Annotated in this window: 52 protein-coding genes and 1 pseudogene (1 of these 53 cut by a window edge); 29 read left to right on the top strand and 24 right to left on the bottom strand. The window is 61.5% G+C overall.

The features are described from left to right. The first annotated feature begins 363 nt into the window (after positions 1–363). The 3 genes from QFZ36_RS07740 to QFZ36_RS07750 all read left to right on the top strand — a co-directional run bounded on the left by QFZ36_RS07740 (position 364) and on the right by QFZ36_RS07750 (position 4,330). Positions 364–963: a GtrA family protein gene (locus QFZ36_RS07740; RefSeq protein WP_306635267.1), complete on the top strand. Its 600-nt coding sequence runs from the start codon at positions 364–366 to the stop codon at positions 961–963. A 209-nt stretch (positions 964–1,172) separates the two neighbouring features. Beyond that, positions 1,173–2,771: a glycosyltransferase family 2 protein gene (locus QFZ36_RS07745; protein ID WP_306635271.1), complete on the top strand. Its 1,599-nt coding sequence runs from the start codon at positions 1,173–1,175 to the stop codon at positions 2,769–2,771. Next, entirely contained in the window at positions 2,768–4,330 is a 1,563-nt protein-coding gene (locus tag QFZ36_RS07750; RefSeq protein WP_306635273.1) for an ArnT family glycosyltransferase, read from the top strand. The genes QFZ36_RS07745 and QFZ36_RS07750 overlap by 4 nt, the downstream gene beginning before the upstream one ends. Before the next feature lie 790 nt (positions 4,331–5,120). Here the strand turns inward: QFZ36_RS07750 and QFZ36_RS07755 are convergent. Together QFZ36_RS07755 and QFZ36_RS07760 are read right to left on the bottom strand one after the other, a co-directional pair. Continuing rightward, positions 5,121–5,267, bottom strand: a complete 147-nt coding sequence (locus QFZ36_RS07755; RefSeq protein WP_306635275.1) for a hypothetical protein — start codon at positions 5,265–5,267, stop codon at positions 5,121–5,123. Between the two features lie 292 nt (positions 5,268–5,559). Continuing rightward, a protein-coding gene (locus tag QFZ36_RS07760; RefSeq protein ID WP_306635277.1) for an IS3 family transposase occupies positions 5,560–6,755 on the bottom strand; the annotation gives its coding sequence in 2 pieces (ribosomal slippage) (positions 5,560–6,488 and positions 6,488–6,755; 1,197 coding nt in all). A 534-nt stretch (positions 6,756–7,289) separates the two neighbouring features. On the opposite strand from QFZ36_RS07760, the gene QFZ36_RS07765 reads away from it, so the two are divergent. Next, on the top strand, positions 7,290–7,652 hold the full coding sequence (locus tag QFZ36_RS07765; RefSeq protein ID WP_306635279.1) for an Hpt domain-containing protein: 363 nt from the start codon (positions 7,290–7,292) through the stop codon (positions 7,650–7,652). Between the two features lie 32 nt (positions 7,653–7,684). On the opposite strand, the gene QFZ36_RS07770 is transcribed toward QFZ36_RS07765, so the two are convergent. Further along, positions 7,685–8,416, bottom strand: coding sequence for a response regulator transcription factor (locus QFZ36_RS07770; protein ID WP_373427027.1), 732 nt, complete (start codon positions 8,414–8,416; stop codon positions 7,685–7,687). A gap of 227 nt (positions 8,417–8,643) precedes the next feature. Between QFZ36_RS07770 and QFZ36_RS07775 the strand changes: the two are divergent. Next, positions 8,644–8,826 (top strand): annotated as a pseudogene (locus tag QFZ36_RS07775) (hypothetical protein); the annotation flags it as partial. Positions 8,827–8,939: 113 nt separating this feature from the next. Here the strand turns inward: QFZ36_RS07775 and QFZ36_RS07780 are convergent. Further along, positions 8,940–10,163, bottom strand: coding sequence for a MinD/ParA family ATP-binding protein (locus QFZ36_RS07780; RefSeq protein WP_306635283.1), 1,224 nt, complete (start codon positions 10,161–10,163; stop codon positions 8,940–8,942). Between the two features lie 1,430 nt (positions 10,164–11,593). Here QFZ36_RS07780 and QFZ36_RS07785 point away from each other — a divergent pair. Together QFZ36_RS07785 and QFZ36_RS07790 are read left to right on the top strand one after the other, a co-directional pair. Next, positions 11,594–12,610: an acyltransferase family protein gene (locus tag QFZ36_RS07785; RefSeq protein ID WP_306635285.1), complete on the top strand. Its 1,017-nt coding sequence runs from the start codon at positions 11,594–11,596 to the stop codon at positions 12,608–12,610. Between the two features lie 780 nt (positions 12,611–13,390). Further along, positions 13,391–14,884: a polysaccharide biosynthesis tyrosine autokinase gene (locus tag QFZ36_RS07790; RefSeq protein WP_306635287.1), complete on the top strand. Its 1,494-nt coding sequence runs from the start codon at positions 13,391–13,393 to the stop codon at positions 14,882–14,884. Here QFZ36_RS07790 and QFZ36_RS07795 read toward each other — a convergent pair. From QFZ36_RS07795 to QFZ36_RS07810, 4 genes are all read right to left on the bottom strand, one after another. Continuing rightward, positions 14,864–15,370, bottom strand: a complete 507-nt coding sequence (locus QFZ36_RS07795) for a Mu transposase domain-containing protein (RefSeq protein ID WP_306635289.1) — start codon at positions 15,368–15,370, stop codon at positions 14,864–14,866. The two genes, QFZ36_RS07790 and QFZ36_RS07795, sit on opposite strands and share 21 nt — an antisense overlap. A 138-nt stretch (positions 15,371–15,508) precedes the next feature. Then, entirely contained in the window at positions 15,509–15,970 is a 462-nt protein-coding gene (locus QFZ36_RS07800; RefSeq protein ID WP_306635291.1) for a transposase, read from the bottom strand. Then, entirely contained in the window at positions 15,958–16,203 is a 246-nt protein-coding gene (locus tag QFZ36_RS07805) for a transposase (RefSeq protein WP_306635293.1), read from the bottom strand. Before QFZ36_RS07805 ends, QFZ36_RS07800 begins: the two co-directional genes overlap by 13 nt. Positions 16,204–16,410: 207 nt before the next feature. Then, positions 16,411–16,809, bottom strand: coding sequence for a transposase family protein (locus tag QFZ36_RS07810; RefSeq protein WP_306635294.1), 399 nt, complete (start codon positions 16,807–16,809; stop codon positions 16,411–16,413). A gap of 173 nt (positions 16,810–16,982) precedes the next feature. Here QFZ36_RS07810 and QFZ36_RS07815 point away from each other — a divergent pair, with 173 nt between their 5' ends. Then, positions 16,983–17,129: a hypothetical protein gene (locus tag QFZ36_RS07815; RefSeq protein WP_306635296.1), complete on the top strand. Its 147-nt coding sequence runs from the start codon at positions 16,983–16,985 to the stop codon at positions 17,127–17,129. Between the two features lie 235 nt (positions 17,130–17,364). On the opposite strand, the gene QFZ36_RS07820 is transcribed toward QFZ36_RS07815, so the two are convergent. The 5 genes from QFZ36_RS07820 to QFZ36_RS07835 all read right to left on the bottom strand — a co-directional run bounded on the left by QFZ36_RS07820 (position 17,365) and on the right by QFZ36_RS07835 (position 22,913). Beyond that, the gene (locus QFZ36_RS07820) at positions 17,365–18,099 is read right to left on the bottom strand and encodes a hypothetical protein (protein WP_306635298.1); all 735 of its coding nucleotides are present in this window, start codon (positions 18,097–18,099) and stop codon (positions 17,365–17,367) included. 647 nt (positions 18,100–18,746) lie between these two features. Further along, a complete protein-coding gene (locus QFZ36_RS20930; RefSeq protein WP_373427028.1) occupies positions 18,747–19,259 on the bottom strand; it encodes a DapH/DapD/GlmU-related protein in 513 nt (170 codons plus the stop codon). 2 nt (positions 19,260–19,261) lie between these two features. Then, on the bottom strand, positions 19,262–20,494 hold the full coding sequence (locus tag QFZ36_RS07825; RefSeq protein WP_306635300.1) for a hypothetical protein: 1,233 nt from the start codon (positions 20,492–20,494) through the stop codon (positions 19,262–19,264). Between the two features lie 28 nt (positions 20,495–20,522). After that, on the bottom strand, positions 20,523–21,746 hold the full coding sequence (locus QFZ36_RS07830) for a glycosyltransferase (RefSeq protein ID WP_306635301.1): 1,224 nt from the start codon (positions 21,744–21,746) through the stop codon (positions 20,523–20,525). 15 nt (positions 21,747–21,761) lie between these two features. Beyond that, positions 21,762–22,913 (bottom strand): glycosyltransferase family 4 protein, encoded by a 1,152-nt coding sequence (locus QFZ36_RS07835; protein ID WP_306635303.1) that lies wholly within the window; start codon positions 22,911–22,913, stop codon positions 21,762–21,764. 68 nt (positions 22,914–22,981) lie between these two features. On the opposite strand from QFZ36_RS07835, the gene QFZ36_RS07840 reads away from it, so the two are divergent. The 9 genes from QFZ36_RS07840 to QFZ36_RS07880 all read left to right on the top strand — a co-directional run bounded on the left by QFZ36_RS07840 (position 22,982) and on the right by QFZ36_RS07880 (position 34,584). After that, positions 22,982–24,241, top strand: a complete 1,260-nt coding sequence (locus QFZ36_RS07840) for a glycosyltransferase family 4 protein (RefSeq protein ID WP_306635305.1) — start codon at positions 22,982–22,984, stop codon at positions 24,239–24,241. A 10-nt stretch (positions 24,242–24,251) separates the two neighbouring features. Further along, positions 24,252–25,376 carry a glycosyltransferase gene (locus QFZ36_RS07845; RefSeq protein WP_306635307.1) on the top strand — a complete coding sequence of 375 codons (1,125 nt, stop codon included), beginning with the start codon at positions 24,252–24,254 and terminating at the stop codon, positions 25,374–25,376. Between the two features lie 780 nt (positions 25,377–26,156). Beyond that, positions 26,157–27,380 (top strand): glycosyltransferase, encoded by a 1,224-nt coding sequence (locus QFZ36_RS07850; protein WP_306635308.1) that lies wholly within the window; start codon positions 26,157–26,159, stop codon positions 27,378–27,380. Between the two features lie 33 nt (positions 27,381–27,413). After that, complete coding sequence (gene gmd / locus QFZ36_RS07855) at positions 27,414–28,442, top strand: GDP-mannose 4,6-dehydratase (RefSeq protein ID WP_306635310.1); 1,029 nt, start codon at positions 27,414–27,416, stop codon at positions 28,440–28,442. After that, entirely contained in the window at positions 28,442–29,413 is a 972-nt protein-coding gene (locus QFZ36_RS07860; RefSeq protein WP_306635312.1) for a GDP-L-fucose synthase family protein, read from the top strand. Before gmd ends, QFZ36_RS07860 begins: the two co-directional genes overlap by 1 nt. A 50-nt stretch (positions 29,414–29,463) precedes the next feature. Next, positions 29,464–30,900 (top strand): sugar transferase, encoded by a 1,437-nt coding sequence (locus QFZ36_RS07865; protein WP_306639131.1) that lies wholly within the window; start codon positions 29,464–29,466, stop codon positions 30,898–30,900. A gap of 319 nt (positions 30,901–31,219) precedes the next feature. Continuing rightward, positions 31,220–33,082: a DUF4012 domain-containing protein gene (locus QFZ36_RS07870; protein WP_306635314.1), complete on the top strand. Its 1,863-nt coding sequence runs from the start codon at positions 31,220–31,222 to the stop codon at positions 33,080–33,082. Positions 33,083–33,264: 182 nt separating this feature from the next. Further along, positions 33,265–33,870, top strand: coding sequence for an LPXTG cell wall anchor domain-containing protein (locus QFZ36_RS07875; RefSeq protein WP_306635316.1), 606 nt, complete (start codon positions 33,265–33,267; stop codon positions 33,868–33,870). A 315-nt stretch (positions 33,871–34,185) separates the two neighbouring features. Further along, positions 34,186–34,584 (top strand): VanZ family protein, encoded by a 399-nt coding sequence (locus QFZ36_RS07880; protein WP_306639132.1) that lies wholly within the window; start codon positions 34,186–34,188, stop codon positions 34,582–34,584. 19 nt (positions 34,585–34,603) lie between these two features. On the opposite strand, the gene galU is transcribed toward QFZ36_RS07880, so the two are convergent. The 7 genes from galU to paaA all read right to left on the bottom strand — a co-directional run bounded on the left by galU (position 34,604) and on the right by paaA (position 40,946). Next, positions 34,604–35,494 (bottom strand): UTP--glucose-1-phosphate uridylyltransferase GalU, encoded by an 891-nt coding sequence (gene galU / locus QFZ36_RS07885; RefSeq protein WP_306635318.1) that lies wholly within the window; start codon positions 35,492–35,494, stop codon positions 34,604–34,606. A 567-nt stretch (positions 35,495–36,061) separates the two neighbouring features. Beyond that, positions 36,062–36,841: an enoyl-CoA hydratase/isomerase family protein gene (locus QFZ36_RS07890; protein ID WP_306635319.1), complete on the bottom strand. Its 780-nt coding sequence runs from the start codon at positions 36,839–36,841 to the stop codon at positions 36,062–36,064. 28 nt (positions 36,842–36,869) lie between these two features. Further along, positions 36,870–38,111, bottom strand: coding sequence for a 1,2-phenylacetyl-CoA epoxidase subunit PaaE (gene paaE, locus QFZ36_RS07895; RefSeq protein WP_306635321.1), 1,242 nt, complete (start codon positions 38,109–38,111; stop codon positions 36,870–36,872). 9 nt (positions 38,112–38,120) lie between these two features. Continuing rightward, a complete protein-coding gene (gene paaD, locus QFZ36_RS07900) occupies positions 38,121–38,642 on the bottom strand; it encodes a 1,2-phenylacetyl-CoA epoxidase subunit PaaD (protein ID WP_306639133.1) in 522 nt (173 codons plus the stop codon). Between the two features lie 11 nt (positions 38,643–38,653). Beyond that, positions 38,654–39,565, bottom strand: coding sequence for a 1,2-phenylacetyl-CoA epoxidase subunit PaaC (paaC, locus tag QFZ36_RS07905; protein WP_306635323.1), 912 nt, complete (start codon positions 39,563–39,565; stop codon positions 38,654–38,656). Further along, a complete protein-coding gene (gene paaB / locus QFZ36_RS07910; RefSeq protein WP_306635324.1) occupies positions 39,562–39,945 on the bottom strand; it encodes a 1,2-phenylacetyl-CoA epoxidase subunit PaaB in 384 nt (127 codons plus the stop codon). Before paaB ends, paaC begins: the two co-directional genes overlap by 4 nt. After that, positions 39,942–40,946, bottom strand: a complete 1,005-nt coding sequence (gene paaA / locus QFZ36_RS07915; protein WP_306635327.1) for a 1,2-phenylacetyl-CoA epoxidase subunit PaaA — start codon at positions 40,944–40,946, stop codon at positions 39,942–39,944. Before paaA ends, paaB begins: the two co-directional genes overlap by 4 nt. Before the next feature lie 280 nt (positions 40,947–41,226). On the opposite strand from paaA, the gene QFZ36_RS07920 reads away from it, so the two are divergent. Continuing rightward, complete coding sequence (locus tag QFZ36_RS07920; RefSeq protein ID WP_306635329.1) at positions 41,227–41,427, top strand: DUF2795 domain-containing protein; 201 nt, start codon at positions 41,227–41,229, stop codon at positions 41,425–41,427. Positions 41,428–41,467: 40 nt separating this feature from the next. Here the strand turns inward: QFZ36_RS07920 and QFZ36_RS07925 are convergent, their stop codons facing one another. Further along, complete coding sequence (locus QFZ36_RS07925; RefSeq protein WP_306635331.1) at positions 41,468–43,444, bottom strand: amino acid transporter; 1,977 nt, start codon at positions 43,442–43,444, stop codon at positions 41,468–41,470. A 553-nt stretch (positions 43,445–43,997) separates the two neighbouring features. Between QFZ36_RS07925 and QFZ36_RS07930 the strand changes: the two genes are divergently transcribed. The 8 genes from QFZ36_RS07930 (at position 43,998) to QFZ36_RS07965 (ending at position 53,420) form a co-directional block, all read left to right on the top strand. Then, positions 43,998–44,969: a hypothetical protein gene (locus QFZ36_RS07930; protein ID WP_306635333.1), complete on the top strand. Its 972-nt coding sequence runs from the start codon at positions 43,998–44,000 to the stop codon at positions 44,967–44,969. Between the two features lie 169 nt (positions 44,970–45,138). Then, positions 45,139–46,140, top strand: coding sequence for a hypothetical protein (locus QFZ36_RS07935; protein ID WP_306635335.1), 1,002 nt, complete (start codon positions 45,139–45,141; stop codon positions 46,138–46,140). Between the two features lie 198 nt (positions 46,141–46,338). Further along, the gene (locus QFZ36_RS07940; protein ID WP_306635337.1) at positions 46,339–47,022 is read left to right on the top strand and encodes an SGNH/GDSL hydrolase family protein; all 684 of its coding nucleotides are present in this window, start codon (positions 46,339–46,341) and stop codon (positions 47,020–47,022) included. Positions 47,023–47,214: 192 nt separating this feature from the next. After that, on the top strand, positions 47,215–47,979 hold the full coding sequence (locus QFZ36_RS07945) for a hypothetical protein (protein ID WP_306635339.1): 765 nt from the start codon (positions 47,215–47,217) through the stop codon (positions 47,977–47,979). A gap of 23 nt (positions 47,980–48,002) precedes the next feature. After that, positions 48,003–48,698 (top strand): sortase domain-containing protein, encoded by a 696-nt coding sequence (locus QFZ36_RS07950; RefSeq protein WP_306635341.1) that lies wholly within the window; start codon positions 48,003–48,005, stop codon positions 48,696–48,698. A gap of 53 nt (positions 48,699–48,751) precedes the next feature. Further along, entirely contained in the window at positions 48,752–49,390 is a 639-nt protein-coding gene (locus QFZ36_RS07955) for a hypothetical protein (RefSeq protein WP_306635343.1), read from the top strand. 211 nt (positions 49,391–49,601) lie between these two features. Then, complete coding sequence (locus QFZ36_RS07960) at positions 49,602–50,708, top strand: alkaline phosphatase family protein (RefSeq protein ID WP_306635345.1); 1,107 nt, start codon at positions 49,602–49,604, stop codon at positions 50,706–50,708. Positions 50,709–50,810: 102 nt separating this feature from the next. Next, positions 50,811–53,420 carry an AMP-binding protein gene (locus QFZ36_RS07965; RefSeq protein ID WP_306635347.1) on the top strand — a complete coding sequence of 870 codons (2,610 nt, stop codon included), beginning with the start codon at positions 50,811–50,813 and terminating at the stop codon, positions 53,418–53,420. A gap of 197 nt (positions 53,421–53,617) precedes the next feature. Here the strand turns inward: QFZ36_RS07965 and QFZ36_RS07970 are convergent, their stop codons facing one another. Next, positions 53,618–54,412: a hypothetical protein gene (locus tag QFZ36_RS07970; RefSeq protein ID WP_306635349.1), complete on the bottom strand. Its 795-nt coding sequence runs from the start codon at positions 54,410–54,412 to the stop codon at positions 53,618–53,620. Between the two features lie 140 nt (positions 54,413–54,552). On the opposite strand from QFZ36_RS07970, the gene QFZ36_RS07975 reads away from it, so the two are divergent. From QFZ36_RS07975 to QFZ36_RS07985, 3 genes are all read left to right on the top strand, one after another. Further along, entirely contained in the window at positions 54,553–54,918 is a 366-nt protein-coding gene (locus QFZ36_RS07975) for an ArsR/SmtB family transcription factor (RefSeq protein ID WP_306635351.1), read from the top strand. Then, positions 54,915–56,102, top strand: a complete 1,188-nt coding sequence (locus tag QFZ36_RS07980; protein ID WP_306635353.1) for a cation diffusion facilitator family transporter — start codon at positions 54,915–54,917, stop codon at positions 56,100–56,102. Before QFZ36_RS07975 ends, QFZ36_RS07980 begins: the two co-directional genes overlap by 4 nt. 169 nt (positions 56,103–56,271) lie before the next feature. Next, entirely contained in the window at positions 56,272–57,018 is a 747-nt protein-coding gene (locus QFZ36_RS07985) for an ABC transporter permease (protein ID WP_306635355.1), read from the top strand. A 38-nt stretch (positions 57,019–57,056) separates the two neighbouring features. On the opposite strand, the gene QFZ36_RS07990 is transcribed toward QFZ36_RS07985, so the two are convergent. Then, positions 57,057–57,500: an SgcJ/EcaC family oxidoreductase gene (locus QFZ36_RS07990; protein ID WP_306635358.1), complete on the bottom strand. Its 444-nt coding sequence runs from the start codon at positions 57,498–57,500 to the stop codon at positions 57,057–57,059. A 125-nt stretch (positions 57,501–57,625) separates the two neighbouring features. After that, on the bottom strand, positions 57,626–57,671 hold the 3' end of the coding sequence (locus QFZ36_RS07995; protein ID WP_306635360.1) for a cupin domain-containing protein. The gene runs 329 nt beyond the window's last position; 46 of the gene's 375 nt are visible here — the last part of the coding sequence; the start codon falls outside the window, past its right edge; it ends in the stop codon at positions 57,626–57,628.

A 57,671-nucleotide genomic window follows, 5' to 3' on the forward strand; every position in this document is an offset into this window, starting at 1 on the left:
CTGCTGGACGTGGCACCCGAGTCCGCACCGGGATGGGAGCGGCAGCAGTTTGGCAACGGCGAAGCCAAGGCAATGAAGGGGCGTCGGAGGCCTGCAGGCCTTCTTGGACCTGAGCGCCGGCGGCCCGCAAGCTGCAGGGGACCCAGGCAAGAACCAAGTAGCCCCTAATGCAAAAGAGAGGTACTTCCACTTATATAAAAGGCACCTGACGCCGACCTACGCTGATTTCACCGCCGGTAAACGGCGTTGCAAATAGAAGGTCCCACGAGGCAGTGGCCAACACCGCTGGCTCGCAAGTGGACGTTCTCCCGTTCATGGCAAGTCTTCGAAGTGATGGCCCCTGCAAAAAATACGGGAGCAACCATGACTTTCGATGATATGCAGCTGCGTCCCCGCACCCTCAAGCCCCTCCCCCAGCCAAGGCCACGCCGTGACCTGCGTTTCCGGGGACTGCCCTTCACATTCGGCGAGCGCGTGGCCGGAGAGGGCACCGAGGGCTGGCGCAGCGGATTCCAAAAGCTCTATCAGGCTGCAAGCGCCCGGACGGGCCGGATGACCCGGTTCGCCGCAGTTGGGGCGCTCGGAACGCTGGTCAACCTGCTGGTTATGGCACTGCTGGTGCACGGCCTAGTGGACATCAACTACGTCCCGGCTGCGGTGGTGGCCGCTGAAGTCTCAATCCTGCACAATTTTGTGCTCCAGGAACGGTTTGTATTTCGCGACATGCGTGACGGCGCCGGCTCCTGGCGGGCCCGGTTGACTCACCACCAGCTGTTCAACAGCGCCGAGGCACTGGTCCGGCTTCCGTTCCTGATCCTGCTCGTCGATCTGATGCACATCTGGGCGCTCCTTGCGCAGGCCGTGACGCTGGCCCTCGCGTTCGTCGGCCGGTTCCTCTTCACCAGCCGGGTGGTTTACCGGCGCAAGCAACCGGCTCGCAACCGCGAACCTGCAACCCCGTAGGGGACACCGCCGCAATAACCCTGATTCCTTTTTGATGCTCGGCACTGTAGGCACATACCTGCCCAATCTGGCCCAGCACGGTTTTTGACCCGGCCCATAGACCGACGCCGGAGCCAGCACCCTACCGCCCCGGCTTATGTCCGTGGTGAAGGCCGCCCTGGTCTGGTCACCAACAAGGACCAGACCCCTTGCAGCAAGGGATACTCCTCATGAAAATGCCCAGCCTCATCACCGTTGCCAGCCACACGAGCTTCGGTTGGCTTATGCCGCCCACTGACGAAGAAAAGTATTCCTACCTCCGCACCCCGCAGCACCGCTGGATGTTCGGGGTTTCTGCCCTGGCCACGGGCGGGGTGACGGTCAGTTTCGTCGGCCTGGCCACCGAGTCCTACTGGACACTGGTGTTCATCCTGCCCCTCGTCCTGCTTGTGGCCGAACAGCTGCTGAGCTTGCGGACTTCAACCTTCCCTCGGCGCTTGTCCCTGGCTGACCACGCAGCCACCGTCGAATTGTGGAACCCAAGCCATGTCCCGAGTATCGACGTCTTCATTCCCACCTGCGGAGAGGACCTGGATGTGCTGGCCAACACGGCTCATCACGTCAGTAATCTGGCATGGCCTGGCGACCTAAAGGTCTACGTGCTCGACGACGCCGGGCGCGGCGAGGTCCGCGATCTCGCCGCCCGCAACGGCTTTGCTTACCTGGCCCGCCCTGGCAGCGCGCATAAAAAGGCCGGAAACCTCCAGCATGCCTACGAGCGCACGTCCGGCGACCACATCGTCATCTTCGATGCGGACTTTGTGCCGCGGCCTGACTTCCTCCTGGAGCTCGTGCCGTACATGGACGACCCCACCGTCGGCATCGTGCAAAGCCCGCAGCACTTCTACACCGACCGATCGATGTCCTGGCTGGAGCGGTGCGCCGGAGCCACACAAGAGTTGTTCTACCGCTTCATCCAGCCCTCGCGCGATGCGGTGGGCGGGGCAATCTGCGTGGGCACGTCGGCCGTCTACCGCCGCAAAGCGCTCGCCGCGATCGGCGGCTTCCCGCTGATCGGCCACAGCGAGGACGTCTACACCGGCCTGCACATGCAGGAACGCGGCTACCAGCTGAAGTACGTTCCCACGCTGGTTTCACGGGGCCAGTCACCCACGGACATCGATTCCTTCATCGCACAGCAGTACCGGTGGTGCGAAGGCTCCATGTCACTGGTGGCGGCGGAATCATTCCACAACACCGAGTCACTGACCCTCCGGCAGCGGATGAGCTTCTGGTCGGGTTTCCTCTACTACATGAGCACCGCGATGATTGCCCTGACGGCGCCAGTTCCCCTGTTGGTAATGGCGTTTCTGTTTCCGCAGAACGTCACCCCTCTCTATTCCCTGCCCCTCCTGGGCGCGGTGGTCCTGTGGCTGGTTGTGTTGCCAATGGTCTCCCTGGGCCGATGGCGGGTCGAGGTTTTGCGGGTGCAGGCCATTTACGGTTTCGCCCATCTTTTCTGCATCGCCGACATGTTCAGGGGCCTGGTTTCGGAATGGGTGCCAACCGGCAGCACGTCCGCGCAGGTGCCCATCGGCCAGCGGGTCCGTTCCTTCATGGGCCCCTACGTGCTGGTCACACAGGCGCTGACCTTGGCCGGCCTGGGTGCTGCGGCCTTCCGGTTCGGGCTGGAACAGTTCTGGGCCACCATAGCCCTCTTCGCGCTCTCGGCCTACGTCTTCGTCCCGGTGGGGGCGCTCGCGCTGGGCTGGGAGCGACCCGCCGTCGCCAGGACGGCGCCGGCAACCATGATGGAGGAGACGGCATGAGCATCACGAACGAGACCCGTCCGACGTGGCGGGCCGCCGCAGAGTCCTTCCTTCCGCCCGCCAAAAGGGCCGGGGCAGACAAGTACATCCGGCATATCCCGATCGCCCTGATCCTGCTGGTGCAGGCGGTCTCAGCCTTGCGGCTGAGCAACACGGCCTTCCAGGATGAGGCGCTTTACCTCTACACCGGCGGCTGGATCCTGCAATCCTGGACCGACCCCCACGTTGAGGTGTACACCCATCCCGAGGTGTTCTTCTCGGGCTCTCCGATGCTCTACCCAGTGCTGGCGGCGTTGCTGGATCATCTCGGCGGCCTGGGCCTTGCCCGGCTGTTCTCCACAGCATGCATGCTCAGTGCAACCCTCGCGGTCTACTGGGGCGCGAGCGTCCTCTTCGAACACCATCCGCGGCCGCGAACGGCAGGTGTCTTCTCCGCCTTCGTTTTTGCCCTGTCCGCGCCGGTGACCTTCCTGTCCAACTTCGCCACCTTCGACGCTCCCAGCTTCACCCTGGTCGCGTGGGCGGCAGCCCTGAGTATCTGGTCGAGCAAGCGCAACCGATCAGTCCTGTGGGGCGTGCCGATCGGTGCCCTGTGCTCCCTGGCGGTGCTGCTGAAGTACTCTTCCGCCGTCGACGTCCCGTTCGTCATGGTGCTGACCCTGGTGGTGGGGTGGGCGGTGCGATCCACCCGCTGGCGCTCGGTGGCGCGCGGGGCAGTTGCCGGGATGACCACACTGGCAATTCTTATCGGCTGCGTACTGACGTGGGCCTCGGACCTCGTTGTCGGCCTCCAGGCGACCACCACCAACCGGACCGAGCTGGTGCAGAAATTGCCTGCCTGGACTCTCGTGAGCGACGTCGGGGGCTGGGCCGGCATCACCTTTGCCTTGATGATCGCCGGCGGGATTTTCCTGATGCGCCGCCAGCCCATCCTCGCCGCGGTGCTGCTCGCGGGAACGCTGGCGGCCACCGGTTTCCAGATCTGGATGGGCGAGGCGGCGTCCCTGCACAAACACCTGACGCTGGGCATCATCTTCGGTGCCCCGTTGGCCGGGGTCATGCTCTCGGCCCTGGTGCGCGCAGCGCGGCGGCTCTCCGTCCTGCTCGTCGTCGGGATTTGCTACGCCACGCTCATCAGCGGGCTCATCCAGTCTGAGAAGCTGTTCCACGACTGGCCCAACACCACCCCGCTGCGGGATACGGTCACGTACGCGGTTGACTCAATGCCGTGGATACGGGCGCTGGCTGAGGTCCCCGAACCCCTTACGTACTCGCTGGAAGAAAAGACCGACCCGTGGCAGTGGACGGCGACCTACGAACACTCGTTCTTCTATAACGACCCCACAGCAGCCGGCAAGGCACCGCTCGAGGGATTGGAGGCCTACCAGAACGCACTGGCCGACAACTACTTCCAGCTGGTCGTCCTGGACGGCAGCACCGGCATTGGCCGGCAGCTGCGGCCGGAGGAGTTCGGATTCACCCGCACTGACACGGTGACCGACCCCGCCAGTGGCCACACATGGCGGATCTACCAGAGGTTTGATCAGATTCCGAAGTGAGTGCGGGGAAATCGATGAAGCCGATCCAGCACAGCCGGATTCAGGGTTTACCGGAGATGTCCAGCTTCTGGGCCTGCTGTGGCTGGTGGTGGGGATCGTCGTCGCGCCCGTGCTGTACAAGACGGGGCGGATGGGCGCCCGGAACTGCCGGTTACGACGGCGGCGGGGGAACCTGAAGCTGCCGACGTTCAGTAGAGAGGGTTGCGCACAAAGCCCAGGCGTACGGGGCGCCCATCGCCGTCTGCGGAAGGCCGCTGAGGACTATACCGCGCGGTAGCCGGTATTGGGGAAATGAGCGCTGCGGGCCTGGATTCAGGTGCTCAGCGCTCCTGCTTTCCCGGCTAGGGAATCCCGTAGCGAAAATGAGGAGGTGCCTCGCAATCAGCGGGAGTACGACGGCGGCACCCACCAGAGTGCCGGCTCGCACCGCCGCCAAGGGGCAGGGAGAGGCTACCGGTACCCGTCCACAATGGCGGCAGCGATCATACCGAACCGTCCGCACAACTAATGTCGCGGCGTCCGCAGTTGCGGCTGCCCTGCGTCCTCTGCTCGGGCGCCTGCATTCTGATCCGCCGGATGTGGCATGTCTGTCTCCCGGACGGTTCTGCGCCACTCGTTCAATCAGTGTGTCTAGGGGGTCAGCAGGAAGCGCTGCCCGCTGCCCACCGTCAGTGGTGGATGAGGGCGGCCGATACCACAGTTGCCGTGAGCATCAGGAGAACGGCAAGGATCGTGTAGCCCACCCACTTGGGACGGCTTTTGTGGGGGTTGATATCGACATACGGCATGGTCAGCGCTGGTTACCTCTGTGTGCGGTCCGGACGGGGATCCCGAGTGTGCGGCGCTTGAGCCGCAGCATCTGGTACAGGACAACGAAGGGAACCAGCAAAGTGCCCAGTAGAGCGCACAACGCCAGGGCGTAGTCAGACACGGTCACAGTACTCTCCATCGGTCACAAGTTCCCTTACTGCCCACCACCTAAGCATGTGACAACCCGATTGACAAGTCACGTCAATCGGGTTGCTACAACAGAGCAAACATCTTCAGCGGAGGGGACCCTTGCATAACGACGTTACGCTGAGTTTTTTCGGGTGGGTAGCAGTTGTTTCAGTGATAGCTTCGGGCGGTTTGCTGAACAGAGCCGTAGTCGGCGGTGGCGTGCCCATGCCACCCATAGCTCTCCACTAGCTCAGGGTTCGTGGGGTTACCCGCAAATCGTGGACAGTTGATCAGGCGGCTTGTGCCGGCTGAAGTTTATTGCTGGTGAGGAATTGTTCGTGTTCCACCGGCGTGATGTAACCCAGGGCTGAGTGAAGCCGGGAGCGGTTGTAGAACTCCTCGATCCAGCGTCCTGTTTCCCGGATCGCGTCCTGCCTGTTTGCCCACCGGCGCCGGTCGTAAAACTCGGTTTTCAGGGTCGACCAGAAGGACTCCTGCATCGCGTTGTCCCAGCACACGCCGGTCCGCCCGACGGACTGCCTGATGCCCAGTCCAGAGCAGACGTCGTTGAGCTGGGCGGAGGTGTACTGGGTGCCGCGGTCTGCATGGAACACGACCCCGGCCGGGCCGCCGCCGCGCAGGACGTAGGCCATGCGCAGCGCCCGCTCCACCAGGCTGGTGGTTTGGGTGGAGTCCATCGCCCACCCAATCACACGCCGGGAGCAGGCATCCCTGACAGCACACAAATACACCCACCCTTCACCGGTGCGCAGGTACGTAATGTCCGAGATCCAGACAGCATCCAAAGCCCCGGTGTCCCACTTTCTGGCCACCAGATCAGGGATCGAATGCACCCGCGCCTCACCGATCGGGGCTACCGGCCGGAACCGCCGCGGCGAGATCCCTTCCAGGCCTTGCCGGCGCATCGAGGCGGCCACGGTCTTCCGGTCAACGCCGGTCCCGTTCCTGGCCAACGCGGCCTGCACCCTGGGCGCCCCGTAGATCCCGGTCGAATCCCGGTGCACCCGCCGGACCTTCGCATCCAGTTGCGCCCGCAGCACGGTCCGCTCCGACTCCTCGGAGCTTCGTCGGCGCCAGGCGTAGAACCCGGACCGGGACACACGCAAAAGCCGGGCCATCCGCTGGACCGGGTAGTTAGCCTTCTCGGCCTCCATCAGCTCGAAGCATTCCGATTCTGCTGCTTGGAAGCGAAGAAGGCTGCGGCTTTTCCCAGGAACTCGTTATCCATCCGCAGCTGCGCGTTCTCCCTGCGCAAACGCTCCAGCTCAGACTTCTCCGTCTCAGCCGCAGCGAACTCCTCGGGAGCCTCCAGGCGGGCCCGTTCCTGAGCCACCCACCGGCCCAGCAACTGCTCACCCAGACCCAGCTCCCGGGCCACCGGCGCGACCGGCCGGCCCGTATCGATGACAAGGCGCGCAGCCTCCCGCCGATACTCGGGAGTGAATTTACGTCGTGTCGTGCTCACAAGAACACCTTCCCGCAGAATCCCAGGATCCCGCTACTTCAGGTGTCCACCAACAGAGGTTAACCCCATTCGCATATTCGGGGCCGAAACGACGAAAACCCGCACCGGCGCCCGCCTATCCGCGTTGCCCTCGGCAACTAAGGGGTAATACGGTAACCAATGGCATGCACTGTCTCTACTCACGGGGGTCTTTTGGAGTTGTCCCGGAGCCGCTTGCGGAGTCTGAGCTTGGCGACGTCCAGCCAGATGATGGGCAGCGAGCAACTGGCCTCTCTGGCTACGAAGCTGGAGGCCGAACTGAGCGACGATGTCACGATGGCGACGTGTCCACTGCGCTGCCGCGCCTGCTCCAGATAGCGTCTCCTGCCCCTGCTCAAGGAAGCCTTCAGGTTTGCACAGGATCAGCGAAAAACAGCCCATTCCCAGGATCTTGTCTCCTAGCCTTAATTTATGACAAGTTCCAACACCCCTCGGCCCCCTGTCCCAATGCTCCCTGCCGCACAGGTCCGGGCCTTCCACAGCCGGAGAATGGCCGTGAGCCCCGCTGGCCATGACATTCCGATACTGGACTCGGCGATCCTTGATGAACTTGAGGAAGAACTTCCCGATCACGGACTCATGCGCCGGTTCGCGGCAGACTATGCCGCACTCTGGAAGCATCGCCTCAAACGCCTTGCCGCAGCCATCGAAGACCAGGACAGGGATGCTGCCCTGGATGCGGCAATCAGCGTCAAAGTTTCATCCGCAATGATTGGCGGGCTGCGGGTGGCACGAATCGCGGAACTTCTGGAGCAAGCCATCCGTGAAGACATTCTGGACAACGGCCGAACGACGCTGACCAGTATTGCGGAAGCCGGCGGCGCCACCGTGAAAGAAATCGAACTCCGCTACTCATGAGTGAGCGGCGTATGCGCAATGCCCGCTCTCAGTTAGGCGTCGCCTGAGCGCTTCCTGACCAGGCAGTAGCCCACGCCGCGGACCGTCTGCAGCCAACGCGGAGATTGAGGATCGTCCCGGAGCTTGCGCCGGAGATTACCAACGTGCACCTCCACTGCGCGTTCATCTGCCTCGCTGATGTACCCTCCGCCTGCGTTGAATCCTCCGCGGAGAGTCTCGACGAGTTGTCTTCGGGAACGGACAGCTCCGGCGCTCCGAAGCAGTTCATGAAGGAGATCAAATTCGCTGCGCGTCAGGTCCAGCCCCTCTCCCCCCACCTTGACGGTCCGCATCCTGTGGTCAAGAGTCAATCCGTTGTGCCGGAGCACCGACTCCTCGCGCCCGGACTCACTCGAAGGAGGCTGTGGCATAGATACCGGCGCCGCCGGGGACAGCTGCGGCCGGGGCCTGCGCAGCATCGCCGCAATCCTTGCCCTCATCTCGCGCGGACGAAAAGGCTTCGTGACGTAGTCATCCGCTCCCGCCTGAAGCGCGGTCAAGACGTCGGACTCAGCCGTTCGCCCGGTCAGCATGAGGACGTAGGCGTCACTGAACTGCCGGATCCGCCGCAAAGCCTCAAGCCCATCAATGTCCGGCATCCCCACGTCCAAGGTGACCACGCAGGGCTGCAGGTCCCGGACCATCTCCACCCCCGAGCGTCCGTCATCCGCTGTGTATACTTCGAAGCCGGCCTGCCCGAGCACTCCCGCAAGAAGATTTCGCATATCCGCATCATCTTCGACAATCACCGCCCGCCCATATCACTCATAGCTGCCCCCTCAGCTGCTAGGTCTCCCCGAACCGGCCCAGCGCCGTCCAGGAAACCCGGCCTGTGGCCAATTTACCCGGAACGTGGCAGAAATACCCCCTTGGGGGTTCGCCTTTGGCCAGTCTCTTCCTCGAAAGGGACCTGCCCCTGAGGTCTTAGTAGGATTTCTGTCGAGCAGCTGCCGCCATGCCGGAGGTAAGAAATGCCCTGAGAGGCGGCGGCCCGGACGTGATCCTTCTTGTCGCGCCGTGGGCAAACTTAGATCTGCGACGGGTCATCTTTGACCAGCTGCAGAATTGGCTGCTTGCTCGGCCACAACTCTGGTCAAGATCGGCTCAGGCCAAGGAGCAACCCAAGAAGAGTTAGATTTCGACGGCGGAAGGCAGCACCAGTGTCACGCCTTCTCCAAAGCGCGAGGGACGCCCCTGCGAAATGAGACACTTAGGCCCAAGCCGCCTGCACGCCTCGCGGCCGGAGCTTTAGCGGTACCCGTCCACAATCGCCGCTGCGATCTCCCTGTAAGCACGTCGGGTCTCAGGCTTCAGCACGTCGAGAGTAACCAGATCGCCATCTGCGACACCACGGTCGTGCGGGACGGCGATCAGCTCCCTGCAGATGCCGGAGAGGTGCTCCTCGATGGCGTCCTTGTCCACGCGGGAGGAGACTTCGTCCTTATCAGTGATCACCACAATGGCGTTCCGGGCCAGGTCCTCGTACCCATGGCCGGCCAGCCAGTGCAGGGTGCTGCGGGCACGCTTGGCACCGCTCACGGCATAGCCGGCGGCGATGACGAGATTGTCAGCGGACTGCAGGATTCCGCTCATGGCGTTGTGCGTGACGCCGGTGCCGCAGTCAGTCAGCGCGACCGAGTAGTAGCTGGAGATGAGCTTGCGGATCCGCAGGTACTCGGCGGCCGTCAGGGAGTCCGAGACCTCCGGGTCCTGCTCTCCCGCGATCAGGTGGAGGCGGCCGGCGTGGTGCATGTAGCGGGCCAGTCCGGTGAGGGAGTCAATGGAGTCGATGTTGCGGAGCAGGTCCGTGATGGTGCGCGGGCTGGACTGCTGGTAGATTCCCTCCCCCAAGGCGCGTTCCACCAGGTCACCGGAATCTGGGTTGGCGTCGATCGCGCACGGCGCGTCACCTCGGTACTCCGCCAGGGTCAGGCCGACCCCCACCGTGGTGGAGGTCTTGCCGATCCCGCCCTTGAGGCTCAGGATCGCGGTGTTGTAACTGCCCTGCAGTTGCCGGGAAATGCGGCGCCCCAGTTCTTCTTCCTGGCGTTGCTTCGCGCCGGGGCCCATATTCCAGGCCCCGCCGGTCATGTTGTAGATCGCTCCGCGGAAACCGCCCACAGGGCGCGGCTTCTGCTCTTTCACAAACAGCCCGGGCGAGCTGATGAAGTCAGGCATAGGGCTTTCCGCAATGGCGTCGGCAACGGTGGGCCGGCTGCGGCGGAACGTGGGAGTTTCGGAGGGAGCGTCAGACCGCGGCGGCGCGGCTTCAGTGTCAGCGCCGGCTGGCACGGAGGGACCGGTGTCCTGCCAGGCAGCCTGCGCGGATGCCGGCGACCGGGTGGGGGCCGGAACGCGGATTGCTGGCTTTGCCTTATCGGCTGCGGCGGCCGCCTCAGCCCAGGAAGTCCTTCTCGTCACGGGCTGGCCGGCGTCGGGCTGACTCGAAGTGTTAGGTGTTACAGCTGGCATGGTTCCTGTCCGGGCATCCGACAGCTCGTCGTCGGCGCGACGAAGGTCACGGCGTCGGCGCCGCTGCGGCTGCCCTGCATCCTCTGCATGAGCGCGTGCGTTCTGATCCGCCGGATCGGGCATATATGTCCCCCAGGACGTTTCGGCAAACTGTCTTGCTGCGCTAGTTTAATCAGTAAGTCTAGGGGCTTGGACAGACAAAACCGTTCAGAAGCGCGCGAGCGCGGCTCCCACCACTGCCGCGGTGAGGACTAGGAGGATGGCCAAGACGGCGTAGCCCTGCCACTTGGGGCGGCCTTTGTGGGGATTGATATCGACGTATGGCATGGCTATCGGCGGTTACCTCGTGGTGCGACGGGGGCGGCGATCCGGACGGCCCGGCGCTTAAGCCAGAGCACTTGGTGCAGGACAAGGACGGGAATCAACAGCGTGGCCAAAAGCACGCACAGCGAAAATGCATACTCAGAAATAGCCACAATAGCCTCCATCGGTCAGGTGATCCCGTTCACTCCGACCTAACCACGTGACCAGTGCAATGACAAGTTGCGTTGAGAGGAGGCGCCCCATGCAGGAGCTACCTTCGTAATGCGATCAGTACGACACCGACGGTCACGACGGCCAACGTAATGAGTAGAAAATAGCAAAGTACCCTTATTTTTCGCTGCCTCAGCTCCCTGCGCGAGTACCGCATGTCGTATGTGCCTCCATACCTACCCATGCCGTGACGGTACAAACACATCCTCAAGTCTTCATCAAGTCAACAGAATGTGTCGACTGCTAACGACTGCTGTGATTGTCCCAAATCGCGTCTGTGATCGCTACGGTTCAACTGCAGACGCTTGAAGAACCAGCGGCCTGCTCGCGGCCATGCGGCGGCACAGGTGATGCTTTGGTCACATTACTTACTCGGCAAGTGCCAGATCGACTGGTGCGCCTACCTGCCCGCGGTAGCCATTGTGCTTGCCCCCGTTTTTACGAGCTGGTCGCCTAAAGATTGTCTAGGGATAAACCAATTCGCATTCTTGGAGCAATGCGAAGATGCGGTGGAGAGAATCGCCCCTCCCTCCTGGTGTGACTTGAAGCCGGGGCTTGGCCTGCTACTCATAAGGTCGGCCGCATACCAGAGTCCTTGGGGTAACACTACGAGGATTTCGTCCTTGCGGCCACAGCCCAAGTAGAAAAACGTCGTTGACAACGACAAGCGGCAGTTGCATCGTCTTTTGCGCACCGTGCAGACTCTCGCTTCCCTGTCGAGGCCCTCAGTCCGTATCTATAGCATCGCCTGTCCGGAATCGATGTCAGCCGGTATTCAGCATCGAAATTACGTGACGAGCACAACAGCGCAGCAATTGCGGAGCCTGCCTGACGCCGACTCACACCTAACTACCGTGTAGTCTTTGAATATCTAGGGAGCTTTTCTAGGGGGTAGGTTGGCTCGTTTAGCATGGGTGGATTCTGCCCGGGGCATAGCGATAACGCTCGTGGTCCTGTTACACACTTCGGGCTGGCTCACCGAGGCTGGGTTGGGCATTCCCTTCTGGGAAACATTCAATGCGGCATTTTCAACGCTTCGAATGCCACTGTTTTTCATGCTCGCGGGGCTATTCGCTGCAAAGTGGGTTGCACACTCATGGGTAAATCTCTGGACAGAAAAGCTCTCGCTGCTTTACTGGATCTTCCTCATCTGGTCTGGCCTCGGAGCCGTGTTCGCGGTTCTTAGCTTGGGCATCAACGGCGGCCAATTTGAGGTAGTGAAGACCCTGGGGGCACTTGGACTAAGCCTGATCCGACCGCGGTTCGAAGTGTGGTTCATCTGGGCACTCGCATTGTTCTTCATAACTGCAAAACTGTCTAAACGCGCTACCTTTCTTCCACAAGCCTTGGTGGCGGGAGCTCTGTCCATAGCGATCTCATCTGGTTACACAACGAGCAATATTGGATGGAATGGAGCGACACAGTATTATATTTTCTTCCTTGCAGGGCTGCACCTGCGAGGCCAGATAATTGAGTTTGCGAATCGACTAACGCCCGTCAACTGCCTCGCCCTGGTCTTAGCGTGGAGCCCTGGCGCACTATGGCTCGCCACTGGGTCCCCGGCCGGGGCAATACCTGGGGTGTTGTTCCTAGGGACAGTTTTTGGAATGATTGCCGGCTTGTCCTTTAGCAAACTGCTTATTCCCGTAACCCCGTTGCTGCAACTCGGCACGAAAACTTTGCCGGTCTATGTTCTGCATACACCTATCGCGATATTGGCCTCCCTCGCTTTCGCACAGGGCTTCATGGAATGGGCGCCTTTGTGGCTGCGCGCCGTAATGCCCATCGCGGTTGCAGCCGCAGCCATATTCTGCTCTCTAGGAATCTACTCCCTTGGGGCAAAGTCTGTATTATTTCGCGCACCGCGATGGTTTGTGATCCAGGGCACGCGACTCTTCTCGCGGGCTGACTAAGGCCTGCCCTCCTAATGAATCACATGCACTGTTCAATTTGGTCCAGTGCGGCATGCCCGTCCGAACAAAAAGCCGCTCCACCGGGCATCACACCCTGACCCACTGGGACTACCGAGGTACAGTTTGCAAGCGCTCCTGGGAGATTGCCATAGCGACATTCACGAGGGGTGCGTTCGTCATTCTTCGGAAAAAACTTGCGCCGGAGAGCGTCAAAAACTGCCATGTATGCATTCATACAGCCGAACCATCAAGATAAACCCATGCAGCAGATCAAGATTTGCGCAGCGGTTCAAGACCGCTCTCGATCCCACGGAACCCCCCAGGAACGCTTCATAAGTTATCTTGGAAGACTTGCGTCGGCGCACCGTTAACCGACACCACCAGACGTAGCTCGCTACACCTGGTGGTGTCGTTGCATTTTCGATCTCGCACGTCCCGCGGCCACGTTCCGGTCCTCACTTGGGTCAGGATGATCGGCAGCATCATCTGACATCCACAGAGGCCGCACGTTGTACTCCCTCCTGCTCGTAGAGTTACAGAGTGTAGAAAACGCTGGGAAGTCACAGCCGTGGTTCCCCTTAACCTTGACCGGCCGGGCGAAGGAGACTAGGTCAGCTGACGTGACTGCCCGCGTAGCAAAAACACGTATATATCAGCGGTGCCACCCGAATAATTGATGCCGTGGAAACGTCGCTATAATTGCAGAGACTGCACGGACATGAGCGTTCTGGTGGCGTGCCACTCGGCGGGTCCCAGCAAAAAACAACAGGGGGCCCAACGTTGGATCTGCATGACTACCTGAGAATTCTGAGGCGCCACTGGCTTTTGATCGCTGCGGCAACCTTCGCGGGCCTACTCGTCGGAGGTGCTAGTTCTATCATCACCCGGCCCACATACACGGCGGACACGCAATTATTTGTGGCGACCCAGAGTTCCGGTTCAGTCACTGAACTCCAACAAGGCAACACGTTTAGTCAGGCGCGCGTGCAATCTTATGTGAAAACTGTGACAACCCCTGTGGTTCTGCAGCCCGCGATCGACAGTTTGGGGCTAGATGTCACAGCAGAATCACTAGCGGAACGAGTCACGGCGACAACCGACATCAATACTGTCCTTATTAAGATTTCCGTCTCCGATAGCTCTCCTGCTCAGGCTGCTGCAATCGCCCAAGCCGTCTCTAACAGCTTGATCAAGACAGTAGACACACTTGAGACCCCCCGAACGGGTGGCACCTCCCCGGTCAGCCTGTCAGTGATCGACCCTGCCGACGCTCCGCTAGCGCCGTCTGCCCCGAATACCAAACTCAATTTATTCGCGGGACTGTGCATCGGTGCAGCCCTTGGTGTGGGCGGCTCCGTATTACGCACGAAGTTGGACAACCGCATCAGGGGCGAAAGCGATTTGCGTCACCTAACCGATGCGCCGCTGCTGGGCGGCATAACTTTCGATCAAGACGCCGTCAAGAAGCCTCTGCTGACTCAAACCGCGCCCCAAAGTCCCCGTGCGGAGTCGTTTCGGCAGCTTCGGACTAATTTGCAGTTTGCAAACGTCACCGGTGAAGCACGGACGGTTCTCCTTACTTCTTCGCTGCCTGGTGAGGGCAAAAGCACAACAGCTACAAACCTTGCGATTGCCTTGGCTCAAGCTGGACAGACGGTTTGTTTGGTTGATGCTGACCTCCGGCGCCCGATGGTCCACGAATACTTAGGCCTAGACAAAAGTGTTGGTCTAACAACTGCTCTCGTTGGCGACATGGACATTAACGAGTTGTTGCAGCCTTGGGGTGACGATGACTTGTTCGTCCTGGTATCCGGTCAGATTCCACCTAATCCCAGCGAACTGTTGGGATCCCAAGCGATGCGCGCAGTAATTGAAAGACTTGAGTCTACGTTCGACACAGTGGTGATTGATGCCCCACCCTTGCTACCAGTCACTGACGCCGCCGTACTGTCGCAGCACGTGGGTGGTGTCGTCGTCGTCGTTGGATCCAGCAAGCTCAAGCATCAAGATCTGCAGAAGTCCCTAAGTGCCCTCAGCATGGTTGGCGCCACTTTGTTGGGCGTGGTCTTGAATCGTCTTCCCGCCAAAGGCCCCGACGCCTACGCCTACAGCTATTACAGCAGCGAACCAGGTTCTCGTGACATGGAGGGTTTAAGGTCCGACAGGCACGCCAGCAGCCGCCAGGCCGTCCCTGTACCTGAAACGTTGGTCCCGCGTGAAGAATACGCTCGCCCCGCGAATGTGTATCCGTCCCTAAAGTTCAGGAATGAGTAATAGAAGAATAAACTGGATCCGTCGGAGGGAGGCGGCTTTGTCCACGTGCTCGGGGTCCGTGAAGATCCGGTGCCTGGCCCACCGCCGCTCGTGGCTGGCGAGCAGCCGGCTATCGGCGCTTACGGTCACTTTTTCTAGGTCTGCTTCGACGTCCACGATCCGCCCGATCGCGCCCGGGTCCACGGAATAGTCGTTGGAGAAGACCCGCACGTTGTAGTCCCGTGGCAGCCGAATGCTGCTGCGGAAGGCGAACGCGGGCGCCACCGGAGTCAACAGCTGCATCGCGTCCCGGTCACGGACGAAGAGCTCGGCCGGACGGCCGTGCCGGGTCCGGGAGTAGCGGGCGTTCGCCCGCGGCAGCCAGTCCGCGAGCTGGTCCTTGAAATCCAGCCGGGACGCGAACGTCCGGCCGGGCATGGAGCCCTGGCGGAAGTAGCAGTTCATCCGCTCCACCATGCCCCTGGATTCCGGATCCCGTGCCGGCAACTGCCGGATCTCGCAGCCCAGCACGCCGCCGCCGGCTCGGTCAGCCGGCCCTGGCCGATCCCTGACTCGTTGTCCCAGACTAGCTGATTGGGCACTGCACCGGCCTCCTGCAGCAGCGACCACATTCCGCCCAGCAGATCAAAGGGGCTCTTCAAGGTTCCCGGGGAATGGTCTGCTGAGGTGAATGCTCATGCTGCCATTTCGGGCTGCACTTTTAAAGAGAATATGCGATTTGTAGTTGTCCCGATTTCCGATAGCCGCGCGCGGTTCGCTTGATGTTTTTATTGCAGTGTTGTCAGCCTCTACCTTGGCCGTGGTTGCACCGGTGACGATGAGGACTTCGATCTCTTTCCACCATCGGCACACGGTCCGGTAGAGTCTGTTTGTTTCCGGCATCGCGGCGCGTGCCACGAGGTCAGCAAGCGCGTTCTTGGCCGCACCCACGTCCTCGAGAGAGCTGGTGTTCAGCAGGCTCCGGAGCTGTTCCTTGACCCGCCAGGCAGCCTCGAGACTGCCGGTCGGGTCGTCAGCGGCGAACACTCCCGCCAGCCGGTGGCGGCCCCGTTCTGAAAGATTTTCATTTGCTTTCAGCAGCAGCATCCGGTTCGCCCAGGCAGGGTCCGTGGTCCTGCCCCGCCGGCCCGAACCTGCTGCGACAAGCCCTGCCGGACCGTGGTGAGCATGTCGCTGGCCAACATGGTCATGTGGAAAAGATCCACCGACACCGCCGTGCGCGGCAACCACGTCCGCAGCGCCTTCCGGAACGCCGCGGACGGGTCGATCGCGACGACCTGCACCCGAGCCGCCACTGAAGGGGCCGGGCGAACAGCCACTCGCCGACGCCCTTGTGGTCCCTGCCGTCCACGATCCCCAGGACCTGGCCGGTGTCCAGATCAACGATCGCGGTCATCCACCGCTTGTACTGGGTTCAGGCCTTCGTGGCAGGGTCCTGGAAGAACTGCACGGAGCGGCAGCGGTACTCATCGATGCCCAACACCCTCGGCGCCAGCAAGTACACGTCCGGAAGGCGGAGGGCAGCGTCACCGATGACCTGCTGGACCAGCCAACCACGAAATCCCGAACGCCATCGCCGTCTCGGAAACCGCACGACCGGAATCGATGACCGCGTCCACCAGCAAATCACGGAGCCAGCGTGTAGATCGTGCCCGGCGCGGGATCTGCGGCGTCGCTTCGCAAAACGATTTCCGCTCACACAAATACTCGTCACAGCACCAGCGCCGCTTGTCCCAAAGGAGCACCATCACGCCCGCGACCGGAATGTCGCGCAGCTTCCGACAGCGGCGCTCCTTGACCCGGGAAGCGATCACTCCGCAGCTCGGGCACCCCGGCGGGAACGTGGACTCCACAGTGACGTTGCGGATCCCGCCCGGGAGCAGAACGGTGCCGACGACCCGGTAATCAGGCAGGTTGAAGATCAAGCTGGCAGCATCATGGCCAGCCCCAGTAGGCTCTAACAAGGCTCGTGGTTCCTGTTCGGGTTGAATGCGTAGTAACACTCATCCCAGCAGGACCACGAGTCCTCTGCTTGCTACAACACGAACCTATTTCCCCGGGAACCGCGAAGAGCCGTTAAGAACATTCCGCGGATCTCATGGCCGCCTCCGAGATCATCGGCTCCTACCACGATCTTTGGCGGCCCTTCGCCATCAACGGCAGCACCCAGACCTTCGCCCCCGTCATCACAAACGAACAGCAGCCCATTCTCGACGCGATCCGAAGTTCGAAACTCACGCAGTAAGCCAATGAGTCAGGTCAGGGAAGCACCAAATCGCACTACGCGCGATCCCGGGCTCGTAGCTGATCCGGTCGGTGGACGCCGCTGGGCATACTCGGGCCGAACCCGACCCCGTGGTCACAGGTATCACCACTAGGGCTGTGGCACTTTTCGACCACGCCAGGTACGTTCACTTCGAAATGTAGGAACTCTTGAGAAGACGAGAAATATTCTCATTCAGAGAAGTCAAGTGTGCGCATTACCTCGTGGTCTCATTCCTGGGCTGATGATCCGGATGGGCGAGGCCGCCGCGTGAAGTTGCACTGAATTTATTCCAGAAATACGCGACTAAAGTGGCCAATATCAGCAAACTGACTCCACGCCAAAACGACCTTGACGGATACTGAATGCTCATCACCAGCACTATTGACGACATGCCCAGGACGACGGCCACCACTAGGGGGTTGCGGCTGGTCATACCGATAGCAACGCCGACCGCAGCGATCAGTGAGATTAGGAAAAATAGCGCGACCTGACCTAGAGCACCAGTAGCCCCATACCATTCACCGACCATGGACAGCGGGATCCAGGCAAAAGGCCATAGCCGCTCTTGATCAAACGTGTCAAGGTTAAGAAATTGCGACGGTAGCGGGTTCGCATTGAGCAATAAAAGGCGAGCTGAGGGCGCTCTGGCCACGGATAATTCCGTAATAGGAACAGACGCTGTTACGGATGAAACCAAGAGCTGAATGGCGACCACCCACTGGGTCGGGTCGATAAATCGAGGTATACGATCGTCGCGAAGCAGAGCACCTAGCGCGAGCAATCCATGGGACTGCCCCCGAACGGTCAATGACAGGGTAAAAGCCGCCAAGGCGGCGTAAGTCGATACATAAAGTCCGAATATAGCTATTAAAACTGATGACAAGGATCTCCGACGCCAGCAAGTCACCGCGAATACTAACAAGACAGCCAAAGGAAAAGCTACTGCCATACGCGTTCCGACGACGGCCCCTGATACAAACCACATCGTGCCTAAGGCGACTTGCAGTAGCCTATCCCGCTTCGTTGCTGTACCAGCAATACCTATAACTAGGGCGGTTAGGCCTAAGACAGGGCCGATGAAGCCGGTAAGTCGTATGAAAAAGTCAATTCCGTCGGTCCGTGCATAAATCATTCGACTGAAGAAGCTCGGTCCTTGCCCTAGCAGCCATACGACGTACCCAGTGAACGAGGCGGCAAGTGAATAGCGCTGGTAAAGAGGCCAATTGGATGTAGCGACACCGGGGACGCCTCCGGATCCCCGAAGGCGTTTTGGCAGCATGATGGCTGCCAAAATAGAACCAATTGCAGCCCAAAAAAAGGCCTCAGTTGCGCCAGGATCCCCAATCACTCCTCTGGGGAGACCTGACCCATTATTTAGCGCAGACCATGTCCAAAGTGTCCCGCCAAATGTCCCGAGGAGTGCCAGTAGTGAGCCCGTGACCAAACCCGGCCAGGCGGGCGCGCTTTTCCATCGGACCACAATGCCGAGTAATAGTAGACCCCATACTATCCACTGCATCCTACTGGCCTCCGTCTTGTTGTTCCCTGGGGTAGATCATGATTCCTCACCTGCCGCAGGCCACAAGTACGACGTCGTCATAGATCTCGAATTATCCGTGCCGGTACTCCGGCAACCAGCGTATTTGCAGGAACGTCGCGCGTGACGACTGCGCCGGCGGCTACGATGCACCCAGGCCCGACGGAGACCCCGCCTAGGATTATTGCGCCCGCGCCAACCCACGCACCCTCGCCGATGCGGATCGGCCTGAAATCCACAAGTCCCGCACGTTTACTTGAGGGTCCGATCCGGTGCGTAGACGTAAGAAATTGGGCTCTCATGCCGACATTTACCGACCGCTCGAAAGTTACAGGCGCTCTCGCGTCGAGATAACAACCTGCGTTGATGAACACATCGTCGCTTAAACTAAGGTGGTCACCGGTGATGTGAACTCCATCAAGAATCATGCTGTCTCCGACGCTTACACCAGCTTCGCGCAGCAGGGCGCGGCGCAGCCTATGGGGTACGAGTACACCCCTTGCTACTGCGCGTAGGGCACGACTCAGTGCCCATCTACCGACACGTGCTGACTTGTACACATGAATATTCATAATCAAACTTTCCGCTCAAGTCGGCGCGCTGTTTGACGACCGGCTCGTCGAAGTGCACTTGCTCTCTCAGCTACGACTAGACTAATTGCCCCGATCACCTGCAGCACTGAAATGCTAGCCGCCGCACTAGCAACTCCATTCATCAGGGCTCCGACGGCAACGCAAGGAACAGCGATGACCAGTTCTCCCCACCTGACCATTCGCAGCCTCACAAGCTCGTTTCGGCGCTTCAAGACCATGGAAAAAACAGCAGCTCCTAGGCTGGCGATGGCACCCAAGCCCAGTCCGGCAGCTGCCAAGCGCGCTTCGTCTACGTGACTGCCAACAACAAAGGCGAGCCAGGCATCTGGTACGAGGAGAATCACAGCGACCCACACCACCCCGCAGCCCGTTAGTAGGCCAACCGTTACCTTCAGCGGTGTTGGCCATTTGCCGCCTGCACTATCAAGGCTCTGAATGACTGGCGCCAGAACAACGGGAACAGCCAGCACGACTACTCCAAGAGGCGCGAGCAGGGTCTCTGCAAGCCGGATGCCAGCTACGGCTTCCGGACCCGCCAGGGTGTTAATAACACCAATACTCAAAAGCCCGACGATCGCAAAAACCAGCCATTCCTGCCCCCCCGTCAGTAGTAGGGATCGCCTACTCCTAAGCCACTGCAGAAGGGGGTCGACCTCCTCTGAGGAGTGACGAAGCCCTACCAGGGCGAGACACAAGCCAAAAACGCTTCCAACCACCAACCCGAACGCAGCCGTAGCCAAGTCGTAAGGGATAGCCGCGAAATATGCGCACGCCAGGAAGCCGGCCGCTCCGACCATTGGCGACGCGTCCACAGCCAGAAGTCTTGAGCGGCGGTCGGCCGACTTCGCCAAAATTGCACGCGCGCAGTCCAAAGTGCCGAGAACGAGCGGCGTTAGGGCAACGGCAATAGATCCAGCCATACCGACTCCGCCCTTCAATGCGATCAGCAGCATCACTCCGCCGGGCAAAAGGGCAACACCACTCAAGGACCCCAATATCGCCAGTAGACCGGGCCGTCCGTGGCGTAGCACAATCGCGGGCACAAGTATGGCCCGTACCCCTGCGATCCACTGAGATTCGATCGTCCAAGCAATGAAAAAAGCGGCTAATGCCACTGTGTCAAGTTTATGAGCTGCCGTTATAGAGACTAGGAAATTTGGGAGCAAGAGCAGTGCCTGACCAAAAATACGCCCAAGGGCATTCCCGATGATCACGGCATCACTGTTTCGGAAACGGGATGCCTCACAGCCGGAACCTATGCTTCAGAAATTTTGCCGATGCCGCCACAGGGTTGTGCCGCAAAGCGACCCTCCACCTATGGGTCTTGGGCAGGCCAACAGGCTCCCGAAAACCCTGTTGCAATATTTTTACAATCGCGCCAGCATCCAAACGATTACCGACAGCATCTACTTCCGAGACTATGTAACTCAACCGACTCCGCAACTGTTCTTGGCCGTATTTCTCTAAGCCCGTTGCATCGGCGGCGGACACGGTGAAGCTGTCTCTCCCTAGGCGCCGGGCCATGGTCAGCCAGTGATCTGTATTAGACGCATAAGAGAACCCTGACAGGCTTTGGAATTCCCAGGGGGTATTATCGCGAAACTCCCGCGATCGATAGGCAACGGGAAGGCCACACCCCAACGCTTCCAAGATGACATTACCAAAAGACTCGCCTCGATCAGCCCAGTGCATGAATACGTCAGCAGCCCAGTACTCAGCTCGCAGCACCTCGTCGTCAGCTATGGTCTGCAGCACCTCTATCCGCGGTAGCGCGGGCAAGGCGTCAACTAGTTTCCTAGGAGCCCCTATGAGTCGCAGCCTGTAGTTCGGCGTATTAGCTACGCACTCCGCGAGCTTTAAGTAGCCAGCCAAAGTCCACTTCTCAGCAATAGGCGAGCCTATGCGGAGAATGACTTTCTCATTAGGCAGGATTTGCCGAGCCGCACGCGCATCTAACCGTTCCGTCGAGGTAGGGCGGCGAAAAAATGAAAAGTCCTGTGGATTAGGGATAATCCGCCGTACATGACTCAGCGACCCGTACTGGGCAGAATGTTGAGTTGCGAGCCAATCGCCGAGCAGACCTACGACGTGGGAACGTGTACCTTGGCTCCGGAGACCTTTTTCGATGGTTCTACCAAGACCTTGCCCAAATATGTCATGAGTAAGCACTGCAGGCGCGAAGTCCTCGCAGTATGACAAGAGGCGGCTAACCCACGTCGTGGTGGCACCGCTAGGTGCACCGTGATGGATGTGCAGCAGGTCAGGCGTGAAGAGCCCGATGTCGGACAGATCATTGGTTACTTCCACCCCCATCTGCCACAACTGCCTCAAACGAGCCGAGTGCGGGGAACTCGGGCAGTACAGTTTCACGTGTGCACCAGCGTCCTTCCAAGTTTCGGCGAAAGCTAAAGCCGACCGGGAAGTGCCTCCCATGGACTCATCGTGGAAAGCGACGAGAACGCGCATAAAATAACGTCCTATTCAATACTTATAGGGGCGGACTTCTTCGCTGGCTCTTTCGGATTTGTAGGACCCAGTTATAGCCACGGCAAAGCATCTTGCGAACCGTTCGGGAGTCCAGCGAAGTATTTCCGGATCACGAATGCGCCCGGTCCACTCACGCTTCGACTGCTTCATCCTGTCAGCAAGATCATTGAGGCCTGGCTGCGCTACGAAGACACCGGGCATGTTTCGAACGGAAGGTACTACACCACAGTTCTCAGAGACGACCACATGCATCCCGCTAGCAAGCGCTTCATTAACGACAAGTCCCCAAACCTCAACATCAGAGGCCAGGACCAAGGTGTGCTGGCGAGCCAGCAACTGGGCGATGTCTTCGTTTGGAACGTAGTCTGTGAAGTTAATATATGAGGAACCTTCAGCAACGCGGCTTAGCTGCTCCCTCTCAGGGCCACGTCCGACGATAAGCAAGGTGTCTTCTGGTCCTCGTGCAGCATTGAATGACCGAATAATCTCATCCACCCGCTTGCGCGCAATAAACTGTCCGATGTAGACGAATCGGTGTCCGCCTTCAGTCTGTAGCTCAATTGAAGCGGCGTCCGCTACACCCCGGAACTTATAGACGTCGACGGCGTTGAATCCCTCCAAAATTTTCCTATCCGGAACACGCATCTGCTGAACTGCAGCCCGGGCAGCGGCGCCGGGTACTACGGTTACGTGCATCGAAGAGAAAAACAGTCGACGCAACCAGGAGATTGGTCCTCGCGAATAGCCTTGCGACGCTAGCGTGCTCTCATAGAAGCCCACCCTGCGACGCCGGCGAAGAAGGCATAAAATCAGCAGCTGCCAATAGATGGGCGATTCCCATCCCCCAAATACGACAACCTCCGAGGCGGAAGCACGCCAAAGATCGGGAAGATTCCAGGACAAGTAGTACCGAGCTTCTCCGTGGCGAAATTTCCTAGTTTTGAAAACGAAGAAGGACAGATTACTTTCGTCGCTAGGCTTCCAGTCGTCGCCCCGATTGGCGGAGCCATCCTTCGCGATGCTGGCCGCTGACTCTAACAGACCAATAGTTAGCGGCATGATTGAGCTCAGCGAATTCCACACCGGCAGGCGATAGGGAGCCGCAAAGTTAGTAACCCACAATACCACCGGACGAGCACTGACCACTGAGTTATTCCTTGCAATTAGACGAGACAATGTCACCGCTCAGCGGGCAAATATGGTGTAATTATAGCATGGTGACAGGTGGCAACTTGAATAGCAGCGTCGGATCGTTTCCTTTAAGGCTTGCAATCAGTGCACCTTACCCGGAAGGGTCCATACTAAAACTGGCAGGTTATGCCAACGCCGAGCAGCAGCTGACTGAATTAATAATGCCTTCTAGGCGTGTCGCGCGTGCTATAGGTCACATGGCAAACTTGACGGGTTTGAAAAATGCCGCAGGACGCCTTCAGCGAGGTGTGACAAGTGACATCCCTCTAACTGAGATCTATCCGCAGTTTGAACTACAGAGACAACTTTCGCAGTTAATGCCGCCGTTGCTTTACTCGGGAGTTGACACCTGGCGCCTGAAGAGGAAATTCGATTCAGTCGTAGCGGGCCGCAACTTATCCGCGGCCGATGCAATAGTTTGTATGCCTGGTGCCGCTCTACTGACCTACCAGCAACACCCCAACCTGCGAAAAGTGCATCACCAAGTTGACGGCCTCCCGAGTCATTTGAACGAAGTTCTCGACGAACACTACGGAAGAGGCGTAGCGCCACTAGAACGTGTAAGTCGTGAAAAATGCGAGATACTTGAACAAGAGCTTTTGGAAGCAGACCATGTGATTAGCCCGTCGAGGTCTCTAAGCGCGCAGTTAGGCCGGCTCGGCATTGACGAGAACAAGATCATCCCTGCTCCATATGGCGTCGATTTGTCGGCTTTTGCACCGCGGGCAGAACGTCACCTAATTCCAACTCATAAAGCTAGAGTGCTATACGTGGGGCAGATCAGTTATCGCAAAGGAATTCCCTTTCTCTTTGAAGCGGCTAAGCACTCGTCAACTGAGGTCCTGCTGGTTGGTAATGTGGTAGACAAATCACTAACGGAGAGCATGCCCGACGAAGTTACCTACTTGGGCCCCAAATCTCACAGCGAAGTAGCCCGGCTTATGGCTGAGGTCGACGCCTTTGTATTTCCAACCCTGGAAGATGCGTTCGGACTCGTGGTGCTAGAAGCCGCTGGTAGTGGTCTTCCTGTGATAACCACTCGTGAAGCAGGGGCTTCGGAGCTCTTAGACCCGCGGGACGTGAGGTTGGTCGATGCTGGGTCTAGCGTCCAACTTCTTGAAGCGCTGGACAACGTGGACGTTCTTAGACCGAACGAACGAAACGAGCGCGCTGAGCGGATCCGATCGTCAGCAGGGGACACCAAGCTCTTACCTGACTGGCGCAATTGGGCTTCGAATGTGCTAAGGACCTTGGCGGCGAATCAACGAGAGGGGGAGAAATAGCATTATGCCTTTGAAGATTATCCAGGTTGCAACGCTGATCTCGCCTGATGCTTCTTACGGCGGCCCAGTTACGGTGGCCTTAAATCAATGTCGAGAGTTGCTCGCCAAGGGCCACGACGTGACACTGTTGGCGGCGGCGTCTGGTTTCGAACAGCCGTTCCCGACTGAAATACAAGGTGTGCCCGTAAAACTATTTCCAGCCCGGCAGGTGCTTCCAAAGGTCGGCTTTGCGGGGATAGCTGCACCTAGCATGTTGGCCTGGCTACAGCGACATGCACATCTCGCAGATGTTATACATGTTCACATGGCAAGAGACTTTGTAACTCTGCCAGCAGCACTCCTAGCGGTGCAAAAGAAGACACCGTTGTATTTGCAATGCCACGGCATGATCGACCCTTCGAACAAGGTCCTAGCACAGCCGTTGGACTTATTGTTGACGCGACCTATTCTGCGCAGGGCAAGGGGAATCTTTTACCTGACACCGACAGAGAGGTCAGCGCTAGCCTCCGTTGCGGGTCCGACACTTCCGTTGAGGAAACTGGCAAATGGAGTACCACACTCGAATGTCAAACCGCGCCGCGATGATTCTGAACCCGAGGTCTTGTTCTTAGCCCGGTTACATAAGCGTAAAAGACCGCTTCTGTTTGTGGATGCGGCAAGCGAACTGAACCGGAATTATCCTAGAGTCAAGTTTGCACTGGTGGGTCCGGATGAAGGGGAAGGGGCAGAAGTAGCACACCGTTGCTCATCGATTGCCAACACCTCATGGGAAGGGCCTCTGGATTCGGACAGCACGTTGGAACGAATGTCACGCTCTTCTTTGTATGTGCTTCCTTCAGTGGACGAACCATTTCCGATGAGCGTATTGGAAGCTATGTCCGTCGGCTTGCCAGTCATCATTACGGAGAGTTGCGGACTCGCACCAGCCGTAGCCTCGGCAAGGGCTGGTCTCGTCGTGGATGAAAATCGCGCCAGCCTTGTGGCTGCCATAGACCGTCTTTTGAGGCGACCCGAGCTCATGCGCGAACTGGGAGCAAACGGCCGTGAGCTCGTCCGAACTGAATACACCATGGAGTCAATTGCTCGTGAGTTAGAAGATGCATATTCGCGCTCTAGCTCAGCGGCCGGGGCGTGACCTGGGCTGCCCCGCCAGCATTAGAGTCAGTGGAATCTTTCTGGCTAGCCTGCACAGCCGGCCAAGGCGTTAGCCAGAAATGTAAATACGGGAGTCGCAGCCTGAACCAGATGGGTTCGGCGAACCCTAATCGACGAACCTCTTGCCGCGCCGTACGGCCGGGTCGCCACCCCAGATCTCGCCAGCTGGGACTGACTTACCTAATTTGGTCAATGGCTCGACCACTGCAGAACGGCCTACCACAACGCCCCCTAGAACAATGCAGCGAGTAGTTAGCCAAGCCCCGTCCTCGACTATTACCGGCCTCGTCAAAAGCCTCATGTCATCACGAACGGCGTGACTCCCGGTTGTTATGAATGTTTCCTGCGATACAACAACGTTGGCACCTATCGAGACCAGATCTTGATTGTGTATCCACACGCCTTCTCCAATCCAAGAATTATCCCCCACACGAAGCTTCCACGGGAACTTGACTCGAATACGGGGACGCATAATAACCCCACGACCGATACGGGCACCGAAGGCCCTCAAGACCGCAGTCCTCAAGCGAGAACTGACTTGCCAGCTATTGGTCACAAAAAGCAACTCAGCGATGGCCCATAAGTAAATTACAGCTTTAGGTCTGTCCCAGGCTGTCTGCTCTCCCGGCGCCTTGGATAGGTCGATGACGCGGATACCAGCAGCATCCTCCTGCCCCTGCTCAATCATTGACATGCCTCGTTTGTTGGGTTCGCCTTAACACCACCTATTGTTGCACTCGTGAAGCGAACCAATCTACGAGTGACCATACTCGGCCTCAACTACTCACCAGAACCCAGCGGGAACGCCCCGTACACCACAAGCCTTGCCGAAGGTCTTGCCGCGGAAGGGCATTCTGTAAGAGTGGTGACGGGTTACCCTCATTACCCGGAATGGCGTCCGCGCCCTGGCTACTCTGGTTGGAAGCTCGAGGAGGTTATCAACGGAGTCTCAGTTAAACGGCTTCGTCACTACATTCCGCGGAATCCGACGGCACTCGGCCGTCTGCACATGGAGCTTAGCTTCGGGGTTCGTCTCATGTTTGCTAAATGGCACAAGCCAGACGTAGTCCTCGTAGTTAATCCCGCGCTCCTGGCCAGCGGCCTGGCCATACTACGTCTACGCCTATGGCCTCGGCGTCCTGCCGTTGGCGTATGGACGCAAGATCTCTACAGCCGCGGGATGATTGAAACAGGCACTGGCGGACAGAAGATGGGTCGATTGATGTCAGCACTGGAATCAAAAATTCTGTGTTCAGCTGACGGAATTGCAGCCATACATGACCGGTTCAAACAACATATGGTTGAGGCGCTTGGCGTGAAAGCGGAGCGAGTGCACGTCATTCGGAATTGGACACACCTGCCAGCTTCACCGGCCTCGGGGAACCAAGAAATGCGGGAAAGGCTCGGATGGGCTCCGAGCGACATAATAGTTCTCCATGCAGGAAACATGGGTAAGAAACAGGGCCTCGATAACGTCATTGAAGCCGCGCGGTTATCGGACCTCCGACAAAGCGCCGTTCGTTTTGTCCTGATGGGTGATGGCAACCAGCGTAAACGGCTGGAGTTGATGGCCGAGGGAGTCGATAGCGTCAAGTTCATGGACTCCCTGCCGGATGAACAGTTTCAACAGGCACTCGCAACTGCTGACGCTCTACTGGTGAATGAGATGCCTGGGATCAAAGACATGGCGGTTCCAAGCAAGCTGACCTCTTACTTCAATGCCGGCGTTCCAGTCATCGCTGCTACGGACGCAGAAAGTGTTACCGCCTCCGAGATACAGAGATCTGGCGGCGGCGTCAGGGTTAACTCCTCGGATCCACAGGCTCTGATAGACGCAGCGGAAGCTCTTGCGCGCGAACCAGCGCTTGCGGCACGACTGGCTGAGAATGCACTGCGCTTCAGGCGTGAAACATTGTCGGAAGACGTCGCCATAGGCAAGTATGATGATTTCATCACGAGTCTGGCATCGTCGCGCGGCCGATAGGTCGCGCGACTTTCTTTTTCTTCAGGGGGCACAATGACAAAGCGCGCACTAATTACGGGCATTACAGGGCAAGACGGCTCGTACCTCGCAGAACTCTTGCTTAAGAAAGGATACGAAGTCCACGGGCTCATCCGCCGGGCATCGACATTCAATACGGCGAGAGTGGACCACCTGTACGTGGATCCCCACGACCCCCACGCAAACCTTTTTCTCCACTATGGCGATTTGAGCGACGGAGCTAGGTTGGTAACGCTGTTAGCGGAAATCAAGCCCGATGAAGTCTATAACCTTGCTGCACAATCACATGTCCGGGTTTCATTTGACGAACCCGAGCATACAGCTGACACGACGGGCGTGGGTACGACACGCCTGCTCGAAGCAGTAAGGATGTCGGGTATCAAAACGCGGTTTTACCAGGCTTCTTCATCAGAAATGTTCGGAGCAACGCCTCCCCCTCAAAACGAAGAAACCCCCTTTTATCCTCGCTCGCCCTACGGCGCTGCAAAAGTTTATAGCTATTGGATCACAAAAAACTACCGCGAGGCCTACGGGATGTTTGCTGTGAACGGAATACTTTTTAATCACGAGTCGCCACGTCGCGGTGAAACCTTCGTCACCCGGAAAATTACGCGTGCTGTTGCAGCTATCAAGGCAGGTAAACAGGATCTGCTATACATGGGTAACCTCGACGCCGTTCGCGACTGGGGATACGCGGCCGAATACGTCGAAGGCATGTGGCGGATGCTGCAAGCCGACGAGCCCGATGATTTTGTCTTAGCTACGGGTGGCAACTACACTGTGCGCGATTTCCTCCAAATCTCATTTGAGCATGCCGGACTCAACTGGGAAGATCACGTACGGTTCGATGAACGTTACCTCCGCCCGACGGAAGTAGATGCACTTGTTGGCGACGCCTCTAGGGCGCAACAGAAGCTTGGATGGAAGGCGTCAGTCCACACCCCTGAGCTCGCCCGGATCATGGTGGACGCCGACGTCGAGGCACTAAAAAACGCCGGCAGTCACTGGATAGACGCAGTAAACCTAGAAAGCTGGACAAACTGATGGCGGAAAGCGGCTATTCGCCAGCTCCTCTGGACCGTTCTTCTACCTTCTATGTCGCAGGCCATCGCGGCCTCGTGGGGTCGGCAATTTGGCGACATCTTGCCTTGCACGGATTCGAGCACTTGGTGGGAAGGACCTCTTCAGAGCTCGACCTGAAAAACCGCCAACAGGTTTTTTCCTTCTTTGCGGAAACGAAGCCCCGGTATGTTGTTCTGGCTGCTGCAAAGGTTGGCGGCATATTGGCGAACAGCACTTTTCCCGTCGATTTCCTTAGCGACAATCTTCAAATACAGGTAAATGTTCTCGATGCAGCACAACAGTACGGTGTCGAACGACTCCTGTTCCTCGGCTCGTCGTGCATCTATCCCAAACTCGCCGACCAACCGATCCGAGAAGATTCCCTCTTGACGGGTCACCTTGAACCAACCAATGACGCCTACGCAATAGCAAAGATTGCCGGGATTATGCAGGTCCAAGCCGTCAGGCGACAGTTTGGACTGCCCTGGATTTCCGCTATGCCTACCAATCTTTACGGACCTGGAGACAACTTCTCCACCAAGGGTTCGCACGTTCTCCCTGCCCTCATCCGCCGCTTCGACGAGGCTGCCAGCATTGGGTCACAAGCGGTGACCAACTGGGGAACGGGCCAACCGCGGCGCGAGTTCCTCCACGTCCACGATATGGCGGCCGCCTGCCTCCACCTGCTCGAACATTACGATGGTCCGGCGCAAGTAAATGTAGGAACAGGCACCGACGTCACGATAAAAGAATTGGCCTCCATAGTTGCCGCTGCTGTTGGATTTGAAGGCAAGATCGAGTGGGATGACTCCAAACCGGACGGAACGCCCCAGAAGCTCCTGGATGTTTCGACACTATCGGGTGCAGGTTGGAAGTCATCTATTAAACTCGAAGACGGCATCCGCTCAACCGTCGACTGGTACCGCGCGAACCTCAAGACGGTCCGAAGTTAGAACTAGCAGTGGATAGCCTAATTGAATTGGTTGGATCAAAGTGGGTGGAAATGATTCGAGCATCCGATTGGCGGACAAAGACCAGTCGGTTACTGCGTATCGTCGATGCATTCGTCATCATTTGGGCCGTAGCTGGCGCCTATATTGTAAGGTTCGGCATTGAGCCGGAATTCGTGGTTGAGGGACAGGAATTCAACTATCTTTGGTTCTCGGTACTGCTAGCCGTAACCTGGTGGTTCATGCTTGGCGCTTGGAACAGTCGCCAAAGCCATGTTCTAGGAGCTGGACCTGATGAATACAAGCGCGTCGCTGCCGCCTCATTGTGGCTGTTCGGCTTGGTTGCCATTTTTTCCTTTGTTCTCCGAATTGACACCGCTCGCGGTTACGTTGGGATTGCTCTTCCGGTGGGTTTGTGCGGTCTTCTGTTGGCACGGTGGTTGCTACGTCAGCACCTGAATGTAGACCGCCAAAACGGGAAAAGCATGTCACGTTTATTACTCTTGGGAGGCCCGGGAGCAATCGCCCATCTCGCAGCGTCCCTTCAAAGTGCGAGGCACGCTGGCTACCTCCCCGTCGCAGCGTATTCCCCCGGGGCACAGGAAAGCTTCCAAGTGGAGCCGGTGTCAGGCTTGCCGATACTAGGGCATACACCGGAATCGTCGTCAATTCTTCAAGCCATCGAAGAGTGCAACGCAGATGCCGTAGCCGTGTCCGCCGGCGTTCAACTGCATCCGCAAATCCTCCGACATCTGGGGTGGGAGCTCGCGTCCCGAAACGTGGGACTCATCATGGCTCCTGCCTTGACAGACGTCGCTGGTCCTCGCATCCATACCCAACAAGTCGCAGGACTGCCGCTAATCCACGTAACGACTCCAACTTTGGAAGGCGGACAGGGGGTTGCTAAAAGGCTTTTCGACGTAGCCGTTGCGTCCGCCCTCCTTCTATTAGCCTCGCCGCTGATGCTTTTACTGGCGGTCATAGTTCGAGTGGACAGCCGCGGTCCCATTTTTTTCCGCCAAGAACGCGTTGGCATCGAGGGCACTCAATTTACGATGCTGAAATTTCGATCGATGGTAGTAGATGCCGAAGAACTTCTGGAGCGGCTGGCGGGAGAGAACCAAGGCAGCGGCCTGTTGTTCAAAATCAAAGAAGATCCCAGAATAACGCGAGTGGGCAAGATCCTACGCCGGTACAGTCTCGACGAACTTCCGCAATTGTTCAACGTAGTCGCAGGCTCCATGAGCTTGGTCGGCCCCCGTCCGCCTTTGCCTCGCGAGGTAGATGCTTACGAGCACGACGTGCGACGTCGACTTCTAGTCAAGCCTGGACTGACAGGCCTATGGCAGGTCAGCGGTCGCTCGAATTTGTCGTGGCAAGACTCCGTGCGCCTGGACCTGTACTACGTTGAGAACTGGTCACTGGCTGGTGATTTGATCATCCTCCTTCGTACTGTCAGGGCTGTCTTTCAAAGCACAGGCGCTTACTAAAAGACAACTAGTACGCTCGTTAGCACCTTGGGGGATTACCTGCATGTCAACACCGTTAGCCAGAACGCATTTGGGAGACTTTCGGACGAGTCGCTCGGAACCGTCACAAAAACTTCTGTGGCCACGCGCTCGAGGTGCCAAAAAAGCGCTCCCCTCAGAAGCACTGCTCCTGGGCTTTTCGACGACCGCAAATGGATCGGTGTGTCCTAGATAGTTCGGATTACACCATGGGGTAATTGACGGCTACCGACTAGTTGCGGAAATAATTTCAAGACATTGAGTTTAGCCGCAGGTTCTACCGATTGGAATATAAAGAAAAATGGATTCCTCTAAGCAGAGCGGCCTTTTCGAAGCAGCCCGGCCTGGGAACGAAGGGCCCCGCCGCCGGAACCGTCGACTCCTCGCTTCTCTTTCCCTTTTAGGTATAGTGGTGGCGGTCTTGGCCGGTGTGGCCGTTTGGCTTGCGGCAAAAGCATCCACTATAAACGACGAGCTTAACGCCGCCGCCCAGCTCTCCTCACCGCTCAGGGAGAGCATTAGTCGAGATGATCGCGAGGCGGCGACCGGTACAGTAGACGAGATGCGCGGACACACAGCGGCCGCTAAGTCAGCTGCTGATGATCCCCTGTGGACCTTAGCGTCTGCGATTCCAGCAATAGGAGTGAACTTCAGCGCCGTTGCGGAAGTGGCTCGTTCTGCGGACGACGTCGTGAGCATTGGGTTGACACCGCTCGTGAAGGTTTACAGCTCTCTGGACTGGGACTCCCTGCTACCTAGTACGTCTGGTACTGACTTGGAGCCCCTCAAGGCGGCGTCCCCCAGTGTCTCATCGGCCGCTCACGCCGTTCGGCTGTCGTCTGAAAGGCTTAACCAGATCGACGAGAGCCAACTCCTTCCTCAAGTGGCCAATCCGCTGTCTCGGGCCAGGAATCAACTCAACGAGATTTCGGGGTCACTTGATTCTGCCGCCAGTGCTGCCGCAGTTCTTCCCGCGATGTTGGGTGCGGAGGATCCTCGCTCCTACCTACTAATGATCCAGAACAATGCCGAATCGCGGGCCTCCGGCGGCATCCCCGGCGCCCTTGCTGTACTGCAATTTGACGATGGAAAGCTCACCCTAGGAAGCCAGAGCAGCGCCAGCGCTCTAGGAACGATGTCTCCACCGTTACCTGTGGACGGTGAGCAGCAGCAGATCTACAGTGTCCGGCTTGGCAAATTCATGCAGGATGTGAACCTGACTCCAGACTTTCCTTCCGCAGCCAAAACGGCGCGAGAGATGTGGAACAAAGGGACCGGACAGAACGTGGATGGAGTGCTCTCAATCGATCCCATTGCCTTGGGATACATTCTTGATGCCACTGGCCCTGTGGGAATTGCGGACCCGGAGCTTACTGCCGTTATCGCAGCTACCGGCCTACCGGCGGAGCTGACCGGAAGGAATGTCGTACAGACGCTACTCTCCGATGTCTACGCCAAAATTGAGAGGCCGGAGCTACAGGACGCATATTTTGCAGGCGTTGCCCAGGAAGTTTTTAGGGCGCTATCGAACGGAAAGGGCGACGCGAAGGCGCTCCTCTCAGGCCTAACTCGTGCCTCCACCGAGGGAAGGGTACACATCTGGTCCGCTCAGAATGAGGAGCAAGGTGTTATTTCCGCCTACACTCTGAGTGGCTCCGTTGCTGGCCCTAGTGTTCAACCTGCCCAATTCGGCGTGTACTTCAACGACGGAACAGGGGCCAAGATGGACTACTACGTGAAGCGCACGGTCCAAATCGTCAAGGAGTGCCCCCAGGACGGATACGAGCGCACGACTGTTCGAGTGAGCGCGACCAATGCAGCTCCTCAGAACGCTGCGGCGGTCCTGCCTGATTACGTGACTGGAGGTGGAGCTTTCGGTGTTCCCCCGGGCTCAGTGCAAACGAACATTGTTGTTTACGGTCCTGTTCAGGCGAATGTCGAGACCTTAAGCGTGGATGGGACAAGGACGGAGTTTGCGCCTCATATCCACAGCAACAGGCCCGTTGCGGTGTTCGCTGTCCGACTAGGGGTAGGGGAAAGTAAGACGATGGATTTCACGTTCAGCAAAATTGTCCAGCACACGGAACCTAACGTTGTTGTCACACCGACGGTGCAGGATGTAAAAGATGTGACTTTGCCCACTTTGCGGGCGCGCTGTAGTTAATTCTATTGGCGGCGGCCGTTAACACTATGTAAACCGACTGGATTGAGATTGCTCACAACGAACACCAGATGGTAGCGTCCTTTTTGGGATATCTATCCGTGGTTCTGCAGTGGGTCTCATGCAGAGGGGGAACTCCCCATAATTCGGGTAATCAAAACTTAAACGTCTCCGGGGGGACACACATGAAAAAAACACTCGCAGCACTCGCGCTTGCAGGCTCCATCGCCCTTATCGGTTCGGCGCCGGCCATGGCCGCTACCTACCCGGCACTTCCGCCTCAGGCAGCCGTTTCCGACGGAACCGTTGGCCCGGGCGAAACCTTCGTCTTCCGCGGACAGGGTTTCCTTGCCGGCGAAACGCTCACCATCAACGTAACGCCGGGCCAGGCACCTGCTTCCGATGGCGCCAATATTGCCGGTAGCCGCGCAGTGGCAGCCCGTATCGCCGTTGTCACCGAAGCCCAAACCCTGACCACCACGGCCGACGCCCAGGGCGCATTCGCCCTGCCGATCGCAATCAACGAAGCAGGCACCTACAGCCTGACCGCCACCGGCAACACCTCCGGGGTAACCGTCGGTCCCGTCACGGTCACCGTGGCAGCTTCCTTGGCAAACACCGGCGGCAACGCTGGCGGCGCTCCGTTGGCAAACACCGGTTCAGGCCTTGCCAACACCGGCGCCGACTCCGGCCTGGTCCTCTGGACCCTGGTTGGCGCAGGTGCACTTGCTGCCGGTGCAACTTCCGTAGTGGTTGTTCGTCGCCGCGCAAAGGCGGAGACTGCTGCGTAACTGCACCGCCCTATAAGCACCAAAGAAGGTGGGTGTCCTCCGAAACGGAAGACACCCACCTTCTTCTTTTAAGGTTTCGACGGGCTCTACTAACTAGCTGTGGTATTTATTAGGACATGGGGAGACATTGGCGCAGAACACCGAGAGAGTTCGACTACTCCCTACCACTCCCCCGACCTCAGGTGCTCCGCTACGTCGTTTTGGGTCTGCTGGCGGTTGCTGCCCTAGCGGTGGCCGCCCTCGCATTTCTAGGGACCCGGTGAGGGCAGCTTGAGGAACTTCAACCGAAGGATCTGGCAACTCGCCCTTGCCGCCATGTTGGTCCCGCTAGCGTTTATCGCTTTTTGGCCCACCCCCGTCGATAAACCTATTGAAGGATTCCTCGGCAGCGTCCTGCATTTCCTTCACCGTCACGGGATCCCAGCCTGGTTCAATTACGAATTCGTCGAAGGCGCCGCTAACGTCGCGCTGTTCGTTCCTATAGGTATTGTGGCGTCTCTTGCTTACCCCAAAAAGCACTGGTGGAGTATTGCTGCATCTGGGTTAGCGATCTCCTGCTGCATGGAGCTTGGGCAACTCCTATTTCTCCACAGCCGGTTCGCAAGCCCGTTAGACCTTGTAACAAACACTGTGGGGGCCGTCATCGGCGCCCTTATTGCGGCTGCACGTATAGAAATGCTACAGGTCCGGTGCCTTTCGGCAACGGACCTGTAGCAAGTCGACTTGGAGTCCGCTAGTTCACGAAGCCCTTCATCCAGGTCCTTAGGTCCTCGCCGAACTCCACTCGTTCTGAAGCGAGTGTGATGACGGCTTTGAGGTAGCTCAGCTTGTCGCCCGTGTCGAAGCGGCGGCCCTTAAAGACAACACCGTACACACCGGAGCCTTCGCCCTCACCGGCAGCCAGGGTCTGCAAGGCATCCGTCAACTGGATCTCGCCGCCACGGCCCGGCTCCGTCTTCTCCAAAATCCCGAACACCGATGGATGCAGCACGTACCGCCCGATCACGGCCAGGTTGGACGGCGCCTCCCCTGTGGCCGGCTTCTCCACCAGGCTGTTTACGCGCACGTAGTCCTCGCCGTCCACCGCAGTAATGTCCGCACAGCCGTAAGCGCTGATCTGGGACGGATCCACCTCGATCAGGGCGATCACCGAACCGCCGGTCTTCTGCTGCACCTCCATCATGGTGCTCAGCAGGTCCTCGGCCTCGTCAATGAGATCATCACCCAGCAGAACGGCGAACGGCTCATTGCCCACATGCTGGGCAGCGCACAGCACCGCGTGGCCCAGGCCCTTGGCCTCGCCCTGGCGGACGTAGTGGATGGGACCCAGCTCCGAGGCGTACTGCACGGACTCCAGGCGGTCGTTGTCGCCCTTCAGTTCAAGTGCACGCTCCAGACCCGGCTCCCGGTCAAAGTGATCCTCGAGGGAGCGCTTGTTCCGTCCCGTGATCATTAGCAGGTCGGTGAGGCCGGACTTGACGGCTTCCTCAACGACGTACTGGATGGCCGGCCGGTCAACCACCGGCAACATTTCCTTCGGCATTGCCTTGGTGGCGGGCAGGAAGCGAGTCCCCAATCCGGCAGCAGGAATGACGGCTTTGGTGATAGCTTTCCCCGTAGTCATAGCTGAACCTTACAAATCAGGGGCAGGCAAAGGCAATTTCCGCCACCGAACCGCGGCTCCCGCTACTCGTGAAAAGCCCGGACACCCTCGTACGGCCCCGGTCACGGACCACGTGCTTGCGCGGTTAAGGACCGGCCTCGGCCGAGAAGGTCGTTCCGCCTTCATCCGTCACCATCTGGTCCGATTCCCTCAGGGCTGCCGACGCGGAACAGTCATCGCATCGGCCAACAAATTGATGGGGGCAGGTGGCGAGGTTGATGCCGTCCCCGGTGGCTAGTCTGTGTCGCATTGATCCCGCCGTTCCTGAGTCGTCCGGGCTCACCGGGGAGACTCATTGTTTCAGCCATCGCAATGATGGTGCCGGCGAATGCCGGGGCGGGAGCCTTGCTCGTGAAGACTCGCTCCTCGCCGGCACTTTTAGTGAACAACGAAGCGAAGCCGGAAACACGAGTAAGCGATACCCGTTTCTTCAGGCCGACCGTACCCACCTAGCCTGGGGATGAGGTATCTACCTATGGCCCCTACCGGGTTTCGACAGGCTTGGTTGACAGCCCAGTTTCGACGGGCTCAACCTCCGAACTTCGGCTCGCGCTTCTCCTGGAAAGCCCTGAAACCCTCGGCGTAGTCGTCTGTTTTGCAGAGCCGGGCCTGCTCTGTGTTCTCCTCCGCCATGGCCTCCCACAGGCCCAGGCGCTGGTCGCGGATGTGGGCCACCAGCTCCTTGCTGGCGGTGAAGGCGCCGGTGGCCCCGCTAGCGACGCGGCCCACGATCGCCCGCGTGTTCTCCAGGAGCTCGTCCGCCGGCATGGCACGGCTGAACAGCCCCTGCGCCACGGCCTCGGTGCCGCTGATCAGCTCCGCGGTGTAGATCAGGTCCAGCGTGCGGTGCATCCCCAGCCGCTCCGTGAAGTACCAGTGCCCGCCCGAATCCAGCGTCGCTCCCAGCTTGGCGAACGGCGACCCGAACTTGGCGTTCTCCGCCACGTACACCACGTCCGTGGCCAGCAGCAGCCCCAGCCCAACACCCAGGCAGGTACCATGAGCAGCGGCGAACGTGGGCGCCGGAAAGGCACTCATCTTCTTCAGCAGCGGCTCCACCAGCCCGCTCAAATAGGTAGCGGCGTCGTCATTCTCCGGGTTCACACCTGAGATGTCCCGGCCCGCGCAGAAGGCGCGGCCCTCTCCCCGAAGCAGCAGCGCCCGGACCTCACCGCGTGAGGCGGCGGCAGCAGCGTCGTCGTACGCCTGGGACAGCTCCGCGAGCGCCTGCTCATCCAGCGAGTTCAGCTTGTGCGGTGCGTTGAGGACGACTTCGGCGACGTTGTTGCTGATGGAGAGGGAAATCATGGGGCTCCTTCGTTGAGACCGTTGAAAATTACACGTCGAAGTCGACTGTGACTTCCTTGCTGGTGGGGTGGCTCTGGCAAGTCAGCACGTACCCCTTGTCCAGCTCATCCTGCTCCAGCGCGTAGTTCTCGTCCATGGTCACGCTGCCTGTCACCACCTTGGCCCGGCACGTGCCGCACACTCCCCCGGCGCACGCGAACGGCACGTCCGGGCGGACCCGCAGCGCGGCGTTGAGGATGGACTCGCGGGCGTGGGTGGGGCTGGCCACCTCGCCCTGCAGCCCGTCCAGCTTGAACGTGATCTTGTACGTCTCCTTGGACTCGTCCAGCACCACGGGCCGGCCCGCATGCCCCTCCGGCTTGTCCGGCTTGCCGGACGTAAACAGCTCGAACCGGATCTTCTCCGGCTCCACACCGCGCTCGGCCAGGGTGTCCCGGCAGAGCTGCACCAGCTCGAACGGGCCGCACAGGAACCACTCGTCCACGTCGTCCGCGTGGATGGCGGTGCCCAGCAGCTGCTGCAGCTTCTCGGCGTCGATCCTTCCACTGAGCAGCGGCGCGATCCGCTGCTCGCGGGACAGCACGTGGTGGATGGCCAGCCGCTGCGGGTACTTGTCCTTCAGGTCCGCGAGCTCCTCCAGGAACATCACGTCCATGGCCGCCTTGTTGGCGTAGATCAGGTCGAACCGGCACTCCGGGTTTTTAGCCAGGAGCGTGCGGGCGATCGCGATCACCGGCGTGATTCCGCTGCCGGCGGCGATGGCCACGAAGCTGGCTTCCCCGCTGGAGGCCACGTCCCCGGCCAGCTCCTCCGGGTTGTTCATGGAGTTCATCCGGTTCTGCTCCACGGCCTGGCCGTCCCGGCCGTGCCTGGACACGAACGCGCCCATGGGGCTCATGACGTCCAGCGTGTCCCCGGCCTTCAGCTCGGCGTTGGCCCAGGTGGAGAAAACCCCGCCCAGGTCCTTCTTCACCGCCACCCGGATCTCGCTGCTGCCGTCCGCGAAGCTGCGCGGCTCGGCGCAGATGGAGTAGCTGCGGCGCACCTCGTGCACTTCCCCGGTCTCGTCCGGGAGCTTGGTGCGCAGGGCCACGTACTGGCCGGGCAGGTAGTCGAACTGGCCGGCGAGCTCGGCCGGGACGTGGAAGGCCACCTCGATGGCGTCCTCGGTGAGCCGGCGCACCTCCTTCACGGCGAGCGTGTGGAAGGACGGGCGACGGCGGCAGGTGGCCTGCGCCGTTTCTGCGGCGGTCTGGCGGACAACAGGCATGGGGCTTCCTTACAGCACTTTGAAGTAGTCGAACGGTTCCTTGCAGTCCTGGCACACAAACAGCGCCTTGCAGGAGGTGGAGCCGAAGCGGGTGAGTTCCTTGGTATGCAGGCTGGCGCACTGCGGGCATTTCACGGCCATTTGCAGCCTGATGGGGCCGGCGTGCCTTGCCGCATTTGCCATGCCCGACGGCGGGGCGATGCCGTACTCCTGCAGCTTCGCCTTTCCGGCGTCCGTCATCCAGTCCGTGGTCCAGGCCGGGGCGAGCACCAGGTCCACCTGGACGTCCTGGTAGCCCTCTTTGGCGAACGCCGCTTTGAGGTCGTCGCGGATGGCGTCCATGGCGGGGCAGCCGGAGTACGTGGGCGTGATGGTGACTGTTACCTTTTCGGCGGTCACCTCCACGTTCCGCAGGATCCCAAGGTCCTCGATGGTGAGAACGGGGATCTCGGGATCGCACACCGTGGCGGCGATGTCCCATGCCTTCTGCCGCGGGGTCCGGGCCCTGGTTTCAAAGTCGGAGATGTACATGGCCCCGGTGCTCACCACTTCGCTCCTGAATGCTCGCGGGCCAGCACCTGCATCTCGGCCAGGAGGTAGCCCAGATGCTCCGAGTGCCTGCCGTGCCGGCCGCCGCCTGGGGCTGCCGGAACGTCCGGCACCTCCAGCTCGGCTTCTGTGAGGACTTCGCCGGTGAGCCGGTCAAACTCCTCGCGCAGGCTGGAAGGCGCGACGGCGGCACCCGCCTCGGCGAGGCGGCGCGTCAGGTCATCGTCCTGGAACAGTTCGCTGACGTACGGCCACATCAGGCGCAGGCCGTGGATCATCCTGGTGCGGGATTCCTCGGTGCCGCCGGCCAGGCGGAGGATCCACTGGGCGCTGTGGTCCCGGTGGTAGTCCACTTCCTTCACGGCTTTCGCGGCGATGGCGGCAAGGGTGGCGTCGGTTGATTCCGTGAGCCGGCGGTACAGCTCGAACTGGTAGCAGCTCACGATGAACTGCCGGGCGATGGTCACCGCGAAGTCGCCGTTGGGCTGCTCGAACAGCTGGACGCTGCGGAACTCGTGCTCGCGGCGGAAGTAGGCGAGATCGTCCTCGGACTTCTCCCATGCGCCGCCGGCGTAGCTGAGGAAGCTCCGGGCGTGGCCCAGCTGGTCCAGGGCGATGTTGCCCAGGGCCACATCCTCTTCAAGCTCGGGGGCGCGGGAGATCCAGTGGCCCAGGCGCTGGGCGAGGATCAGCGCGTCGTCGCCGAGTCTCAGGGCGTATTCTGCGATGTCCTCGGAGGGCTTAGCCAGCCCGGTGCGGACCTCAAGCGCGATGTCCTCCGGGCGGAGGGCGTTGCCGGGGGTGATGCGGGTGGCACTCGCGTTGGAGTCGCCTCCTGCTGTTGGGGCTGCCACGCCGGTGGAGATGTCGCCGTGGCCTGTTGTCTCTGTTGCTTCGGGGCTCACAGGTGCTTTACCCCTTCGCTCTTGGTGTAGTACGTGGCGTGCCGGTAGTCCTTGCCCTGGGGCGACTCGAAGAACGAACCCTTGGCGTCCGGATCGCTGGCGGCAATGGCGTCCGCCGGGACAACCCAGATGGAGACGCCCTCGTTGCGGCGCGTGTAGAGGTCGCGGGCATTGCGCAGCGCCATGGCCGCATCCGGTGCGTGCAGGCTGCCGGCGTGAACGTGGCTCAGGCCACGGCTCGATCGGACGAACACCTCCCAAAGGCCCCAGGCGCCGCGGTCATGGGTCTCTTGCTCCGCTGCTGGGGACGCCTTGGGTGCCTCGCGGTTGATCTCTGTCGCCGAACTAGCCGGAACTTCCGGGTTGCCGTGGGGGCTCATGCTGCGTATTCCTTCGTCTTCATTGACTGTTTTGCTGCCTGTTTTGCTGCATAGGCGGAAGCGGCCTCGCGGACCCAGGCGCCGTCGTCGTGCGCTTCCCTGCGGCGTTCCAAGCGCTGGGCATTGCAGGGACCGCGCCCGGCCAGGACTTCCTGGAATTCGTGCCAGTCCAGGGGGCCGTGCTCCCACTTTTTGGTGTCCTCGTTGTAGCGGACCTGGTCATCGGGGAGGGTGAGGCCAAGGACCCTGACCTGCTCCACCATCATGCCCACGAAGCGGCTGCGGAGTTCGTCGTTGCTGAACCGCTTGATGTTCCAGGCCATGGACTGCTTGGAGTTGGGCGAATCGTCGTCCGGCGGGCCGAACATCATCAGGGCCGGGGCGTACCAGCGGTTCACGGCGTCTTGGGCCATCTGCTTCTGCTCGGGGGTGCCGTTGGAGAGTTCGAGGAGGATCTCGAAGCCCTGGCGCTGGTGGAACGATTCTTCCTTGCAGATGCGCACCATCGCGCGGCCGTAGGGGCCGTAGGAGGCGCGGCACAGCGGGACCTGGTTGCAGATGGCGGCGCCGTCCACCAGCCAGCCGATGGCACCCATGTCCGCCCAGGTCAGCGCCGGGTAGTTGAAGATGCTCGAGTAGCGGGCCTTGCCGGCGATGAGGTCTTGCGTCATCTTGTCCCGGCTTTGGCCAAGAGTCTCGGCGGCGCTATAGAGGTACAGCCCGTGGCCGGCCTCGTCCTGGACCTTGGCCATGAGGATGGCCTTGCGCTTCAGGCTCGGGGCCCGTGAGATCCAGTTGGCCTCGGGCTGCATGCCGATGATTTCCGAGTGCGCGTGCTGGGAGATCTGGCGCAGCAGCGTCTTGCGGTAGGCCGGCGGCATCCAGTCCTTGGGCTCGATGCGTGAATCCTGAGCCATGACGCGGTCAAAGTTGGCCTGGCCTGCCGCCTCTTCGTCCGGGGATAGCTCAGCCGGCACTGACTGCAAGTTCTGCGCTGCCATGGTTGCTCCTCTGCAAAGACCTTCTGGGACGTGCGGAATTATTTACCGACCGTTCGTTCAGGATATGCGGAAGCGTTCCGGGGCGTCAAGCGTCCCTCCCCTCTTCCCTCCTCCTCCGACGCTCTCTCACTTGATGCGCGTTTTTCCACAACGCTCCATCACGTCCTGCACCCTTTCGCCGCCGGAGCGTCGAGGCCTAGGATGAACACCTGCGGCGGCTCCACCTGCACGAAGAGAAGCCCCGGACATCAGAGCTGACACCAGAAGGGAAACCGACACCATGGCTGAAACTCCGAACCCCATCCAGATTCAAAAGTTCCTTGGCGGCGTGGATTACCCCGCCAGCCGCGAGGCGTTGTTATCCAAAGCCAAGGACTCAGGCGCCGACAGCAACGTGCTTGAGGCCCTCGAGGCCATCCCCGACCGGGAATACGACAGCCCAACGGCCGTAAGCTCCGCGGTTTCTGACACCAAGTCCTAGACGGGCCCGCCGGGGAAGCACCGCCCCGCGAAAGGCCTCGTCAGCCGACATGGACCCAGGGGCGCCTGGTTACGTCCGGGACGGCCTCGCGCAGCACTTCCCTGGTGACGGGAGCGATTTCGCCTTCGCCGAGGAACAGGAATCTCACCAGGTTGGTGACCGGATTGCCTTCGGTCCAGCGGAAGTAGATGTGAGGCATCAGCCCGGTGACGTCCCTGATGTGGAGCAGGACAGAGGCGATAGTGTTCGGGACAACGGGCCCGTGAACTTCGAGGATCCTGTACCCGTGGCGGACCACCCCGTGAACCTGGAGTTCTGTTTCAAAGTCGGAGGAGTCATCCACGATGACCTCCAGGAACAGGGCCTCCCGGTCGAGCGGGAGGTGGCTGACTTCGATGGCCGAGGCAAGCTTGCCGCCGTAGGCCTCCCGGGATGTCCGGAGCGGTTCATGGGCGATGATGGCGATGGGTCCCTCGAGGGTGTCAGACATGAACTCCAGCGCCGGCCGGTTCAGGTGGACGCGGGTGGCGTGAAGTTCAAAGGAGCGGCGGACGCGGGAGAGCAGGGAGATCGCGATGATGCCCAGGATGAAGACCCCTGCGATGCGGATGCCTTCGGGCCGTTCAAAGATGTTGGCCAGCGTGGTGTAGCTGAACACCACGGCGATCGCGCCGAAGCCAAAGGTGCGTTTGTTCTGGCGCCGACGGCGGGCCGAGAGGGTGACGGCAACAGCCGCGGAGGTCATGAGCACCAGGACGCCGGTGGCATACGCGCCGCCCTGGGCGTCGACGTCGGCTTCGAAGAGGAAGGTGATGAGGAATCCGACCAGGGTGAAGACGAGTACCAGCGGCCGCACCCCCTTGGCCCAGGCGGGGGCCATGCCGTACCGGGGCAGGTATCTGGGCACTAGGTTCAGCAGGCCTGCCATGGCGGAGGCTCCGGCAAACCACAGAATTGCGATGGTGCTGACGTCGTAGATGCTGCCGAAACCGACGCCGAGGTATTCATGGGCGAGGTAGGCCAGGGCACGCCCGTTTGCCTGGCCGCCGGGCAGGAATTCCCCCTCCGGGATCAGGACGACCGTAATGAAGCTGGTGGTGAGCAGGAATCCGCTCATGACGACGGCGGCTGTGGTGAGCATGCGCCGCGTTCCCCGGATGCGGCCTGCCGGGTTCTCTTCGGTGTCGTTCTCCTCTCCCCGCACCTGGGGCATAACGGCGACGCCGGTCTCGAACCCTGAGAGGCCAAGGGCAAGTTTGGGGAAGACCAGCAGGGCGATGGCGACGGCCATCAGCGGGTTGCCATGGGAAGTCCAGAGGCTGGTCCACCAGTTGTCCATTGCCAGCGGGTGGGCGAAGACCTGGATAAGCGTGGCGGCGACGACCACAGCATTGAGGCCCAGGTACAGGACCACGAGGACCACCGCGACGCCGATGGCTTCCCGGAACCCCCGCAGGAACACCGCCGCCAACAGTGCCAGCAGGAAGAGGGTGACGGGAACATTCTGGCCCTGAAGCCAACCGGGCGCGACCGGGTTTTGGATGAGGTGCGCACTGGCGTCAGCCGCGGACAGGGTCATGGTGATCATGAAGTCGGTGGCGGCGAACCCGAGCAGGACCAGGACGAAGAGCTTTCCACCCCAGCGGGGCAGCAGACGCTCAAGCATGGCGATCGAGCCTTCCCCGCGGTGGCTCTCGCCCGCAACCCGCCGGTACACCGGCAGTGCGCCCAGCAAGGTCACGGCCACCAGCACCATGGTGGCCAGTGGCGAGATGACGCCGGCGGCGAGCGCTGCGATGGCCGGCTGGTATCCAAGGGTGGAGAAATAGTCCACGCCTGTGAGGCACATAACCTGCCACCACGGATGCTTTTTCTCGTGGACGGCTATTCTCCCGCCGGGGCCCGGGTGGGCGCCTTTGCTGTCCTGGAGCCCGAACAGCAACCAGTTGCGCACTGCTGCGGCTCCGTGCGGCCTGGGGGCCGAGGGGTCAGCCGGAGGCCTGCTCAACGTGGTCATGGATTCCTTTCAGCGTTGCGCAGTGCACCGCGTCCAGGCCGAAGCTAACACCGGCAAAAACCGCCTGACGGGGAAACGGAGTTTTATTGACGAATCCTTGACGCCCCGGGTTCCGGAAGCGGGCCGGGGCCGTCCTTCCCACTCCCCCAGACGCGCCATCACCTCCCGCACGTTTTTCTGAGACGCCCCATCACCTCCTGCACAGGATGCGCGCCGTCGTCGTCTCGTCATTGAAGGGGACGACGCCGTAATGCTTCCCTGCCACTCTGGTTTGCCTCTAACCCTGTGCATATACTGACCGGACTTTATCCGGCCCTACCTACATCGGAACATCTAACTGTTCGCCGCTGGGACGCCGGCGACCGGAAGAACGCACGCGCAGCCTCCCGAACCGACACACACAACGCCCCGGCCGGCGCGGAATCGCGCACGCCCGAGGCGTCAATGAATCCTGCCATCATCATGTTCGGCATGCGGCGGCGGGCCCGGAGGATGGATGGTCATGAGGCGATTCTTAAGACTGGTAACTGGCATTGCGTTGATTTGTGGTTTCGTGCCTGCACTGACTTCGGGCGCTGCTCAGGCTGCGGCCGGACCGTGCATCGGCGCCCCTCCCGCCGACGGCACCACGTACAACGAAACCCGGCAGTTTGTGGATGCCCAGGCTTGGTGGGTGCCGGACACGGACCAAGCCAACAACTCCACCACCAATACCGGCCATACCCACCTGGGGGCCTGCATACCTGAACGTGAAACGATCAGTTCCGGGAACCTGACTGTGAATGTACGGGTGATCCTCCATGACAACCCGGGCAAGGCCAACTACGTCTCCATGGTGTTCAAGACCCCCGACGCCGAAACCACCGTCCAGAAGTGCTACCTGCGGGCTACAGCGGCGAATTTCACCTGCCCGGGCCCATCCAGCAGCACAGGCAAGGGCGACTTCGTGTGCACTGGAACCTGTGAGCGCTGGGTGACCTTTTCATGGCCAATTTCGGCATTCAACCACGCCGGGACCGAGGAGGTCCGCTTTCGTGCGTTCGTCCCGCAGGCGGGCGGCAAGGAAATGCAAGCCAACCTCAACTGGCAAGCCAACATCCAAAACGGCAAGTCCGTGTCCAACGTATCCCGGTATGCGTTCCTGCGGGGCAAGGGCTGGTACACCCACGCGCTGTACTGCGAGGCCTCGGTGCGTACCGTCCCCATTCCTGACAGTCCGGTGTCAGGAATCTGGTCTCCCGTGGTAGGCCTGACCACCCACCCCGACGGCTCGCTTCCGGCGACCCACTCCTTCATCTCGATCGACCCGGACTTTCATGCCGTTCCGTCCAACGCCGGAAGGGTGCTCTGGGACGCTGCAGGTCCCTACGGCCCGGAGCCGTTCGGGGCCGCCCCCGTCTCGATCGATACCAGGACTCTGGCCAACGGAGTCCATAAACTGCACCTGCGAACGTCGTGCCGTGATAACACTCTGGGTTCGACAAATTCCGGGGTGACAGTCATTCCCTTCACAGTGGCTAACTGACAACGGGTGAACCGAAGGGCTGTCCATGATTTGCCGGCACCCCTACCTGCGGCAGGGTAGTGGTAGTGGGTTCCGGGCGGGGTCCTGCAGGAGGAACATTGGCTTATCCACCGCGCCTGGCCATCCATCGGAAGCCACCGCGCGGTCCGTCTTCTCGAAGGGTTATCGGATGCAGGCAGCAATCTCTCGTCTTGGAGCCGTTCGGATCGTGGCCGCAATCGCCACAGCCCTGCTGTTGGTCATTGCCGCGGGTTGCACCAGCCCCCCGCCGTCGCCCTACCAGCAGTTCCCTGAGGGTGTTCGGATTGCTGCCGTAGGTGACATGAACGGCGTCAGGTCCTTTGCGCCCGCCAGCCCGTCCGGCCGGAATGGTGCGGCGATCACCCGGCTCGAGCAGGACAACGAGATTGACGCGTTCCTGGGGCTCGGGGACTTCCAGTACAGCGCCCCGCATTGCGAAGACTACGTAAAATACTGGAAGCGGCTGTGGGGTGGCACGGAGCCAAAGTTGTACTGGGTGTCCGCCCCCAACCACGACTGGCAACCCGGCCGCAACGAAGACCTCGACAAATTCATGGATGGCCAATGCCCGGGGTCCCCGGAAAAGGCAGCGATCAACCAGGAGCGCGGGTTCATCGGGAACGGGGAACCGTACTCGAAGGACTTCGGGAACTGGCACTTCGCGTTCGTGCCGTCCGCGTACTGGCGGTATCAGCCCGCGAAGGCAGAGTTGGTGACCACCTGGCTGGACAACGACCTCGCTGGAGCCCAGGCAGCGGGCAAGCACCTGGCCGTGGTGTACCACGAACCGTACTTCACGTCGGACACGCCGGCGCATGGACGATCCGCGGAACACAAGCCATGGATCGACGTGATGTGGAAGTATCGTGTCCGCCTGACCCTGTCAGGATCACAACACAACTACGAACGGTCTTGTCCGGTGAACAATGCGGACCAGTGCGTCAATGATGGGATGACGGCCTTCCAGGTTTCCACGGGAGGAGCCGGCCTCCGCCCCTTCACCAGCCACCCCTCGTATATCGAGAAGCGGTTCAGCGACACTCACGGGTTCCTTCGGCTGACGCTACGGGACGACGGGTCTTTCGACTGGAACTTCGTTCCAACCACCGGGTCGAGCACGGACGCGGGCACACGTCCCGCGTCGCAGTAAACCGCTGCTCCCGCTGCCTGAGGCGCTGGAGTCCCGACGCGCCATCACCTCCCGCGGGCTTCCCGCAGACGCCCCATCACCTCCCGCAGGTTTTCCGCAGACCTCATGCCATTGACCCACTCGTATGCAGGAGGCGGGTTAACATGAGTTCTTCACTGTGGTTCCTCGCTAGCGGGATTTGGAGGGGTGGTGGACGGATTGTCGCTTCGCGTACGGGCCGGGATGGCCGCCGGCACTGCCGCGCTCCTTGTTGTGACCGCCGGCTGCACTTCGGCCGGACCAGGGACGCAGGCGTCCGCCGCGCCCCCGGTCCGGATTGTCGTGATCGGGGACTCGCTGAGCACCGGATATGGAACCTCGCCGAACCAGGCATGGCCCAAGCTCCTGCAGCAGGCGCACCTGAACGGCAAACGGCCGGTGCAGGTCACCAATGCCGCGGAGAACGGCAGCGGCTACCTGGTTGCCGGTGAAGACGGGAACACCTTCAGCACGGAAGTCGAGGTGGCCGTGGGCCCCGACACGGACGTCGTCGTCTTTTTTGGATCGGACAACGATTGGGGAGCAGACCCCGAGGAGCTCCGGGAAGCCGCCGCCTCAACGTTCGCCGCCGCATCATCCCGGGCCCCGCAGGCGGTTCTCGTGGCGGTGGGTCCCCTGTCCGGAAGCGAAGAACCAGACCCGGTGCTGGCTGAAGTGCGGGACTCAACCGCCTCCGCTGCGCAGAACATGGGGGTGCAGTTCATCGATCCCATTGCCGACCAATGGCTCAACGGCCGCGCCGACGTTCTGTTGGGACCTGATGGTGAACACCCCAGCGCTTCCGGGCAAAAGTTCCTGCGGGACAAGATGAAGGGAATCCTCGGCGCTGCTGTAGCAGGCTGACAGCCTCCCTTGGCGCGGCTTCACAGGTGCACCGGCGCCAGAGCCAGCCCTGCGCCCAGGAGCGGGCCCGGTTCAGGGACAGAGTGAATCAGGCCACAACAGCACCCATCCTTTGCCCGGACTGCCGCGAAGTACTGGTGTCCCCTTCCTGGGCGACAACATCACGCGGGCGCGTATGAGGAGATTTTCCCAATGAATAAGACACTTCGCTTTATGGCAGTCCCCACCCTGGCCTTGGCCGCTCTTGCCCTGTCCGGTTCCCCTGCAATGGCCGCCGACGGGTCATACCAGTCCACCCTGAAGCAGCTCAACGGAAGTGCCGGCTCGGGCACCATCACCCTTGATGTCACGGGTAACCAAGCCCATGTTGTCCTGAAGGTTTCGGGGATGCCCGCGACCTTCATGGATGCCCCCTACCCGCACGTCCAGCACATCCATGGAGGGGCCAAGGGCGCCTGCCCGGACCCTTCGGCAGATAAGGACGGCGACCAGGTCATCTCCACCACTGAAGGCGCACCGTCCTACGGAGGCATCGTCACCACTCTCTCCACCAGCGGCGATACCAGCCCGGCAGCAGGCCTTGACCTCAAGGTCGGCGGACAGGGCGCCTCCTACACCGTGGACCGCACGTTCGAACTAAACCCGGAAACCAAAGCCGCTCTTGAAGCAGGCACCGCAGTCGTTGTTGTCCATGGCCTTGACCCCGCCACCCTCAGCGCGGCAGGCCAGGCCGCCAAGAGCGACCTCGCCCCGACCCTTCCCCTCGCCGCTACCTCTCCCGCCCTGTGCGGGACCCTGACGGCCAGCCAGATGAAGATGCCTGCAGGCGGCGCTAACACCGGCATCACTACCGAGACCGGCCCGGACACCGGGGCCCTCGCCATCGGCAGCGGCCTGGCCCTGATCGCCCTGGCCGGCGGAGCATACGCCGTCCGCCGCCGCAACGAAGCCGCCTAGGCCGGAGTGAGCGGATCCATACTGTGACAACCAGGAATCCCGGCCACCGCGGAGGTCTCGGGGCCTCCACGGCGGCCGGGATTCTGCTCGCGCTTTCCCTGGCCGGCTGCACCGCAGGACCCGGCACCACTCCCGACGCCGGAGCGTCCCCTTCCGCCTTCGCCTCATCGACGGCGCCTCCCGCGGTTACGTCCCCGGCTGTGACCGCAGCACCGCCGGCTGCCGCCGCAGCCCCGTCCGCCCAACAGCTTCCGGCGGTGCTTGGCGCTTCGGCTCCTGTGACCCTGAGTATTCCCTCGATCGGGGTCCGGACAGACCTACTCCATCTGGGGCTGGAGGACAACGGCTCCCTGAAGGTACCGGAGGACACCGGCAACGGCGCACCGGCGGGCTGGTACAACGGCTCACCGACCCCCGGTGAACGCGGCCCGTCAGTTTTCCTGGGCCACGTCAATGCCCTGGGCGGCCACAAGGGCGTCTTCGCTGACCTGCGCAAGCTCACAGCCGGGGCAGAGATCAACGTTTCCCGGGCCGACGGCAGCACCGCGGTATTCAACGTGGAGCACGGCGCCCTGTACCCCAAAAACGGGTTCCCCACCCTCGAGGTTTATGGCAACACTCCGGGGGCTGAACTCCGGTTGATCACCTGCGACGGCTACGACCCCGCTACCGGCCTCTTCGACGACAACTACGTCATCTACGCCAAACTCAGGGCCTGACAACAGAACTACCGCTCCTTCCCGAAGCGGCCAATGGTGCGAATGGACTGGACATGAACAACCGAAAAAGCGCTTTGGCCGCCCTTGGCCTCACGTCCCTGCTCCTCGCAGGCTGCGCAACAGCTGCCGGATCGGTGTCGGCACCGTCAGACGTTTCGACGACGGCCCCGGCTGCAGCGTCGCCTGCGCCCGGACAAAGCGGCAGCCACGGCGGGCACCACGGCCAGGGATCAGCATCCCCGGGTACGGCGACGGAAGCGCCCAGCGCCGCCGCCGTCATGGTCTGCGGAGACCAGCCAAAGGAGAGGTTGCGGTCCATCCTGGATCTGGACTCGGACCCTCACACCGTTGATAACTGGGCCGACAGCACCTTCACCTGCACCTATCACCTGACCGAAGGAACACTGATCATCTCCGTCCAGGAGGCAGCGGACAAGGCATCGGCAGGGAAATACTTCGACGCGAAGCAGGCCCTCGCCAAAGACGCCGCACCCATCGAAGGCCTCGCGAACCTCGGTTTCCCGGCCTACGAAACCGCCGACGGATCCGCCGTTTTCCAGAAAGACAGCTTCGTTCTGCAGGTTGACGCTTCCGGTCTGCCCCCCACTTTGGGACCGGAAAACATCACCCGGAACGCGCTGGCCTACCAGCTATCCACTACCATCCTGGCCTGCTGGGTCGAGCACCAATGACCACCCCTCGCCGCAACCCCAGCAGGGCTATCCCATAGGGTCCTCAATGTCCCCTGCCGCTTCAAATCCCAGGCAAATTCGCTTATTGCCGTGGCGCCACCGGGCCAAGCTGTGGGAGAGTTTAGCCATCGATCCGCCCTCCCCCGCCTCCACCCGTTGAGGCCGGCAACACCCGCGGGCCCCGTGGCGCTTCGGCTTGAAGGAGGGCAGCGTGCTCGGCAGTCGACAGGGCGTAGGGCGGCGAGCCCGCCCCGGACGGAGCTCCCGGCAGCACCTGGTGGTGCTGCTGCTGGTCCTTGCGGCCCTCCTTTCGGGCTGTCAGCCGGCCCCGACCCCTCCGGAGCCTGAGCACACCGGTGCGCCCAGGCATGTATTTGTGATCAACTTGGAGAACCAGGGATACGACCGGGTTTTCGAGGCCGGGTCCGCCGCACCCTACCTGTCAGGGACGTTGCGGTCCCAGGGGGTGCTGTTGACCAGTTACTACGGGATTGCCCATGATTCATTGCCCAACTACCTCGCCCAGATCTCCGGCCAGCCGCCGAATGACCGCACATCCCGGGATTGCCCCACGTTCACCCCCGTGACCTCGTCCCGGAGGGACAGCCAGGGGCGGGTGCTGGGCAAAGGCTGTGTATATCCAGCCGATGTCCCAACGCTCGCCGGGCAGCTGACCTCAGCCGGGAGGACGTGGAAGGGCTACATGGAAGACATGCACTCACCGTGCCAGCATCCCGCCCTCGGCGCCGAGGATGACCACCGCGGCGCCACCCCGGGGGACCAATACGCCACACGCCACAACCCGTTTGTCTACTTCCGCTCCATCACCGACTCCCCCGCCTGCGACAGCAACGTGGTCAACTACAATGCACTGGCCCGCGATCTCGCTTCAACGGACACCACCCCAAACCTTTCGTACATCACTCCGAACCTGTGCCATGACGGGCACGATCAGCCCTGCGTTGACGGCACCACCGGCGGCATCGCGGCAGCGGACCAGTGGCTGGGCACCGCGGTGCCAGCAATCCTTGCCTCACCTGCCTTCCGGCAGGACGGGTTGCTGATCATCACTCTGGATGAGGCCGACGGCGGGCGGACCGGACCGTCAGGAGCGGTCGCCGGGGGCGCGGAGGGCGGGAAGGTGGGCGCCCTGGTCCTGTCCCCGTTCACGCCCGCGGGTTCAACCAGCGACACGCCCTACAACCACTACAGCCTGCTGGCCAGCATCGAAGACTTCTTCTCCCTGCCCCGCCTGGCCGGCGCCCGTGACCCTGGCGTGAACACCTTCGGATCCGACGTGTACAAGGCCCGCGCCTGACGCCGGCCGCCCCGCCCATCGACAACTCTCCTCCACGTCATCTTCGCTAACGAAGACATAGTCCATTTGAGTTAGGTTAGGTTTACCTTCTACGGTCCTGCTGTGACCACATACACAGAGCTGGCCGGAGTCTCCTTTGCCGCACAGCTGGCCCGCTTCGGCGACCGCACTGCCGTCAGCACCAATAAAGAGACGCTGAGCTACCGCGAACTGGCCCGCCGCGTGGAGGATGTGGCCCGGTCCTTCGGGCCCCACCGCAGGCTGGTTGCCCTCGAGGCGGAGAACACGCTGCCCTCGCTCGTTGCCTACCTCGCGGCCCTGCAATCCGGCAATCCGCTGCTGATCCTGCCCGCTGGCGGCGGCTCAGCCGGGGAGGCACTCGAGGCGGCCTATGATCCGGACGTTGTGGTCCGCGCGTCGGACGGTGAAGCGGTCCTGGACGTGCGCCGCGAACAAAGCCACCACGATCTGCACCCCGAGCTGGCGCTGCTGCTGAGCACGTCCGGGTCCACTGGCTCGCCCAAGCTGGTCCGGCTTTCCGCGGACAGCATCCAGGCCAATGCCGCCGCCATCGCCCAGTACCTGCAGCTGCGTCCCAGCGACACCGCCGCCACCACGCTCCCCCTCTCCTACTGCTACGGAATGAGCGTGGTGAACAGCCATCTCCTGGCGGGGGCGTCCCTGGCATTGACGGATCTTTCCGTGGTGGACCCGTGCTTCTGGGAGCTCGTCCGCACCGAAAACGTGACGTCCTTCGCCGCGGTGCCCTACACCTTCGACCTGCTGGACCACGTGGGCTTCGCGGACATGGACGTGCCCAGCCTGCGCTACATCACGCAGGCCGGAGGGCGCCTCGCTCCTGACCGCGTCCGCTCCTACGCCGAGTTGGGCCGGCGGCAGGGGTGGGACCTGTTTGTGATGTACGGCCAGACCGAGGCCACAGCCAGGATGGCCTACCTCCCGCCGGACCAGGCCGCGGAGAATCCCCATGCCATCGGCGTGCCTGTGCCGGGCGGGTCCTTCCGGCTTGAGCCGGTCCCCGGTCTCGAGGCCTGCGAGCTGGTGTACGCCGGACCCAACGTGATGCTGGGGTACGCCGAACAGCCCGAGGACCTCGGCCTGGGGCGGGTCATCACGGAGCTTCACACCGGCGACCTCGCCCGCCGCAGCCCGGATGGGCTCTACGAGATTGTTGGCCGGCGCAGCCGTTTCGTGAAAATCGTGGGGCTCCGGGTGGATCTGGGGCAGGTGGAACGGATACTTGCCGATCTGGGCGTAACCGCTGCCGCCGCCGGCTCTGACCAGGCGGTGGTGGCCGCGGCCGAAGGCGACCACGACCTGTCCCTGATCGCCAAAACCCTGGCGCAGGACCTGGGCCTGCCGCGCGCCGCCGTCGAACTCTTTGCCGTGGAAGCCATCCCGCGCCTTGCCAACGGGAAGCCGGACTATCCCGCCGTCGCCGCCCTGGCGGGCGAAAAGGAGGACGACGGCGGCCGGCCCGCTGCTGCGCCGCATTCCGAGGCAGGTACTGCTGACGTCCGGCGCATCTTCGCGGAGGTTCTCGAACAGGACGACGTGGGCAACACTGACACGTTCGTTTCCCTGGGCGGCGATTCACTGTCCTACGTCGCGGCGTCCGTCCGGCTGGAGCAGGCGCTCGGATACCTTCCCCGGGGCTGGCACCTGATGCCGGTCTGTGAACTTTCGCCCTCGCCTGCGCCGCACGAGACGCCCGGCCAGGTCCCGCCGTCGGGCAATCCCGTCCCGGAAACGCCGCGCGGGGCGTCCGGCTGGCGGCGGAGGGTGCTTGCGCCGATGGAGACGGGGATTGTGCTCCGCGCCGTCGCCATCATCTGCATTGTCTCCACGCATATCGGCTTCTTCCACTGGCAAGGCACTGCCCACGTCCTGATGGCCGTGGCCGGCTATAACTTTGCCCGCTTCCAGCTCTCCGGGCCGCGCACTGCACGGCTGCGGCGGCAGCTGCGGAGCGTCGCGCGGATTGTGGTGCCCAGCGTCGCGGTGATCGGCCTCGCGTTCGCGGTGACGGACAAATATTCCTGGTACAACGTGTTCCTGCTGAACCCCCTGCTGGGGCCGGAGGGGTGGACCGACCATTCCCGTTTTTGGTTTGTGGAGATCCTGGTCCACATCCTGATCGGGCTCGCTGCGGTGCTGGCGATCCCTGCTGTTGACCGGGCCGTGCGCCGGTGGCCTTGGGCCTTCGGGCTGGCCCTGGTAGCGGTTGATGTGCCGCTGCTTTTTGGCCTCGTGGAAAGCCGCTATCCCGGCCAGGGCCCGGTGCTGTGGCTGTTCGGGCTGGGATGGGCAGCGGCCGCGTCCCGGACGTTGTGGCAGAAGGCGGCCGTGACGGCGGTTGCGCTCCTGGTCACGCCGGCGTGCTTCGACAACCCCTACCGGACCGCGACGATCCTGGCGGGCTGCCTCATCCTGCTCTGGGTGCCCACCCTCCGCGTGCCGCGCGGACTTCACCGGATCACCGCGCTGCTGGCGAGCGCGTCCCTGCACATCTACGTCACGCACTGGCTGGTGTACCCGCTGGTGGATCCGGTGGACAAGGGGCTCGCCGTCCTGGCGTCCCTGGCCTGCGGGGTCCTTTACTGGATCCTGGCCACCCGGGCGATGGGCTTCGGTGAAAGGTGGATGAAGCGGCGGCGCTTGGAGGCCCGCGCCACCCGCTCAAGCGTTTAGGCCGGCCTGCTGCGCGTGCGGCCCTAGAAGTGGTTGCGGGGTGGACGAGCCTGGCCAGCGCGCGCCTGCTTCGCTTTCCGGGCCTGCATTATGCGGCTGATGATGGTGGGGAGCAAAGCAAACAGCAGTTTCTTCATTAGCGGATCCTCTGGTTGGTGGGGCCTGGTTGGTGGGTTCTTGACGTCAGCTCGGACTGTTCACGGCTGGCTCTCGGCTGCCCGAACGTCACTGTAGGGATCGTCGGGATTCTTCAGCGGCACACCGCCCGCTTCGGTTCCTGAATAGGAGGGACGGGCAGGTTCCCCGTAAATGGTTTCGCCGTAGGTTGCTGGGGCCGCTGGCTGCTCCTGGTAAACCGGCTCCGCACCCCACGGCGGAGCAGTCGCTCCCCTGGCTTGTGCCTGCGAAGGCGTCGGCCGGTCTCCATCGTCCGGGCCCCCTGCCTGCATACTGCGCGCGAGCCGGCCCGCGAGGATTCCTGCGCCGGCAGCCAGGAGCAGGAACGTGCCGGGCTTGCGGCGGGCGAACGACTGCACTTGAACCAGGAGCGTCCCCGGTTCAGCGCCTTCAATCCAGGAAGCAGCGGAGGACGCGCGCCCGGCTACCTCCCGGACCAAATCACTGGCCACTCCCTGCTTCTCCGGGGCATCAGCCATGGTCCGCAGCTGGCTGGAGATGCCGCGGATTCCGTCGGCGGCCTTCCGCTGCTGCTCGCCGGCCTGGCTGCCCAGGCCTGATTTCGCCTCCCGCAGCAGGCCCTGCGCACTGGACTTGGCTTCGGCTGCAACGTTTCCGGCCTCCGCCTTCGCGGTCTGCGCCACACTGCGTGCCGCACCAACCGCTTGCTCCGAGACTTTCGACGCCTCCTGCTTCGCTGCATCCTTCGTAGTGACGTACGTTTGCGGCTCCGCCGAAGCATCGGCCGGTAGGGCGTTCCCGTACTGGTCGAGGGAGGTTCCGGCAGAGTCTGCAGGCCACTGGTTTTCCGTCATCGTCACTCACTTCCATTGATACGCAGCTGGACACTGGAAACAACAGGACTAATAGTAAGTATGGTTACTAATTAGATGGTAGGCATAGCTGGCGACGGCTGCCAAGGCGGGAACCAAGATTTATATGCAAGAATATGCGCATGAATGCAGATAGCAGTGCTTGCGCGTTGAGCGCGGACAGCCAGTACGTGGAGCTGGCCGTCGAGGTCTTCGCCATGCTGGCCGACGCCACCCGTGTCCGGATCATCCTGGCCCTGCGCGACGGCGAGATGGCCGTCGGTGAGCTGGCCGAAGTGGTGGGCAAAACACCGGCCGCAGTGTCCCAGCACCTCGCCAAGATGCGCCTGGCCCGGATGGTCTCCCCGCGCCAGGACGGTACCAGGGTTCTGTACCGGCTGGAAAACGAGCATGCGCGCCAGCTGGTGGCAGACGCGATTTTCCAGGCCGAGCACGCTCTCGGCGGCGAGCCGGCACACCACCGCCGCGAGCGGAAGGCAGACGCATGAGCAGGCAGGAGCATCTTCACGAGCACGCAAGCGCCGAGCATGATCATGGGCATCCTCACGAGCCGGACCACCCGCATGACCACGAGCCGGACCACCCGCATGACCACGGGCACGACCACGACCACGGGCACAGCCACGCGCATAAGCCTGGCCACGATCATGATCATGACCACGGGCATGACCATGACCATGGCCATGACCACGGGCATGACCATGACCATGGCCATGACCACCATCACCATGGCGGTTTCAAGGGCTGGCTCTTCGAGCTGTTCGTCCCGCACACGCACGATGCCGCCGACTCCATCGACGACGCCATGGAAGCCAGCGTCGAAGGTATCCGGGCACTGAAGATCAGCCTGTTCCTGCTCCTGGGCACCACAGTCCTGCAGTTCCTCGTGGTGCTGGTCAGCGGATCCGTGGCGCTGCTGGCGGACACCATCCACAACTTCTCAGACGCCCTCACCGCGGTTCCGCTGTGGGTCGCCTTCATCCTGGGCCGCCGCGCCGCCACCCGCCGCTACACCTACGGCTTCGGCCGGGCGGAGGACCTCGCGGGCCTGTTCATCGTCGCCGTCGTTGCCCTGTCCGCCGTCGTGGCAGCCTGGCAATCCGTGGACCGGCTCCTGCACCCCCAGCCGCTGACCAACCTGTGGTGGGTCTTCGCCGCAGGCCTGATCGGCTTCGCCGGCAACGAGGCAGTGGCCATCTACCGCATCAGGGTGGGCCGCCGGATCGGATCCGCCGCCCTCGTGGCCGACGGCGTGCACGCCCGCACCGACGGCTTCACCTCCCTGGCCGTGGTGTTCGGCGCCGTCGGCGTGATGCTCGGCTTCCCGCTGGCCGACCCCATCGTTGGCCTCCTGATCTCCGCGGCCATCCTCGTCCTCTTGTGGGGGACGGTCCGCAGCATCGGGCGGCGGCTGATGGATGGCATTGAACCGGAGCTGGTGGACACAGCCCAGCAGGCCCTCGAGGGCACGCCGGGAGTCCTTGCCGTGCCGCATCTGCAGCTGCGGTGGTCAGGTCACCGCCTGCAGGGCGCGGCAACCCTGGTGATGAACGACGGCGTGACGCTGGCTTCCGCCGAGCAGGTCACCCGGGAAGCCGCGCACCGCCTGAAGCATGCCCTGCCCAAGGCGGACCACATGGTCCTCACCCCCTCCGGCGCCAGCATCCAATAGCGCAAGGCCGGGCCGCCGTCGTCCGTTCCGTCCCGGTTGCTTTCCGTCCGCAACGGCGCCGCGCCGGGAACGACGGCGTGTCCTCCCCCTGAACCGCAGGGTACGGAAATGGGGAAGGACGCACTGGCGAAAACAGCCGGCAAGGGGTGGCGGGCCATAGGCTGGGCTGATGGCCGACCTCGCTGCCTTGGTGCCCACTCTCGTGGCAGTGGCCATCCTGATGGCACTCACCGTTGCCGTCCTCCGGGGCGCGCGCACGCCGTCGTACCTTGCCCCCGCCCTGGCCATCCTCCGCGGCGCCGCCCAGCTCGCCCTCATCAGCCTGGTGCTGGGCGGCATCATCAGCGATCCGCTGTGGGTGGCGATGGCACTGCTGGTGATGTTCACGGTGGCTGCCGTCACCGCAACCCGCAGGCTGACGTGGTCCTGGCAGCGGTTTCCCGTGGTGGCAGGGACCATGGCCGCGGGCATCACGGTGACTCTCGCCGTCGTGTTCGGCACGGGGGCCATCGAGTTCACGCCGCGGTACGTCCTCGCCGTCGGCGGCATTGTGATCGGCAACTGCATGACCATCTCGGTGCTGGCAGGGCGGCGCTTTTTTGAAGCCGTCCGCGAGCAATGGGACCAGGTGGAAGGCTGGCTGGCGCTGGGAGCCACGGCCCGGCGGGCCACATTAACCCAGGCGCGCTACTCGGTGCATGCCGCCCTGATCCCCTCCACCGACCAGACCAAAACCACCGGCCTGGTGACCTTGCCCGGCGCGTTTGTGGGTGCGATCTTCGGCGGCGCGTCCCCCTTGGAGGCCGGCCGGTTCCAGGTGGTGGTGCTGGCATCAATCATGGCGGCCGGTGCCCTCACCGCCGTCGCACTCATCCGCTCCCTCGGCGCCGTAAAGGTGCGGCCGGAACCGTTCTAGGTGTACTGCGCAAGCCTGGGCAGTACATCTAGGCCCGCTCACCCTGCAAGCATCTGCTGCAGCTCGGCGGTCATCGCGTTCACCAGCTCGGGCCTGCCGTGGAACTGGGCCGGCGTGTTCTGGAAGAGCTCGATGCCCCAGATGCCGTCTTCGCGGACGGCCACCAGAGTCTGGTGCGCGATGGTGGCCGGGGATACGTCGGTCTGCCCGGGCGGTACCAGGCCGGTGATGGCGATCAGCAGCGCGGTGCCGGGCCCCAGCGGGCGCACTTCCCGCACCTTGGAGACGTAAGCGGCCGTTGCATGGTCCCTGAAGATCGGGGCCAAGTGCTCCAAGATCTCGTCCGGCCCCGTTGCGGTGCTACCGTCGAATCCGATCTGGAGCCCGCGCTCCCGGAAAAGTTCCGCCATACCCCGGGCATCCCGCCGGTTCCAGGCCGCGATCAACCCCTCGTACAGCCTGCGGACTTCTGAATCATCCATTGCCGCCCCCAAGGAACGTCCGGATGGCCTCTAGGTCTACGAGGCCGGGCGCCACCGCGATCACCGCGCGGAGCCCCAGGGCCGCGATCCCAGCGCGGCGCGACCCGCGCCGGGGCTCTGTGGGCCTAGGCAGGCTTGGCAAAGGCAGCCGCGCTCATGATTTCGTAAGCC

This window comes from Pseudarthrobacter siccitolerans, from assembly GCF_030823375.1.
Classification (GTDB): domain Bacteria; phylum Actinomycetota; class Actinomycetes; order Actinomycetales; family Micrococcaceae; genus Arthrobacter; species Arthrobacter siccitolerans_A.

Excerpts from the sequence above, each read along its gene's own strand:
- QFZ36_RS07875 (WP_306635316.1), top strand. The coding sequence starts at position 33,265 with ATGAAAAAAACACTCGCAGCACTCGCGCTTGCAGGCTCCATCGCCCTT.
- QFZ36_RS07890 (WP_306635319.1), bottom strand. The coding sequence starts at position 36,841 with ATGATTTCCCTCTCCATCAGCAACAACGTCGCCGAAGTCGTCCTCAAC.
- QFZ36_RS07975 (WP_306635351.1), top strand. The coding sequence starts at position 54,553 with ATGAATGCAGATAGCAGTGCTTGCGCGTTGAGCGCGGACAGCCAGTAC.
- QFZ36_RS07870 (WP_306635314.1), top strand. The coding sequence starts at position 31,220 with ATGGATTCCTCTAAGCAGAGCGGCCTTTTCGAAGCAGCCCGGCCTGGG.
- QFZ36_RS20930 (WP_373427028.1), bottom strand. The coding sequence starts at position 19,259 with ATGAATATTCATGTGTACAAGTCAGCACGTGTCGGTAGATGGGCACTG.
- QFZ36_RS07985 (WP_306635355.1), top strand. The coding sequence starts at position 56,272 with ATGGCCGACCTCGCTGCCTTGGTGCCCACTCTCGTGGCAGTGGCCATC.
- paaB (WP_306635324.1), bottom strand. The coding sequence starts at position 39,945 with ATGAGCCCCCACGGCAACCCGGAAGTTCCGGCTAGTTCGGCGACAGAG.
- QFZ36_RS07820 (WP_306635298.1), bottom strand. The coding sequence starts at position 18,099 with ATGGCAGTAGCTTTTCCTTTGGCTGTCTTGTTAGTATTCGCGGTGACT.
- QFZ36_RS07865 (WP_306639131.1), top strand. The coding sequence starts at position 29,464 with ATGATTCGAGCATCCGATTGGCGGACAAAGACCAGTCGGTTACTGCGT.
- QFZ36_RS07815 (WP_306635296.1), top strand. The coding sequence starts at position 16,983 with ATGGCCGCCTCCGAGATCATCGGCTCCTACCACGATCTTTGGCGGCCC.
- QFZ36_RS07780 (WP_306635283.1), bottom strand. The coding sequence starts at position 10,163 with ATGCCAGCTGTAACACCTAACACTTCGAGTCAGCCCGACGCCGGCCAG.
- QFZ36_RS07770 (WP_373427027.1), bottom strand. The coding sequence starts at position 8,416 with ATGCGAAATCTTCTTGCGGGAGTGCTCGGGCAGGCCGGCTTCGAAGTA.
- gmd (WP_306635310.1), top strand. The coding sequence starts at position 27,414 with ATGACAAAGCGCGCACTAATTACGGGCATTACAGGGCAAGACGGCTCG.
- QFZ36_RS07860 (WP_306635312.1), top strand. The coding sequence starts at position 28,442 with ATGGCGGAAAGCGGCTATTCGCCAGCTCCTCTGGACCGTTCTTCTACC.
- QFZ36_RS07740 (WP_306635267.1), top strand. The coding sequence starts at position 364 with ATGACTTTCGATGATATGCAGCTGCGTCCCCGCACCCTCAAGCCCCTC.
- QFZ36_RS07990 (WP_306635358.1), bottom strand. The coding sequence starts at position 57,500 with ATGGATGATTCAGAAGTCCGCAGGCTGTACGAGGGGTTGATCGCGGCC.
- QFZ36_RS07750 (WP_306635273.1), top strand. The coding sequence starts at position 2,768 with ATGAGCATCACGAACGAGACCCGTCCGACGTGGCGGGCCGCCGCAGAG.
- galU (WP_306635318.1), bottom strand. The coding sequence starts at position 35,494 with ATGACTACGGGGAAAGCTATCACCAAAGCCGTCATTCCTGCTGCCGGA.
- QFZ36_RS07920 (WP_306635329.1), top strand. The coding sequence starts at position 41,227 with ATGGCTGAAACTCCGAACCCCATCCAGATTCAAAAGTTCCTTGGCGGC.
- QFZ36_RS07980 (WP_306635353.1), top strand. The coding sequence starts at position 54,915 with ATGAGCAGGCAGGAGCATCTTCACGAGCACGCAAGCGCCGAGCATGAT.
- paaA (WP_306635327.1), bottom strand. The coding sequence starts at position 40,946 with ATGGCAGCGCAGAACTTGCAGTCAGTGCCGGCTGAGCTATCCCCGGAC.
- QFZ36_RS07800 (WP_306635291.1), bottom strand. The coding sequence starts at position 15,970 with ATGCTGCTGCTGAAAGCAAATGAAAATCTTTCAGAACGGGGCCGCCAC.
- QFZ36_RS07945 (WP_306635339.1), top strand. The coding sequence starts at position 47,215 with ATGAATAAGACACTTCGCTTTATGGCAGTCCCCACCCTGGCCTTGGCC.
- QFZ36_RS07880 (WP_306639132.1), top strand. The coding sequence starts at position 34,186 with ATGTTGGTCCCGCTAGCGTTTATCGCTTTTTGGCCCACCCCCGTCGAT.
- QFZ36_RS07955 (WP_306635343.1), top strand. The coding sequence starts at position 48,752 with ATGAACAACCGAAAAAGCGCTTTGGCCGCCCTTGGCCTCACGTCCCTG.
- paaE (WP_306635321.1), bottom strand. The coding sequence starts at position 38,111 with ATGCCTGTTGTCCGCCAGACCGCCGCAGAAACGGCGCAGGCCACCTGC.
- QFZ36_RS07840 (WP_306635305.1), top strand. The coding sequence starts at position 22,982 with ATGGTGACAGGTGGCAACTTGAATAGCAGCGTCGGATCGTTTCCTTTA.
- QFZ36_RS07935 (WP_306635335.1), top strand. The coding sequence starts at position 45,139 with ATGCAGGCAGCAATCTCTCGTCTTGGAGCCGTTCGGATCGTGGCCGCA.
- QFZ36_RS07830 (WP_306635301.1), bottom strand. The coding sequence starts at position 21,746 with ATGCGCGTTCTCGTCGCTTTCCACGATGAGTCCATGGGAGGCACTTCC.
- QFZ36_RS07970 (WP_306635349.1), bottom strand. The coding sequence starts at position 54,412 with ATGACGGAAAACCAGTGGCCTGCAGACTCTGCCGGAACCTCCCTCGAC.
- paaD (WP_306639133.1), bottom strand. The coding sequence starts at position 38,642 with ATGTACATCTCCGACTTTGAAACCAGGGCCCGGACCCCGCGGCAGAAG.
- QFZ36_RS07745 (WP_306635271.1), top strand. The coding sequence starts at position 1,173 with ATGAAAATGCCCAGCCTCATCACCGTTGCCAGCCACACGAGCTTCGGT.
- QFZ36_RS07925 (WP_306635331.1), bottom strand. The coding sequence starts at position 43,444 with ATGACCACGTTGAGCAGGCCTCCGGCTGACCCCTCGGCCCCCAGGCCG.